A 57,671-nucleotide genomic window follows, 5' to 3' on the forward strand; every position below is an offset into this window, starting at 1 on the left:
CCCCCGGGCACGTCGACTTCACGATCGAAGTCGAGCGTTCGATGCGCGTGCTCGACGGTGCCTGCATGGTCTATTGCGCCGTCGGCGGCGTGCAGCCGCAGTCGGAAACCGTCTGGCGCCAGGCCAACAAGTACAAGGTGCCCCGCCTCGCGTTCGTCAACAAGATGGACCGCACCGGCGCGAACTTCTTCAAGGTCGTCGACCAGATGAAGACCCGCCTGCGCGCCAATCCGGTGCCGGTGGTGGTGCCGATCGGCGCCGAAGACAGCTTCACCGGCGTGGTCGACCTGCTGAAGATGAAGGCCATCATCTGGGACGAAGCTTCCCAGGGCATGAAGTTCAGCTACGAAGACATCCCGGCCGGCCTCGAAGGCGTGGCCCAGGAATGGCGCGAGAAGATGGTCGAGGCCGCGGCCGAAGCCAGCGAAGAGCTGATGAACAAGTACCTCGAGACGGGCGACCTGACCGAGGACGAGATCAAGCTCGCGCTGCGCACCCGCACCATCGCCTGCGAGATCCAGCCGATGCTGTGCGGCACCGCGTTCAAGAACAAGGGCGTGCAGCGCATGCTCGACGCCGTGATCGACTACCTGCCGTCGCCGGTGGACATCCCCCCGGTCACCGGCACCGACGACGACGATCAGCCGATCAGCCGCCGCGCCGACGACAAGGAGAAGTTCTCCGCCCTGGCGTTCAAGCTGATGACCGACCCGTTCGTTGGCCAGCTGACCTTCGTGCGCGTCTATTCGGGCGTGCTGCAGTCGGGTTCGAGCGTCTACAACCCGATCCGCGGCAAGAAGGAGCGCATCGGCCGGATCCTGCAGATGCACGCCAACCAGCGTGAAGAAATCAAGGAGATCCTGGCCGGCGACATCGCCGCCTGCGTGGGCCTGAAGGAAGTCACCACGGGCGAGACCCTGTGCGACATCGACTCGCCGATCACGCTGGTGAAGATGATCTTCCCGGAGCCGGTGATCTCGCAGGCTGTCGAGCCCAAGACCAAGGCCGACCAGGAAAAGATGGGCATCGCGCTGGGCCGTCTGGCTGCCGAAGATCCGTCGTTCCGCGTGCGCACCGACGAAGAATCGGGCCAGACCATCATTTCCGGCATGGGCGAGCTGCACCTGGAAATCATCGTCGACCGCATGAAGCGCGAGTTCGGCGTGGAAGCCAACGTCGGCAAGCCGCAGGTGGCGTATCGCGAAACGATCCGTGACCTGGTCAAGGACGTCGAAGGCAAGTTCGTGCGCCAGTCGGGCGGCAAGGGCCAGTACGGTCACGTCGTGCTGACCGTCGAGCCGCAGGAGCCGGGCGCCGGCTTCCAGTTCGTCGACGCCATCAAGGGCGGCGTCGTGCCCCGCGAGTTCATCCCCGCGGTGGAAAAGGGCCTGATCGACACGCTGCCCAACGGCGTGCTGGCCGGTTTCCCGGTGGTCGACGTCAAGGTCACGCTGACCTTCGGTTCGTACCATGAAGTCGACTCGAACGAAAACGCCTTCAAGATGGCGGCGTCGATGGGCTTCAAGGACGGCATGCGCAAGGCCAAGCCGGTGATCCTCGAGCCGATGATGGCCGTGGAAGTCGAGACCCCGGAAGACTACGCCGGCACGGTGATGGGCGACCTGTCCAGCCGCCGCGGCATGGTCCAGGGCATGGACGACATGGTCGGTGGCGGCAAGGTCATCAAGGCCGAAGTCCCGCTGTCGGAAATGTTCGGCTACTCGACCTCGCTGCGCTCGGCCACGCAAGGCCGCGCCACGTACACGATGGAGTTCAAGCACTACAGCGAAGCTCCGAAGAACGTGGCCGACGCGATCATCACCGCTCGCGGCAAGTAAGGCCCACCCCCGAGCGGCTCACGCCGCTCCCCCTCGAGGGGGCCAGGCCAGTGGACTGGCAAAGCCGGATCCACGGCCTGCGCCGGGTCGGTTGGGACATCTATCGGTCTTCGATGCCTCGGATCACGAGGTTGGCCAGCTGCCCGTGGCAGGCCAGATCCGGAGACCTTAAACCGACACGGGCATTGCTCTTTTTTGGAGATTCGAGATGGCTAAGGAAAAGTTTGAGCGGACCAAGCCGCACGTCAACGTCGGCACGATCGGTCACGTGGACCACGGCAAGACGACGCTGACGGCGGCGATCACGACCGTGCTGGCAGCCAAGTTCGGCGGCTCGGCCAAGGCGTACGACCAGATCGACGCAGCGCCCGAAGAGAAGGCACGCGGCATCACCATCAACACCGCGCACGTCGAGTACGAAACGGCCAACCGCCATTACGCACACGTCGACTGCCCGGGTCACGCCGACTACGTCAAGAACATGATCACCGGCGCCGCCCAGATGGACGGCGCGATCCTGGTGTGCTCGGCCGCCGACGGCCCGATGCCCCAGACCCGCGAGCACATCCTGCTGGCGCGTCAGGTCGGTGTGCCGTACATCATCGTGTTCCTGAACAAGTGCGACATGGTCGACGACGCCGAGCTGCTCGAGCTGGTCGAAATGGAAGTGCGCGAGCTGCTCGACAAGTACGAGTTCCCGGGTGACGACACCCCGATCGTGCACGGCAGCGCCAAGCTCGCCCTCGAAGGCGACAAGGGCCCGCTGGGCGAGCAGGCCATCATGAAGCTGGCCGATGCGCTCGACAGCTACATCCCCACGCCCGAGCGCGCGGTCGACGGCGCCTTCCTGATGCCGGTCGAAGACGTGTTCTCGATCTCGGGTCGCGGCACCGTGGTGACCGGCCGTATCGAGCGCGGCATCATCAAGGTCGGCGAAGCCATCGAGATCGTCGGCATCAGCGCCACGCAGAACACCACCTGCACCGGCGTCGAGATGTTCCGCAAGCTGCTCGACCAAGGTCAGGCGGGCGACAACGTCGGCATCCTGCTGCGCGGCACCAAGCGCGAAGACGTGCAGCGCGGCCAAGTGCTGTGCAAGCCGGGCAGCGTCAAGCCGCACACCCACTTCACGGGCGAGATCTACGTGCTGAGCAAGGAAGAAGGCGGCCGCCACACGCCGTTCTTCAACAACTACCGCCCGCAGTTCTACTTCCGCACCACCGACGTCACCGGCGCCATCGAGCTGCCCAAGGACAAGGAAATGGTCATGCCCGGTGACAACGTGTCGATCACGGTCAAGCTGATCGCCCCGATCGCCATGGAAGAAGGCCTGCGTTTCGCCATCCGCGAAGGCGGCCGTACCGTCGGCGCCGGCGTCGTGGCCAAGATCATCGCGTAAGTGTGAACCTTGCGGGCGCCCTGGCGCCCGCATCCGTTCGCGCAGCCCTCGGGCTGCACTCCGCTCTTTAAGGAATGACCATGCAAAAGCAAAAGATCCGCATCCGTCTGAAGGCCTTCGATTACAAGCTGATCGACCAGTCGGCTCAGGAAATCGTCGAGACCGCCAAGCGCACGGGTGCGATCGTCAAGGGCCCCGTGCCCCTGCCGACCCGCATGCAGCGTTTCGACATCCTGCGTTCGCCGCACGTCAACAAGACCAGCCGCGACCAGTTTGAAATGCGCACCCACCAGCGCCTGATGGACATCGTCGATCCGACCGACAAGACGGTTGACGCCCTGATGAAGCTCGACCTGCCCGCAGGCGTGGACGTCGAAATCAAGCTGCAATAAGCAGCCGCTGCCAACGCAGCACATCAACCCCCTGAGCCAGCGCAACGCGGTGGCTCAGGGGGTTTTTTCTTGCCTGGTCGGGCTTGGGCCTTGATGTTGGTCTTGGTCCAAAAGCACCGCAAACGCACACCGCCAAGCCCGCGCCGCCTGAAACGGCGCGATATCAAGCAAAAACCCGAGCAGAAAACAAAAAAGCCAACCGGCTGGTTGGCTTTTTACGGACCTGAAGTCCTTGAATACCTTGGTTGCGGAGGCAGGATTTGAACCTGCGACCTTTGGGTTATGAGCCCAACGAGCTACCAGACTGCTCCACTCCGCGACTGAGAAAGATATTATGACAAGGATTCGAACCTGGCGCAAGCGTTATCTGACAAATAATTCAAGGAGCCGCCTGGTGCCCTGAACCGATCCGCCACGGGTTCACGAGGGCGAAAAAAGGCCCGCCAAGGCGGGCCTTCAGACTGGCATCTACACGCGTCTCGGCAAGCGCCGTGACGCACGTGTGTGGCGCCTTACTCCGCCGCGTTCCCCGCGGAGTCAGCCATGTCGGCATCCACGGCAGCCAGCGCTTCCTGCGCCTCCTGCATGGCGATCAGGCGACGCTCGTTGTCGTCGAGCTCGTCCTTGGCCTTGCGCGCCTGGTGATACGCCATGCCGGTACCAGCCGGGATCAGACGGCCGACGATGACGTTTTCCTTCAGACCACGCAGCTCGTCGCGCTTGCCCATGATGGCCGCCTCGGTGAGCACCCGGGTCGTTTCCTGGAAGGAAGCCGCCGAGATGAACGAGTCGGTCGACAAAGAGGCCTTGGTGATGCCCAGCAGCACGTCGGAGTAGGTGGCCGGCAGCTTGTCCTGCGCGCGCAGCTTGTCGTTGGTGCCGAACAGCTCGGACCGCTCGACCTGCTCGCCCAGGATGTAGTGCGAATCGCCCGGGTTGGTGATCTGCACGCGGCGCAGCATCTGGCGAACGATCACCTCGATGTGCTTGTCGTTGATCTTCACGCCCTGCAGGCGATAGACGTCCTGCACTTCGTCGACGATGTAGCGCGCCAGTTCCTCGACCCCCAGCAGACGCAGGATGTCCTGCGGATCGGCCGGGCCGTCGATGATCGACTCGCCCTTGTTGACCACCTGGCCTTCGTGCACCACGATGTTCTTTTCCTTGGGCACCAGCTCTTCGTAGACCTTGCCTTCCGGATCGGTGATCTGCAGCCGGACCTTGCCCTTGGTCTCCTTGCCGAACGACACCGTGCCGGTGACCTCGGCCAGGATGCCCTTGTCCTTGGGCGTGCGGGCCTCGAACAGCTCGGCCACCCGCGGCAGACCGCCGGTGATGTCACGCGTCTTCTGGCCTTCGACCGGGATACGCGCCAGCACTTCGCCAGGCATCACGTCCTGGCCGTCGCGCACCTGGATCAGCGCGCCGATCGGGAAGCCGATCGTCACCGAGTGGTCGGTACCGGGGATCTTGACTTCCTGGCCGTTGACGTCGAGCAGCTTGACCTGCGGACGCACCACCTTGGCCGAACCGCGGCGCTTCGGGTCGATGACCACCAGCGTCGACAGGCCGGTCACTTCGTCGACCTGCTTGGCCACGGTCACGCCTTCTTCGACGTTCTCGAAGCGGGTATGGCCGGCGAACTCGGTGATGATCGGACGCGTCAGCGGATCCCAGTTGCCCAGGATCGTGCCGGCCTTGAGGGTCTGGTCGGGCTTGACGTTCAGGATCGCGCCGTACGGCACCTTGTGACGCTCACGCTCGCGGCCGTGCGGGTCGGTGATGATGATCTCGCCGGAACGCGAAATCACCACCAGCTCGCCCTTGGCGTTGGTGACGTAGCGCATCGTGCTGTTGAAGCCGATGATGCCGTCGCTCTTGGCGTCGACGCTCGAGGCCACCGCTGCGCGCGAAGCCGCGCCGCCGATGTGGAAGGTCCGCATCGTCAGCTGCGTGCCCGGCTCGCCGATCGACTGGGCGGCGATCACGCCGACCGCCTCGCCCTGGTTGACCAGGCCGCCACGGCCGAGGTCACGGCCGTAGCACTTGGCGCAGATGCCGAAACGCGTGTCGCAGGTCAGCGAGGTGCGGACCTTGACTTCGTCGACGCCTGCCGCCTCGAGCACTTCCATCGTGTCCTCGTCGAGCATCTTGCCGGCGAGCACGAGCACTTCCTGCGTCTCGGGGTGCGTGACGTCGATCGCGGTGACACGGCCGAGGATGCGGTCGCGCAGCGATTCGATCACTTCGCCACCTTCGACCAGCGCACGCATCGCCATGCCGTTGTCGGTGCCGCAGTCGTCCTCGATCACGACCAGGTCCTGCGTCACGTCGACCAGGCGACGCGTCAGGTAACCCGAGTTCGCGGTCTTCAGCGCCGTGTCCGCCAGGCCCTTGCGGGCGCCGTGGGTGGAGATGAAGTACTGCAGAACGTTCAGGCCTTCGCGGAAGTTCGCCGTGATCGGCGTCTCGATGATCGAGCCGTCCGGCTTGGCCATCAGGCCGCGCATGCCGGCGAGCTGGCGGATCTGGGCGGCAGAACCCCGCGCGCCCGAGTCGGCCATCATGTAGATCGAGTTGAACGACTCCTGGTCCACTTCCTTGCCGTTGCGGTCGATGACCTTCTGCTTGGACAGCTGGCTCATCATGACCTTGCCGACCTCGTCGCCGGTCTTGCCCCAGATGTCGACCACCTTGTTGTAGCGCTCGCCGGCCGTCACCAGACCCGAGACGTACTGCTGCTCGATCTCCTTGACCTCGTTCTCGGCCCGCTCGATCAGCATCTGCTTCTGCTTGGGCACCAGCATGTCGTCGATCGCGATCGAGATGCCGGCACGCGTGGCGAGACGGAAGCCGCTCTGCAGCAGCTTGTCGGCGAACACCACCGTGGCCTTCAGGCCGCACTTGCGGAAGGCGGTGTTGATCAGGCGCGAGATCTCCTTCTTCTTCAGCGCCTTGTTCATCACGCTGAACGGCAGGCCCTTGGGCAGGATCTCCGACAGCAGCGCACGGCCGACCGTGGTGTGGATCAGGCTGGTGTGCGGCTCGAAGTTGTCGCTGCCGTCTTCAGGGCGCAGCCATTCGGTCAGGCGCACGCTGATCCTGGCGGTGATCTCGACCACCTTGTTGTCGAGTGCGCGCTGCACTTCGACCACGTCGGAGAAGATCATGCCTTCGCCGAGACCGTTGGTGCGCTCGCGGGTCGCGTAGTACAGACCCAGCACCACGTCCTGCGACGGCACGATCGACGGCTCGCCCGAAGCCGGGAACAGCACGTTGTTCGACGCCAGCATCAGCGTGCGGGCTTCCATCTGCGCCTCGATCGACAGCGGCACGTGCACGGCCATCTGGTCGCCGTCGAAGTCGGCGTTGAAGGCCGAGCAGACCAGCGGATGCAGCTGGATCGCCTTGCCTTCGATCAGCACCGGCTCGAAGGCCTGGATGCCCAGGCGGTGCAGGGTCGGTGCGCGGTTGAGCATCACCGGGTGTTCCTTGATCACTTCCTCAAGGATGTCCCACACCACCGGCGTGCCGGATTCGACTTCCTTCTTGGCCTGCTTGATGGTGGACGCGATGCCCATCGCCTCGAGGCGCGAGAAGATGAAGGGCTTGAACAGCTCCAGCGCCATCAGCTTGGGCAGGCCGCACTGGTGCAGCTTGAGGTACGGGCCCACGGTGATGACCGAACGGCCCGAGTAGTCGACGCGCTTGCCCAGCAAGTTCTGGCGGAAGCGGCCGCTCTTGCCCTTGATCATGTCGGCCAGCGACTTCAGCGCACGCTTGTTGGCACCGGTCATCGCCTTGCCGCGACGGCCGTTGTCGAGCAGCGAGTCGACCGCCTCCTGCAGCATGCGCTTCTCGTTGCGCACGATGATCTCGGGCGCCTTCAGCTCGAGCAGCCGCGCCAGGCGGTTGTTGCGGTTGATGACGCGGCGATACAGGTCGTTCAGGTCGGAGGTCGCGAAACGACCGCCGTCCAGCGGCACCAGCGGGCGCAGGTCCGGCGGCAGCACCGGCAGCACGTCCATGACCATCCAGTTGGGCTTGATGCCCGACTTCTTGAAGGCTTCCATCACCTTCAGGCGCTTGGAATTCTTCTTGACCTTCAGCTCGCTGCCGGTCATGTCGTTGCGCAGCTTGTCGATCTCGGTGTCGAGATCCATCTCCTGCAGCAGCTGCTTGATGCCTTCGGCGCCCATCAGTGCGACGAACTCGTCGCCGAATTCGCGCTTCTTGGTGTCGTAGTCGTCCTCGGTCATGATGCTGAACTTCTTCAGCGGAGTCATGCCCGGGTCGGTCACCACGTACGCTTCGAAGTACAGCACCCGCTCGATGTCGCGCAGCGTCATGTCGAGCACCAGGCCCAGACGCGACGGCAGCGACTTCAGGAACCAGATGTGCGCGCACGGCGCCGCCAGGTCGATGTGACCCATGCGGTCACGGCGAACCTTGGTCTGCGTGACTTCGACGCCGCACTTCTCGCAGATCACGCCGCGGTGCTTGAGGCGCTTGTACTTGCCGCACAGGCACTCGTAGTCCTTGATCGGGCCGAAGATCTTGGCGCAGAACAGGCCGTCACGTTCGGGCTTGAAGGTCCGGTAGTTGATGGTCTCGGGCTTCTTCACCTCGCCGAACGACCACGAACGGATCTTCTCCGGGCTGGCAAGCCCGATCTTGATCGCGTCGAAATGTTCATCCGGGGTGAACTGCTTGAAAAGGTCGAGTAGTCCCTTCATGCATCTTCTCCTTTAGTTGCGCTCGAGCTCGATGTCGATACCGAGCGAGCGAATTTCCTTGACCAGCACATTGAACGATTCGGGCATGCCCGCGTCGATCGAATGTTCACCCTTGACGATGCTTTCGTAGACCTTGGTACGGCCGTTGACGTCATCGGACTTCACCGTGAGCATCTCCTGCAGCACATAGGCCGCGCCGTACGCTTCAAGTGCCCACACTTCCATTTCACCGAAGCGCTGACCACCGAACTGCGCCTTGCCGCCCAGCGGCTGCTGGGTGACGAGCGAGTACGGGCCGGTCGAGCGGGCGTGCATCTTGTCGTCGACCAGGTGGTGCAGTTTCAGCACGTGCATGTAGCCGACCGTGACCGGGCGCTCGAACTGCTCGCCGGTGCGGCCGTCGCACAGCCAGGCCTGCGTGCGCGTGGGCGTCAGGCCCTTGCGTGCGGCGATGTCGTCCGGGTACGCCAGCTTGAGCATGCCGCGGATCTCTTCTTCCTTGGCACCGTCGAACACCGGCGTGGCGAACGGCACGCCGTTGGACAGGTTGCCGGCCATCTCGATGACGTCCTCGTCGCTCAGGTCATCCAGCGATTCGGACTTGCCGCCCGACTGGTTGTAGAGCTCGTCGAAGAACTTGCGCAGCTCGGCCACGCGGGCCTCGCCTTGCAGCATGTCGCCGATGCGCTGGCCGATGCCCTTGCCGGCCCAGCCGAGGTGGACTTCCAGCACCTGACCCACGTTCATCCGCGAAGGCACGCCCAGCGGGTTGAGCACGATGTCGGCGGGGGTACCGTCGGCCATGTACGGCATGTCCTCGATCGGGGTGATCTTGGAGACCACGCCCTTGTTGCCGTGACGGCCGGCCATCTTGTCGCCCGGCTGCAGGCGGCGCTTGACGGCCAGGTACACCTTGACCATCTTCAGCACGCCGGCCGGCAGTTCATCGCCCTGCGTGAGCTTCTTGCGCTTTTCTTCGAAGGCCAGGTCGAAGCTGTGACGCGTCTGCTCGAGCGAGTTCTTGATCGACTCGAGCTGGTTGGCGGCTTCGTCTTCGGCCGGACGGATGTCGAACCAGTGGTACTTCTCGACGTCGGTCAGGTAGGCCTTGTCGATCACCGTGCCCTTGGCGATCTTGCGCGGGCCGCCGTTGGCGATCTTGCCGGTCAGCAGCTTCTCGATCCGGTCGAACGCGTCGGCTTCGACGATGCGCAGCTGGTCGTTCAGGTCGAGGCGGAAGCGCTTGAGCTCGTCGTCGATGATCTGCTGGGCGCGCTTGTCGCGGGTGATGCCTTCACGGGTGAAGACCTGCACGTCGATGACGGTGCCGCTCGTGCCTTGATCCACGCGCAGCGAGGTGTCCTTCACGTCCGAGGCCTTCTCGCCGAAGATCGCGCGCAGCAGCTTCTCTTCCGGCGTCAGCGTGGTCTCGCCCTTGGGCGTGACCTTGCCGACCAGCACGTCGCCCGGGTTCACCTCGGCACCGACGTAGACGATGCCCGACTCGTCCAGACGCGACAGCTGCGCCTCCGACAGGTTCGGGATGTCGCGGGTGATGTCCTCGGGGCCCAGCTTGGTGTCACGCGCCATCACCACCAGTTCCTCGATGTGGATCGAGGTGTAGCGGTCTTCGGCCACCACGCGTTCGGAGATCAGGATCGAGTCTTCGAAGTTGTAGCCGTTCCACGGCATGAACGCGACCAGCATGTTCTGGCCCAGCGCCAGTTCACCCAGGTCGGTCGACGCACCGTCGGCGATCACGTCGCCGGCACCGACCAGGTGACCGCGGCTGACGATCGGACGCTGGTGGATGTTGGTGTTCTGGTTCGAACGGTGGTACTTGATCAGGTTGTAGATGTCGACGCCGACTTCACCGGCCACCGTCTCGGCGTCGTTGACGCGGATCACGATGCGGTTGGTGTCGATGTAGTCGACGATGCCGCCGCGGCGCGCCGTCACCACCGTGCCCGAGTCGACCGCGGCCACGCGCTCGACACCGGTACCGACCAGCGCCTTTTCAGGGCGCAGGACCGGCACGGCCTGACGCTGCATGTTGGCGCCCATCAGCGCGCGGTTCGCGTCGTCGTGCTCCAGGAACGGCACCAGCGACGCCGCCACCGACACGATCTGCGTCGGCGCCACGTCCATGTACTGGATGCGCTCGGGCTGCGTCAGCACCGAGTCGCCCTTTTCACGTGCCGAGACCAGCTCGTCGGTCAGGCGGCTGTCGGCGTCGAGCGAGGCATTGGCCTGCGCGATCACGTACTTGCCTTCTTCGATCGCCGACAGGTAGTCGATCTGCGTCGTCGCGATGCCGTCCTTGACCCGGCGATACGGCGTCTCGAGGAAGCCGTAGTCGTTCAGGCGGGCGAACAGCGCCAGCGAGTTGATCAGGCCGATGTTCGGGCCTTCCGGCGTCTCGATCGGGCAGACGCGGCCGTAGTGGGTCGGGTGCACGTCGCGCACCTCGAAGCCGGCGCGCTCGCGGGTCAGGCCGCCCGGGCCCAGTGCCGAGACACGACGCTTGTGCGTGATCTCCGACAGCGGGTTGGTCTGGTCCATGAACTGCGACAGCTGCGACGCACCGAAGAACTCCTTGAGCGCCGCGGAAATCGGCTTGGAGTTGATCAGGTCGTGCGGCATCAGGGACTCGGTCTCGGCCTGGCCGAGGCGTTCCTTGACAGCCTTCTCGATCCGCGCCAGGCCCGAGCGGTACTGGTTTTCGGCCAGTTCGCCCACGCAACGCACGCGGCGGTTGCCGAGGTGGTCGATGTCGTCGACTTCGCCGTTGCCGTTGCGCAGGTCGACCAGGATCTTGACGACATCGAGGATGTCGTCGTTGGCCAGCGTCATCGCGCCTTCGGAAGCCTCGCGGCCCACGCGGGCGTTGAACTTCATGCGGCCCACGCGCGACAGGTCGTAGGTGTCGGCGTTGTAGAACAGCCGATGGAACAGCGCCTCGACGGCGTCTTCGGTCGGCGGCTCGCCGGGGCGCATCATGCGGTAGATGGCCACGCGCGCGGCGAGCTGGTCGGCGGTTTCATCCGACGCCAGCGTCTGGCTGATGAAGGCGCCCTGGTTCAGCTCATTGGTGTACAGGCACTGCAGATCCTTGATGCCGGCACTGCGCAGCTTCTTGAGCAGCAGCTCGGTCAGCTCGTCATTGGCCTTGGCAACGATCTCGCCGGTGTCGGCGTCGACCATGTTGCGCGCCACGACACGGCCGACCAGGAAGTCTTCCGGCACGCTGATGTACTGCGTGCCCGAGGCGTCCAGCGAGCGGATGTGCTTGGCGGTGATGCGCTTGTCCTTCTCGACGACGACGTTGCCGTTCTTGTCGGTGATGTCGAAGCGGGCCACCTCGCCCTTGATGCGCTCGGCGACGAACTCCATCTGGGCGCCGGTGTCCATCAGGCGGAAATTGTCGAACTTGAAGAAGTGCGCCAGGATCTGCTCAGGGTTCAGGCCGATCGCCTTGAGCAGGATCGTCACCGGCATCTTGCGGCGGCGGTCGACGCGGAAGAACAGGATGTCCTTCGGGTCGAACTCGAAGTCCAGCCACGATCCGCGGTACGGAATGATCCGCGCCGAGAACAGCAGCTTGCCCGAGCTGTGAGTCTTGCCCTTGTCGTGCTCGAAGAACACGCCCGGCGAGCGGTGCAGCTGCGAGACGATGACGCGCTCGGTGCCGTTGACGATGAAGGAGCCGTAGTCGGTCATCAAGGGCACTTCGCCCATGTAGACCTCCTGCTCCTTGATCTCCTTGACCACCTTCGACTGCGAGGTCGAGGCCTCGCGGTCATAGACGATCATCTGCAGCTTGGCGCGCACGGCGGCGGCAAAGGTCAGGCCGCGCTGCTGGCATTCGCGCACGTCGAACGGCGGTTTGGCGATGTTGAATTCGATGAACTTCATCTCCACGAACCCGTTGTGCGAAACAATCGGGAACGCCGAGATGAAAGCCGCTTGCAGGCCTTCAGGCTTGCGCTGTTTGGGCGGGACGTCCTTTTGCAGGAAGGCAACGTAGCTGTCCTTCTGCATCGTCAGCAGATAGGGCACGTTGAGCACACTTGCGCGCTTGCCGAAACTCTTGCGAATGCGCTTGCGCTCGGTATAGCTGTAGGGGGAAGCTTTCGCCATCAATCACTCCGTGTCGAACACCACCGTCGGGCCAGGACAGTGCATCGTTCGGCGACTGGCATTGGCGGGCTGACGTCACACAGGACGGCCCGATGCTTGGTGGCTGGCCACTACCAGCCGCTGGCGGACAACCAAGGCATTGCACCTCGGCCCGACCAAACCCGTTCTCTGCAGTCGGTTCAGAGAACACTTGGAAAAGACCGCGAGCCTAGCTGCACGGACTTTTACAGGTGGTCTCCAAGGTCAAGCAGCGGTGCTGCCGACCTTGAAACACCAAAAGGCCGGCCCCACAGGGCCAGCCTTGCAAGCAACTCGAATGCGCACGAAGCGCATCCGTTGATTACTTGATCTCTGCCTTGGCGCCGGCTTCCAGCAGCTTCTTGAGGGCAGCTTCGGCGTCGGCCTTGGCGATGCCTTCCTTGACGTTCTTCGGAGCGCCGTCGACCAGGTCCTTGGCTTCCTTCAGGCCCAGGCCCGTCAGTTCGCGCACGGCCTTGATGACCGAAACCTTCTGAGCGCCGGCGTCGAGCAGCACGACGTTGAATTCGGTCTTCTCTTCGACCACGGCGGCGGCAGCGCCAGCACCGGCGCCCGGGGCGGCCATTGCAGCGGCGGACACGCCGAACTTCTCTTCGATGGCCTTGACCAGGTCATTGAGTTCCAGGACGGTCATGCTGTCCAGGGCGGTCAGGAAAGCGTCTTTGTCGAATGCCATTTTGGGTTCCTAAATACGGTAAATGAGTTTGCTTCAGCCTGCGGCTGCTTCGGTTGCCACGTCGGCAGTCGCTTCGACGGCCTCTTCGGCAGCCGGGACGGCACGCTTCTCGGCCAGTGCAGCCAGAACACGCGCGGTGCGCGAGATCGGCGACTGCAGCAGTCCCAGAAACTGGGCAAGCAGAACTTCCTTGCTCGGAATCGATGCCAGAGCCTTGATGCCGTTGACGTCGAGGGCCTTGCCTGCATAGGCACCACCCTTCAAGACCAGCTTGTCGTTGGTCTTGGCGAAGTCGACAACCACCTTGGCTGCAGCAATGGCGTCTTCCGAGAAGCCATAGATCAGCGGGCCGGACATGGACTCGGCCGCCGATTCGAAAGCGGTGCCGGCAACTGCACGGCGAGCCAGGGTGTTCTTCAGGACGTGAAGATACACACCTTGCTCGCGCGCAGTGCGGCGCAGCTTGTCGAGGTCGGCGACGGTGAGCCCACGATACTCGGCCAGGGCGAGCGTCTGGGAGCGAGCCACCTGGGCCGCCACCTCTGCCACCACCGCTGCTTTATCGTTGCGATTGAGACTCAAGGTCTACTCCTTCAATACGTGCCCACAGCGCTTGCACGATGGGGGCACACCAGGTTGCAGCGACCTTGCCGTTCAGGAACCCGTGTTGCCACGGAAAAACCCTTGCGGCGGGTTCGCCATCTGCGCTGGCCGCGAGCAGCAGAACTGCCCGGCAATTAAGCCCGGTTGCCGAAACAACCCGACGCCAGCGGTCTTGGATGACCTGACCCCGGACAAGCCGGAATCAGCCCACCAATCTGTCGGAAACCTGCACCAGACCCGTGCAAGCTTCCCAATTCATCAGGACTGGGCAGCCAGACCCGCAGTGATGCTGGCGACTTCGACCCGAACGCCCACGCCCATGGTCGACGACACCGCGACCTTGCGCAGGTAGACGCCCTTGCTCGAAGCCGGCTTAGCCTTGTTCAGCGCGTCCAGCAGAGCCTGCAGGTTGCCCTTGAGCTTGTCGGTGTCGAACGAACGACGACCGATCGTGCCGTGGATGATGCCGCCCTTGTCGACGCGGAACTGCACCTGACCGGCCTTGGCATTGCGCACGGCGGTGGCGACGTCGGCGGTCACGGTACCGACCTTCGGGTTCGGCATCAGGCCGCGCGGGCCGAGGATCTGGCCCAGCTGACCGACCACGCGCATCGCGTCCGGCGAGGCGATGACCACGTCGAAGTTGATGTTGCCGGCCTTGACTTCAGCAGCCAGGTCGTCCATGCCGACGATGTCGGCGCCAGCGGCACGGGCTTCATCAGCCTTGGCACCCTGGGTGAACACGGCCACGCGCTTGGTCTTGCCGGTGCCGTTGGGCATCACGACGGCGCCACGCACCACCTGGTCCGACTTCTTGGCGTCGACGCCGAGCTGGACGGCCACGTCGATCGACTCGTCGAACTTGGCGACGGCGAATTCCTTGATCAGCGCGATCGCGTCATCCACCGCGTACAGCTTGGTGGTTTCGATCTTGCCCACTTGGGCTTTTTGGCGTTTCGTCAGCTTGGCCATCTCACACCCCTTCGACGTTGATGCCCATCGAGCGGGCCGAGCCGGCGATGGTGCGGACTGCGGCGTCCATGTTGGCGGCCGTGAGGTCCTTGACCTTGATCTTCGCGATCTCTTCGAGCTGAGCACGGGTCAGCTTGGCAACCTTTTCGAGGTGCGGACGCGGCGAACCCTTGTCGATCTTCGCGGCCTTCTTGAGCAGCACCGATGCCGGCGGGCTCTTCAGGATGAAGGTGAACGACTTGTCGGCGTAGGCGGTGATCACCACCGGCAGCTTCAGTCCGGGCTCGATACCCTGGGTCTGCGCGTTGAACGCCTTGCAGAACTCCATGATGTTGAGACCACGCTGACCGAGCGCGGGGCCGATCGGGGGCGACGGATTGGCCTTGCCGGCCGGAACTTGCAGCTTGATAAAGCCGACGATCTTCTTTGCCATGATGGCTCCTCGAGTTCAAGCGCCCGGAACACGGGCTCCTCGTCATTCAACCCCGTGGGCGGAACGCCCGTTTGCACGGCCGACAGGACGGGGTCGTCACCTGCCAGCTCATGGCCGCGACATCCGCGCGACCACCGAGTCGACGCTTGCGCGTCAGACCTTTTCGACCTGGTGGAAATCGAGCTCCACCGGCGTGGCACGGCCAAAGATCGTGACCGAGACCCGCACCTTGTTCTTGTCGTAGTTGACCTCTTCGACCGATCCGTTGAAGTCGGTGAAAGGGCCTTCCTTGACACGCACCACTTCACCCACTTCCCACTCGACCTTGGGCCGGGGCTTCTCGATGCCTTCCTGCATCTGGGTGACGATCTTCATGACCTCGTCTTCCGAGATCGGCGTGGGGCGGTTCTTGGCACCACCGACGAAACCCGTCACCTTGCTGGTGTTCTTGACCAGGTGCCAGGACTCGTCATCCATCAGCATCTCGACCAGCACATAACCCGGGAAGAAGCGGCGCTCGGTCACGGCCTTCTTGCCGTTCTTCATCTCGACGACCTCTTCGGTCGGCACGAGGATGCGACCGAACTTGGCCTGCATGCCGGAACGGTCGATGCGCTCGCGCAGATTGCGCTCGACGGCCTTCTCCATGCCCGAATAAGCATGAACCACGTACCAACGCATCGGGTTTGCCGCCGGGGCGACCGCCTGGATATCACTCATTTTCAGTCCCTGCCTGGTTACGAAACAGACTCAACGCTTCCAACCGAGGATCAGGTCGTAGAACACCCACTCGAGGGTCTTGTCCGTCAGCCAAAGGAACAAAGCCATCACGACAACGAAGGCAAACACGTAGCCAGTCATCTGCGTGGCTTCCTTGCGAGTCGGCCACACGACCTTGCGCATTTCGCGCACCGACTCACGACCGTAGGCGACCAGCGCCTTGCCCTGCTCCGCCGTCAGGAATGCGCCGACTGCAGCCGCCAGGAGAACCAGCAACGCCCCCCACTGCGCATAGACACCCTGCTTGGACAACGCGTAATACGCCACCAGTGCACCCACGACCAGCAGCACGGCAGCAGCCAGCTTGGCCTTGTCGGCACTGGTGGAGACGGTTTCGACTTCTTGGGTGGACATCACACTCACTCGGATAGGCGGCAGCACCGCACAACAAAACCCAACCAACAGCAGCAAAGCCCGCCGGGGCGAACACGTCCCGCGGGCTGCCTTGAGGCCAGGAAATCCAGAACCCAAAAATTCAGGATCTGGCAGGGGCAGAGGGAATCGAACCCCCAACCTTCGGTTTTGGAGACCGACGCTCTGCCAATTGAGCTATACCCCTGCGGAAAACTTACGCGATGATCTTGGCCACGACGCCGGCGCCGACGGTACGGCCGCCTTCGCGGATGGCGAAACGCAGGCCTTCTTCCATGGCGATCGGGGCGATCAGCTTGACCGTGATCGACACGTTGTCACCGGGCATGACCATTTCCTTGTCCTTGGGCAGCTCGATGGCGCCGGTGACGTCGGTGGTGCGGAAGTAGAACTGCGGGCGGTAGTTGTTGAAGAACGGCGTGTGGCGGCCGCCTTCTTCCTTGCTCAGCACGTAGATCTCGCCCGTGAAGTGGGTGTGCGGCTTGACGCTGCCCGGCTTGCACAGCACTTGGCCGCGCTGCACGTCTTCGCGCTTGGTGCCGCGCAGCAGGATGCCGACGTTGTCGCCCGCCTGACCTTGGTCGAGCAGCTTGCGGAACATCTCGACGCCGGTGCAGGTGGTGTTCTGCGTGGCGCTGATGCCGACGATCTCGATGGCTTCGCCGACCTTGATGATGCCGCGCTCGATACGGCCGGTCACCACGGTGCCGCGACCCGAGATCGAGAACACGTCTTCGACCGGCATCAGGAAGGCGCCGTCGACCGCGCGCTCGGGCGTGGGGATGTAGCTGTCGAGCGCATCGGCCAGCTTCATGATGGCCTGCTCGCCCAGCGGGCCCTTGTCGCCTTCGAGGGCGAGCTTGGCGCTGCCGTGCACGATCGGGGTGTCGTCACCCGGGAACTCGTACTTGTCGAGCAGCTCGCGCACTTCCATTTCGACCAGCTCGAGCAGCTCGGCGTCGTCGACCATGTCGCACTTGTTCAGGAACACGATGATGTACGGCACACCGACCTGACGCGCCAGCAGGATGTGCTCGCGGGTCTGGGGCATCGGGCCGTCGGCGGCCGAGCACACCAGGATCGCGCCGTCCATCTGGGCGGCGCCGGTGATCATGTTCTTGACGTAGTCGGCGTGACCCGGGCAGTCGACGTGTGCGTAATGGCGGTTGGCCGTTTCGTACTCGACGTGCGCGGTGTTGATGGTGATGCCGCGTGCCTTCTCTTCGGGCGCTGCGTCGATCTGGTCGTACGCCTTGGCCGAGCCGCCGAACTTGGCTGCCAGCACGGTCGTGATCGCCGCCGTCAGCGTCGTCTTGCCGTGGTCCACGTGACCGATCGTGCCGACGTTGACGTGCGGCTTGGTCCGCTCAAACTTTTCCTTAGCCATGTTCCAAACTCCTGAATGCGATCAACTCAACGATCAAGCGAGAAGAAAAATGGTTGGTGCCCATGGCGCGGATCGAACGCGCGACCTCTCCCTTACCAAGGGAGTGCTCTACCACTGAGCCACATGGGCATCGACACAGGTTTGCAGACCTTGCACACAAACCTGTGTCGACTCACGACACCAAACCAGAACTGGAGCGGGAGGCGGGAATCGAACCCGCGCTATCAGCTTGGAAGGCTGAAGTTCTACCATTGAACTACTCCCGCCTGAACAAGCTGCCCGGCCGCCCAAAACAGGGCCAAACAAAAATTCAACCTGCAGCCATCGCGCAATTTCTCGCGCCTCACATCAAAACAGCCGTCGCCATCTTTCTGCTTCTTCATTTCGCTTGGTGGAGGAGGCTGGATTCGAACCAGCGTAGGCGTAAGCCAACAGATTTACAGTCTGCCCCCTTTAGCCACTCGGGCACCCCTCCGAAGCGAGCCAGCGACTTTACCATGGCATTTTGCGAGTTGCAAGCGCTTATCTACAAATGCCAATCAATCGCGCCTCGTCCCATCGACGCCAGCCAGCCAGCCGCACGGCTGAAGGGGGCGCTGCCGATGAACGGCACCGGTGGGCGGCGTGCCGACAACGGCGATGGATGGTTCGAGCACAAACACAGATGCGCCGGGCCGCTGGCGTTGATCAGCGCGCGCTTGGCTTGAGCATGGGCACCCCACAACATGAAAACCTTGGGCGACGGATCGGCGGCAACCTGCGCGATGACGGCGTCGGTGAAGTCCCGCCAGCCCAGACGGGCGTGGCTGCCGGCACGGTCCTGGTCGACGCTCAGACTGCTGTTGAGCAACAGCACGCCCTGCCCGACCCAGCGGGACAGGCTGCCGTGACCCGGCCGCGCGATGCCGACGTCGGTCATCAGTTCCTGGTGGATGTTGCGCAGGCTGGGCGGGATCCGGACCCCCTCGGGGACCGAAAACGCCAGCCCTTCGGCCTCGCCGGCGCCGTGGTACGGATCCTGCCCGAGGATCACGACCCGGACATTGGCAGGCTCGAGCGCCCTCAGCGCACGCAACGGCTGGCGAGGAAAAACCGGCGTGCCGGCAGCCACACGCCGGTCGACCTCGACGCACAGCGAGCGACCGGCCTCGCTGGCGAGGAATCGATCGCACAGCCCGCGCCAACGAGGCGCAACCTGGCGAAACGCGTCGGCCAACGGCGCCTGCAACCGGTTGTCGGGCACGCAGACCGGCGGTAACAGCAATGCCGACATCACCGGCTCAGGCAAACAGCGCGGCCAGCGCCACGCCCGGATCCGACGCGCGCATGAAGGCCTCGCCGACCAGGAAGGCATGCACCTGGGCCGCGCGCATGCGCTGCACGTCGTCACGCCCCAGGATGCCCGATTCGGTGACCAGCAGGCGATCCGACGGCACCTCTCCGAGCATGCCCAGCGTCGTGTCGAGCGTGACCTCGAAGGTGCGCAGATTGCGGTTGTTGATACCCAGCAGTGGCGTCTTCAGGCGCAGCGCACGTTGCAGTTCGTCACGATCGTGCACCTCGACCAGCACGCTCATGCGGTGCGCCAGCGCCACCGCCTCCAGATCGGCCATCTGCGCGTCGTCGAGGCAGGCCGCGATCAGCAGGATGGCGTCGGCGCCCATCGCGCGGGCCTCGTGCACCTGGTACTCGTCGACCATGAAATCCTTGCGCAGCACCGGTAGCGCGCAGGCCGCGCGGGCCTGACGCAGGTAGTCGGCGCAGCCCTGGAAATAGAGCGCGTCGGTCAGCACGCTCAGGCAGGCGGCGCCGTGGCGCTCGTAGCTCGCGGCGATCTCGGCCGGGCGGAAATCCTCGCGCAGCACGCCCTTGCTCGGGCTGGCCTTCTTGACCTCGGCGATCACCGCCGCCTGGCCCGCCGCAATCTTGGCGCGCATGGCCGCCTCGAAGCCGCGCACGTCGGTGCGGGCTTCGGCTTCGTCGCGCAACGAGACCAGGCCACGATGCGCACGCGCCGCGGCGATTTCCTCGTGTTTGGTCGCGACGATCTTGTTCAGGATGTCACTCATCGCCGCCCCCTCAGACCGCGGTCTTGAACGACTGCGTGACCGCCACGTACTGGCTCAGCTTGGCCAGCGCCTGGCCCGAAGCCACCGCCTCGCGCGCGGCACGCACGCCGTCGGTGATCGACGTCACCACGTCGGCCGCGTACAGCGCGGCGCCGGCGTTGAGCAGCACGATGTCGCGCACGGGGCCGTCCTCGTTGGCCAGCGCGCGCTGGATGCACGTCACCGACTCCTCCTTGTTCGCCACCTTGAGCACCCGCGTGTCGTAGACCGGCAGGCCGAAGTCGGCCGGGTGCACGACGTATTCGCTGATCTGGCCGGCCTTGAGCTCGCCGATCATCGTCTCGCCCGACAGCGAGATCTCGTCCATGCCGTTCATGCCGTGCACGATCAGCACGTGGCTCGAACCCAGGCGCTGCAGCACGCGCACCTGGATGCCGACCAGGTCGGGGTGGAACACGCCCATCACCTGGTTCGGCGCCAGCGCCGGGTTGGTGAGCGGCCCGAGGATGTTGAAGATCGTGCGCACGCCCAGCTCCTTGCGCACCGGCGCGGCGTGTTTCATCGACGCGTGGTGATTCGGCGCGAACATGAAGCCGATGCCGCAGCGTTCGAGCGAGATCGCCACCTGCTCGGGCGTCAGGTTGATGTGCGCGCCCAGCGCCTCCAGCACGTCGGCGCTGCCCGAGCTCGACGACACGCTGCGCCCGCCGTGCTTGGCCACGCGCGCGCCCGCTGCAGCGGCCACGAACATCGACGCGGTCGAGATGTTGAAGGTGTGCACGCCGTCGCCGCCGGTGCCGCACAGGTCGACCAGGTTCGTCTTGTCGGGCACCGCCACCGGCGTGGCGAACTCGCGCATCACCTGCGCGGCCGCGGCGATCTCGCCGATGGTTTCCTTCTTGACGCGCAGGCCGATGGCGAAGGCCGCGATCATCACCGGCGACATCTCGCCGCTCATGATGCGGCGCATCAGCGCCAGCATCTCGTCGTGGAATATCTCGCGGTGGTCGATGACGCGGGTCAGCGCGTCGATGTTGGCGATGCTCATGAGGCTCCTCGTTGGGGCAATGTCGGGTCGGGCCGGAACGCGCTCAGCGCGTCTGCAGGAAGTTCTTCAGCATCGCGTGGCCGTGTTCGCTGAGGATCGATTCGGGGTGGAACTGCACGCCCTCGATCGCCAGCGTCCTGTGGCGCACGCCCATGATCTCGCCGTCCTCGCTGGTGGCGGTGACCACCAGCTCGGCCGGCAGGCTCTCGCGCTCGATCGCCAGCGAGTGGTAGCGCACCACGCTGAACTGCCGCGGCAGCCCGGCGAACACGCCCTGCTGGTCGGTCGTGATGGTGTCGGCCTTGCCGTGCATCTGGGTCTGCGCCCGCACGATGTGGCCACCCAGCGCCGCGCCGATGCTCTGGTGCCCCAGGCACACGCCCAGGATCGGCAGCTTGCCGGCAAAGTGACGGATGCTCTCGATGCAGATGCCCGCCTCGGCCGGCGAACACGGCCCCGGCGACAGCACCAGGCGGTCGGGCTTGAGGGCCTCGATCTCGGCGATCGAGATCTCGTCGTTGCGGTGCACCCGCACGTCCTCGCCCAACTCGGCAAAGTACTGCACGAGGTTGAACGTGAAGGAGTCGTAGTTGTCGATCATCAGCAGCATGTGCGTTCTATCCCGTTGATTGCTTGGGTGTTCGCGGTGGTGTGTGCGCGTCGTCACCCGGTGTCTGTGCCCGCACCCGGTACACGCTGGCCGGGTTGGCGAGGCCAACGCGAGGTGCCGGTCGGGGGAGTCTGGTGCGCCCGGGCGGGCGCAAGGGGTTGGTCAGGCTGCAGGCTGACGCCAACGCTGCCAACTGAGCGCCGCTGCGGATGAGAATGTCGCGGACATGGCCCATATTATGGGCTGCAACGGCGCTCGCCTTCCGGCGCGCGCAGCCCACGCAGGGGAGCGGATTTGGCCCAGTTCAACGTCAAGGCCTTGCGCGGCGCCAGCGACGTGGTCCGGCTTTACATCGAGGCCGGCGACGCCGACGAGGCCCGCCGCCTCGCCACGCGGCAGGGCTTGGAGATCCTCTCGATCCAGGCCGGCAACCCGCTGGCCGGCTGGCACCTGCGACCGCGGCCGAGCTTCGACCTCGAGCTGTTCAGCCAAGAGCTCGTCTCGCTGCTCGGCGCCGGCCTGTCGCTGGTCGAGGCGGTCGACCTGCTGGCCGAGAAGGAAACCGGCCGCAGCGCCGCCGCCGTCCTGACCGAGCTGCGCACCGACCTGCACCGCGGCCAGCGCTTTTCCGACGCGCTCGAACACCACCCCGCGGTCTTCCCGCCGATGTTCGTCGCCACCGTGCGCGCGTCCGAGCGCACCGGCGACATCCAGGAGGCCGTGAGCCGTTTCCTCGCCTACCACCAGCAGCTCGACCGCATCCGCCGCCGCGTCGTCTCGGCCTCGGTCTACCCGCTGATGCTGATGGGCGTGGGGTTGCTCGTCACCGCCTTCATGCTGCTGTTCGTGGTGCCCAAGTTCAGCCGCATCTACGAGGAGATCGGTGGCCAGCTGCCCTTCCTGACCCGGCTGCTGATCGGCTGGGGCCAGCTGCTCGAAGCCCATGCGGCGCTAACGCTCGGCGTGCTCGCCGGCCTGCTCGGTGCGGCCGTGTTCGCCGCCAGCCGGCCGGCGGTGCGGCGCTGGATCGGGCCGCAGATCTGGCGCATCCCGGCCATCGGCGAGCGCCTGCGGGTCTACGAGCTGAGCCGCTTCTACCGCACGCTGGGCATGCTGCTCGACAGCGGCATCGCGCTGCCCACCGGCCTGGACATGGCCGGCGGCCTGCTGTCGCCGCTGCTGCGCAGCCGCCTCGAACAGGCCGCCACGCAGATCCGCGAAGGCCAGCCGGTGTCGCAGGCCTTCGCCCGCCACGGCCTGACCACCCACGTGTCGCGCCGTCTGCTCGCGGTGGGCGAGCGCACCGGCCGCATGCCGCACATGGTCGAGCGCATCGCGCTGTTCTACGAGGACGAGCTGGCGCGCTCGATCGACTGGTTCACGCGCCTGTTCGAGCCCGCGCTGATGGTGCTGATCGGCGCGCTGGTGGGCCTGATCGTGGTGCTGCTCTACCTGCCGATCTTCGAGCTGGCCGACAGCATCAAGTAGCGCGCACCACGGCTCGGGGACAACCCGCAGGCGCGCCGCAGCCACCGTCCTGCCGGCCTTGCGTCAGATCAAGCCTGCGATGATTTGCCGCACCCCGCCGGGGTCGCGGACGGCCGCTCGAAAGCTAGCATTTGCCTTATTGCCGGGGGCAACCGCGCCATGAAGCTGATCGATGCGCCCAACGCCTTTCGAGCCGAGCCGCTGGCGACCGACCTGATCGCGGCGGCGCGTGCGCAGGCCCGCGACACCGGCGCGCGGCTGCTCGACACGCTCGAGGCCGCCGCCGCCCAGCCCCCCGCCGACTTCATCCGCGCCCTGGCCGCGAGCACGCGCCTGGGCGCCTTCGGCATGCACGACCTGCACCGCCTGCAGGCCGCCTTCGACGTGCTGCCGTTCGCCGAAGCGGCGCAGCGCGAATGCCTCGTGCTGCGCGAGGCCGGCGGCGAGCTGTTCGTCGTCATCGGCGACCCCTTCGATGCCGGCCTGCGCGCCTGGGCCGAAGAGCGCATCACGTCGCCCTTCGACTGGCGGCTCGCCCACCGCGCCGACATCCGCGCCTACCTGTCGCGCCACGAGGAATCGCTGCGCGCGATGGACTCGGTGCTCGGCGCCGGCCTGGCCGGCGGCGACCGACACGACGAGGCGATCGAATCGCTCTCGATCACCTCGATCAGCGAGGACGGCAGCCCCGTCGTCAAGCTCGTCAGCTCGACGCTCTACGACGCGCTCAAGTCGATGGCCAGCGACATCCACATCGAGACCACGCCCGCCGGCCTGACGATCCGCTACCGCATCGACGGCGTGCTGGTGCCGGTGGGCAACGTGCCGGGCCTCGAACTGGCCGAGCAGGTGATCTCGCGCATCAAGGTGATGGCCGAGCTCGACATCTCCGAGCGCCGCGTGCCGCAGGACGGCCGCTTCAAGGTCTCGATCCAGGGCCGCGCGATCGACCTGCGGGTGTCGGTGATGCCCAGCATCTTCGGCGAGGACGCGGTGCTGCGCATCCTCGACAAGCAGGCGCTGACCGCGCAGACGCTCGGCCTGACGCTGGCCAGCCTGGGCTTCGACGACGACAGCATGGCGCGCATGCGCCGCCTTGCCCGCGAGCCCTACGGCATGCTGCTCGTCACCGGCCCGACCGGCAGCGGCAAGACCACCACGCTGTACGCCGTGCTGAGCGAGATCAACAGCGGCCAGGACAAGATCGTCACCATCGAGGATCCGGTCGAATACCAGCTGCCCGGCGTGCTGCAGATCCCCGTCAACGAGAAGAAGGGCCTGACGTTCTCGCGTGGGCTGCGCTCGATCCTGCGCCACGACCCCGACCGCATCCTGGTGGGCGAGATCCGCGACCCCGAAACCGCCGAGATCGCCGTGCAGGCCGCGCTCACCGGCCACCTGGTCTTCACCACCGTGCACGCCAACAACGTGTTCGACGTCATCGGCCGCTTCAGGCACATGGGCGTCGAGCCCTTCACCTTCGTCACCGCGATGAACGGCATCGTCGCGCAGCGCCTGATCCGCAAGGTCTGCGACGAATGCGCCGTGCGGCGTGTGCCCGGCGCGGCGCTGCTGGCCGAATCGGGCCTGACGCGCGAGCAGGTGAACGGCTGGCGCTTGCGCGTCGGCCGCGGCTGCGGGCGCTGTCGCGGCACCGGCTACCGCGGCCGGCGTGCCATCGCCGAGATCCTGCTGCTCAACGACGAGCTGCGCGAGCTGATCCTGGCCGGCGCACCGGCGCGGCTGCTGCGCGAGGCGGCGGCGCGCAACGGCACGCGCTTCCTGCGCGAGGCCGCGCTCGATTGCGTGCGGCGCGGCGAGTCGACGCTGCAGGAGATCAACCGTGTCACGCTGGTCGGCTGAGCGGCTGCACGTCGCGCTGGCGCCCGAGCGGGTCGAGCTGACGCGCCCGGGCCTGTGGCCGGGCCGGCCCGCCGCCCACGCGGCCGGTGCGACCTGCTCGCCACGCGCCGGCGAGCCGGCGTGGCAGGCCGCGCTCGATGCGCTCGACGGGCTGCTCGGCGCGTTCAACGCGCGCGGCGAGGCCGTCACCGTCGTGCTGTCCAACCACTGGGTGCGCTACCTCGTGCTGCCGTGGCACGCCGAGCTGACCGGCGCCGACGAGCTGGCGCAGCTCGCCCGCGTGCGCTTCGAGCAGACCTACGGCGCCGCTGCGGCCGACTGGACCATCCGCATCGACGGCGGCTGGGGCGCGCCGCACGTCGCCTGCGCGATCGACAGCGCCCTGTTCACCGAACTGCAGCGCCGCCTGGCCGCCCACGGCCTGCGGCTGCGCTCGCTGCAACCGCTGCTGATGAGCGCCTGCAACGGCCAGCGGCACGCGCTGGCGGGCGAACGCAGCGCCTTCGCGGTGATCGAGCCGGGGCGGATCTGCCTGAGCCTGCTCGGCCGCGGCCGCTGGCTCGAAGTCAGCAACCGGCGCGCCGGCGACGACGTGCCCGAAGCCGTCGAGCGTGAACTCGCCACCCTCGACGCCGACGCCGTGCCGCCGCAGCTCGACGTGCTGCTGGTCGGCGAAGGCGCCCGCTGGCCCGATGCGCCGACCGCGCGACCGGCGCGCCTGCTGGACACGGCAAGCCGCCCGCGGCAGGCGATCACCCGCGCGCTGCGCGGCGCCCGGCTGCGGCGGCTCGACCTCGACCTGGTGCGCCCCGGCCCGGCCTGGCCGGCCTGGCTGCTGCTGATCGCCGGCCTGGCGCTGGCCGCGCACACCGGCCTCGGCTACCTCGCGCTGCACGAGCAACAGGCGCAGCTGCAGCAGCGCAGCGCCCGGCCGCACCAGGCCATCGCCGCGCCGACGGCGGCCGTGAGCGACGAGACCCGGCGCGAGCTGGCCGCAGCGCGCCAGGTCCTGCAGGAGCTGGCGCTGCCGTGGGAGCCGCTGTTCCGCCTGATCGAGGGCGCGCTGATGGCCGACGCCGCCCTGCTGGCGATCGAGCCCGACGCCGGCAAGGGCGCGCTGCGCATCCGCGGCGAGGCGCGCGACTACCCGGCCATCCTCGCCTTCATGCGCCGGCTGGAGGCCTCGCCGGGCGACGGCGCGGGCACAACGCCGGCGCGCGATCCCGAGGGCGCGCCGCTGCTGGCCGGCGTGCACCTGCTCAACCACGAGATCCGCGAGGACGTGGCCGAGCGACCCTACCTGTTCACGCTCGTCGCCAGCTGGAGAACCGCGCCATGAACCGCCTGCTGTGGTGGCTGCGCCGGCACGGCCAGCCATACGCGCTGACCGCGGGCCTGGCCCTGATCGCCGCCGCGCTGGCGGCGCAATGGCTGGCGGTGGGGCCGCTGGGTCGGCAGATCGAGACGGCGCAGACGCAGCGCGAGCAGCGCGACGCCACGCTCGAACGCATGAGCGACGCGCTGCTGCGCCAGGATGCGCCGCAGGCCCGCCTCGACCAGTTCTACGGCCACTTCGCCACCCACGGCGCGCCGCTGGCGCTCGGGCTGGAACGGGTGCACGCGATCGCCGCCGCCCACCAGCTCGAGATGAAACGCGCCGAGTACCGCCTCAGCCACCCGCCCGGCCAGAAGCTCGACCGCTACCGCATGGTGGTGCCGATCCAGGGCGACTACACGACGCTGCGCGCCTTCGTCAGCGCGGTGCTGCGCGAGCTGCCGACGCTGTCGCTCGACCAGATCCAGCTGCAGCGCCAGGACATCGCCGACGGCCGGCTCGACGCGCAGATCACCTTGACCTTCTACCTCGTGCCATGAAAGCCGCCCGCCACTGGCGCCCCGCCCTGCTGCTGGCCACGCTGGCCGGCCTGCTGGCGCTCGCGGTCGGGGCGCCCAACGCGCCGCCCACCTCCCCGGCGCCGACATCGACGACAGCGATGACAGCCTCGGCCACCGCCCCCCGCCTGGTGCCGGCCCGCGCAACGGCCGCCCGATCAGCCGCCCGGGCCGGCGCACCGACGCCGGCCGACCCGCCGATCACCGGGCGCGACGCGGCGCTGTCGGCGCTCGACACCGGCCTGGTCGCGCGCCGCACCGCGGCCGGCGGCAAGGCGCCCGATGCGTTTGCCGCGCACAGCTGGCATGTCGCGCCACCGCCCGCGCCACCGGCGCCGGTGGTCTGGCAGCCGCCGCCGCAGCCCGCGCCACCGCAGGCGCCGCCGCTGCCGTTCAAGTACCTGGGCCGGATGGAGGAATCGCCCGAGCGCACCGTCTGGTACCTGCTGCAGGGCGAGCGCCTGATCGTGAAGGCCTCCGGCGAGGCGATCGACAGCAGCTACCGCATCGACGGCGCCGAGGCCGGCCAGCTGCGTTTCACCTACCTGCCGCTCGGCCAGCAGCAGTCCCTGACCCTGCCGATCGGAGCCCCCCCGTGACACGCACCCTGCCGAGGATCTGGCTCGCCCTGGCGATGCTGTGCGGCGCCGGCTGCTCGACGCCGCAGCCGCCGGACTTCCAGGCCCAGCTCGAGCAGGGCCAGCACAAGGAAGCGCTGGTCCGCTACGAAGAGGCCATGAACGCCCGCCCCGGCGACCCCGAACGGCGGCTGCAGTACTTCCGGGCACGCGACCAGGTCATCAACCGCCTGCTCGCGCTGGGCAGCGCCGAGTTCGGCGCCGGCCAGCTCGAACCCGCCGCGCGGGCTTGGGGCGAAGCGCTCGGCATCGACCCCAAGAACACCCGCGCCGCCAACGGCCTGGCCACGATCGAGGCGGCGCGGCGCCACCAGCTGCTCGCCGGCGACGCCCGCGCCCGGCTCGCCGCGGGCGACAGCGCCGGCGCCGACCTGATGGTCAAGGCCATCCTGACCGAGAACCCCGGCCACCCCGCCGCCCGCGAACTCGACCGCGCGCTGCGCGAGCAGGAGCGCAGGAAGTCGCTGGCGGTGCCGGTGCTGAAGTCGCGGCTGCAGAAGCCCGTCACGCTCGAATTCCGCGACGCGCCGCTCAAGCTGGTGCTGGAGGCGCTGGCGCGTTCGGCCGGCATCAACTTCATCATGGACCGCGAGGTCCGGCCCGACCTCAAGGCCTCGATCTTCGTGCGCGACGTGCGGGTCGAGGATGCGCTCGACCTGCTGATCCACAACCACCAGCTCGAGAAGAAGATCCTCACCGACAACACCGTGCTGGTCTACCCGAACACGCCGCAGAAGCTGCGCGAGCACCAGGAGCTGGTGATGCGCACCTTCCACATCGGCAACGCCGACCCGAAGCAGACGCTCAACCTGCTGCGCACCATGCTCAAGGTGCGCGACGTGTTCATCGACGAGCGGGTCAACCTGCTGTTCCTGCGCGACACGCCCGACGTCATCCGCGCCGCCGAACGGCTGATCGCCGCGCAGGACAAGGCCGACCCGGAGGTCGTGCTGGAGCTGGAGATCCTGGAGGTCTCGCGCACCAAGGTGCGCGACCTCGGCATCACCTACCCGAGCGAGTTCGCCGGGCCGGGTTCGAGCGGCGCCAAGCTGTTCGAGATCGGCGAGCTCAACCGCCGCACCATCGGCGTCGACACCGGCTACAAGCTCAAGCTGCTGCGCACCGACGGCGACACCAAGACCCTGGCCAATCCGCGGGTGCGGGTGCGCAACCGCGAGAAGGCGCGCGTGCACGTGGGCGACCGGGTGCCGGTGATATCGAGCACCATCGTCGGCACCACCAATCTGGGTTCGAACAACACGCCGGTCACGACCGAGCAGATCCAGTACCTCGACGTCGGCATCAAGATCGAGGCCGAGCCGACCATCTACGCCGACGACAGCGTGGCGATCAGCATCAACCTCGACGTCTCGTCGCTGGGCAACCAGACCCGCACCAACGCCGGCACCACCGCCTACGAGGTCGGCACGCGCAACGCCAGCACCGTGCTGCGGCTGCGCGACGGCGAGACCCAGGCGCTGATGGGCCTGATCCGCGACGACGACGTGCAGACCGGCGCCGGCCTGCCCTACCTCGGCGAGTTCCCGGTGCTCGACCGCATCTTCGGCAGCAAGCGCACCGACCGGCGCAGCCGCGAGCTGGTGCTGCTGATCACGCCGCAGCTGGTGCGCGGCATCGAGCCGGCCGACGCCACGCTGGCCGAGTTCTGGTCGGGCACCGAGGCGGCGGTGCGCACCCGCTCGCCCTTCATCGAACCGATGACCCCGGTGGCGCTGGGGCCGGCCACCGCCACCGCCACCGCCACCGCCAGCACCGCGCCGACGCTCACGCTCGGCGAGGTGGCGCCGGCCGCCGTGCCGCTGCCGCTGAACCTGTCGTGGCTGGCGCCGGCAGCGATCCGGGCTGGCGAGCCCTTCGTGGTCGCGCTGCAGGCGCGCAGCGACGGCCCCGTCAAGGGCGCCTCGGTCCAGCTGCGCTACGACGCCGCACAGCTGGAGGTGCTGGCGGTCGAGGACGGCGGCTATTTCGACCCGGTCGGCGGCCGGGCCGTCTTCACGCCGCGCATCGACCCGACGCTGGGGGTCGTGTTCGCGACCGTCGGCGCGTCCGGCACCGGCTCGGCGACAGGCGACGGGCCGCTCATCAGGCTGCGCATGAAGACACGCGGCCCGGCCGCGACCACGCGGCTGCAGATCGGCAACCTGGTCGCGGTCGACCCGATGAACCGGCGACTGCCGATCGAGGGATCGGCGCCGCTGGAGCTGACGTCACGGCCATGAAACACCGCCGCCACGCCCCGCACGGCTTCACGCTGATCGAGCTGCTGGTGACGGCCACGATCGTCGCGGTGCTCGCGTCGGTGGCGCTGCCGCTGGCCGAGCTGAGCGTCAAGCGCGGCCGCGAGAACGAGTTGCGCGCCGCTTTGCGCGAGATCCGCGGCGCCATCGACGCCTACAAGCAGGCCAGCGACGACGGCCGCATCCTCAAGAAGGCCGACGAGAGCGGCTATCCACCCAACCTCGAAATCCTGGTCGAGGGCGTCGAAGACGCGCGCAGCCCGAAGAAGACCCGCATCCACTTCCTGCGCCGCCTGCCGCGCGACCCGCTGCATGCCGATGCGCAGACGCCGGCCGCGATGACCTGGGGCCTGCGCAGCTACGACAGCCCGCACGACGCGCCGCGCGAAGGCCGCGACGTCTACGACGTGCACACGCTGTCGAGCGGCAGCGCCATCAACGGCCTGCCGTACAACCAGTGGTGAACGGCATGCGGCGCGGTTTCACCCTGCTCGAACTGCTGGTGGTGATGGCCATCATCGCCACGCTGCTGTCGCTGGCGGTGCCGCGCTATTTCGGCAGCGTCCAGCGCGCCGAGGAGGCCACGCTGCGGCAGAACCTGTCGCTGATGCGCAGCGCCATCGACCAGCATTACGCCGATCACGGCCGCTACCCCGAATCGCTCGACGCGCTGGTCACGCAGCACTACCTGCGCAGCGTGCCGCTCGACCCGGCCACCGGCGCCACAGACACCTGGATCGTCACCGCGCCCGCCCCGCCGGAGCTGGGGCAGGTCTACGACGTCAGCAGCGGCGCCGAGACCACCGCGCTCGACGGCACGGCGTTCAGCACATGGTGAGCGGGCGATCCGGCGCCGGCCTGTGCGTCGGCCTGAGCAGGCCGCAGCGCGGCGTCACCTACCTCGCGCTGCTGCTGGCCGCGGCGATCACCAGCGCGGCGATGGCCGCCGGCATGACGGTCTGGAGCCAGACCCAGCGGCGCGAACGCGAGACCCAGCTGCTGTGGGCGGGCGGCCAGATCCGCCAGGCGATCGCCGCCTACGCGCGCACGGCCAGCGACGTCGGGAACCGCTACCCGCGCACGCTCGAAGACCTGCTGCTCGACCCGCGCAGCCCGGCGCCGCGCCGCCACCTGCGCCGGATCTACGACGATCCGATGACCCGCAGCACCGAGTGGGGGCTGGTGCGCAACGCGCAGGGCCGCATCGTCGGCGTCTACAGCCGCGCCGAGGGCCGGCCGCTCAAGACCGGGCGCTTCGCCGCCGCCGACAGCGCCTTCGAGCAGGCCCGCAGCTACGCCGACTGGCGCTTCACCGCCGTGCCGGACAACGGCCTGCTCGATCCGCCGCCGGCCCATCCGGACGGCCAGGAGCCGGTCGACGTGGCGCCAGCCGTGATCGCGGATCCGGCCGATGAGCCGGCGAGCATCCCGGCGTCGACACCGGCAACGGCGGCGCCCGCCGTGCGCCCGCCGGCATCCGCCCCCCTGCCCGCGGCCGAGCCGGTGCAGGAGCCTGAGCCCGAACCCGAACCGCAACCCGTGCACGAAACCGATCCGGCCGACGAGCCGGGCACGGTGATCGAGGAAGCCCCCGCCGTCGACAACCCCGAGCGAGACACCGACTGAGCAACCCCGCGCCCAGTGCCGGCACGGCGGCGCTCAAAGCGGCATCAGCAGCTCGACCCGGCCCTGCTCGCGCAGCCGCGCGATCTCGCGCTCGACCGCCTGCTGGCCGCGGCCGTCGTGCAGGTGCCGGCGGATGCGCTCGCGCACCTCGTCCAGCGGCACCGACACGGCGGCGATGCGCTCGTCGAGCTGCAGGATCTGCCAGCCGGCCGACGTCTCGATCACCTCCGACAGCGCGCCGGGGGCGAGCGCGAACGCGGCGTCCTCGATCGCCCGGGGCTGGCTGCCGCGGCCGAAGGGATCGAGCGCGCCGCCCCATTGGCGGGTCGGCGCGTCCGAGTGTGTGCGGGCCAGCGCCTCGAAGCTCTCGCCGGCCCGGGCGCGCACCAGCAGCGCCTCGATGCGGCTGCGCGCCTGCGCCTTGAGCGCAGGCTCGGCGTCAGCGGGCAGCGCCACCAGGAGCTGGCGCACCCGGACCTGCTCCGGGCGCCGGAACAGCGCCGGGTTGGCCTCGTGAAAGGCGGCGATGTCGGCCTCGGTGATGTGCACCTCGCGATCGACGATGCGCTGCGCCAGGCGCTCGCCCGACAGCAGCTTGCGGGTGTGTTCGCGGTGGCTGGCCTCGTCGTGGCCCTCGATCGCGATGCGCTGCGCAAACACCTCGGCCGAGCGGAAGCGGCTGCGCGCCTCGGTGATGGCGCGCTCGACCGCCGCGTCATCGGCTTCCAGCCCCAGCGCACGCGCCTGCTGCCCCAGCAGCTCGATGCCGATCAGGCGGTCGAGCGCCTCGCGCCGGAGTTCGCGCGCCCGGGCCGGGTTCTGCAGGCGGGCGATGTGGATCTGGCGTTCGCGCAGCAGCGCCTCGAACTGGCGCTCCAGCCGCTGCGCCGGGATGCCCACGCCGTTGACCCGCGCGGCGAACACCGATTGCGCGAGCGCCGGGCCGCTCGACAGGCTCGCCACCCCCATCACCAGCGCCGTCAGCAGCCCGGTCGACACGCGGCGCAGGCGGACGGTGGCGCTCGTCACGGGCAGGGCATTCATGGCAGGCGATAGCCGCCCAGCGGCCGCAGGCTGTGGGCATCGAGGTCGACACCGACCAGATAACCGCCGGCCGCGCCGATGCGGCGGTCGGCGTTGAAGCTCAGCGGCGGCAGCAGGCCGGTGTCGAAGCTCTGCACGCTCTCCAGCGTGGCCAGCAGCTTGCGGCGCGACAGCTCGCGGCCGCTGCGCTTGAGGCCCTCGACCAGCAGCAGCCCGGCGGCGTAGGCCGACACCAGCGTGGGCTGGTAGGCGCGCGCATCGCTGCGGCCCGGCCCGCCCGGCAGCGCCGGTGCAGCTTCCAGCAGGCGCATGAACTCGCGCATCGCCCCGGCCTGCTGCTGCGCCGGCGCACTCGGGTAGGCCAGCGTCACGTGGTCGCGAAACGAGGCCGGCAGGCCCAGGATGTCACGCGAGGCCAGCGGCCCCGGCACCAGCAGTTGCGGCGCCCAGCCGATGCGCTCGGCGGCAGCCGTGAGCGACGCCAGATCGGCGCCGGCACCCAGCACCAGCACGGCGGCCACGCCGCGGCTCCTGAGCGTGGTGGCGACGGCATCGTGCGCGGCATCCCTTGCAGCACCCCGTGCCGGAAAAGGCCCCGACACCACCTTGACCCAGCCGGCCCGGCGCGCCGCCACCTCGAGCGACTGCGCCGTCGCGCGGCCCTGCGCCGTGTCGGGATGCCACAGCGCGATCGGCCGCTGCGCGAGCTGCAGCTCGCGCGCGGCGTGCTGCAGCAGCAGTTGCGCCAGCTCGGGCACGCCCGGCAGCAGGTGGAAGACCTGCGGGTTCGAGGCCTGTGCATCCTCCGGGTAGAGCGTCAGCGGGCCGATCACCGGCACGGCGGCCGCACTGGCCGCAGCCGACAGCACCTGCTCGACACCGGCCGACACCGGCGCCAGCAGCGCGAAGACAGCGCGCTCGGCGACCAGCGCACGCACCTGCGCGCCGGCCTGCGCCGGGTCCTCGGGCAACGGCTCGACCACCAGTTCGAGACGCCGCCCGTGGATGCCGCCCTGCTGGTTCAGCCGGGCGAAATACGCCGTCCAGAGCGCCCGCAGCGACTCGCCCAGCCCCGCCATGCGCCCGCTCAACGGCAGCAGCGTGCCGATGCGGATCGTGTCGGCCGACAGGCCGGGGTCGAGCTGCGTCTCCAGCTGGCGCAGGTAGGCGGCCAGCGAGGCCAGGTCCTTGGCCGACATCGCGTAACGCGGCATCGCGCCGTCGAGCCGGTTGCCGTCGGGATCGACGCCGTCGAGCACCGCGCGGCGCAGCGCCGCCTCGTCGAACGGGCCGTGGCGGCGGCCGCTGTCGTGCTGGTGGCCGTAGGGTTTGACCAGTTCCGACCAGCGGATGTCAGACGGCACCACGCCGCCTTCGGCGCGGCCGCGGCCATCGTCGCCGTGGCAGTTGCCGCAGGCGATGCTGGCGCCGCTCAGTTCGAGCCCGCCCATGCCGATGCGCGCCGACAGGCTGGCGCCGCTCGGGCTCTGGCCGTGCAGGTAGATGCGCCGGCCGGCCAGCTCGTCGGGGCCGAGATCGGCGGCAGCGGCGGGGCCGAACCCGAGCGCGGCCGCCATCAGTGCCACCATCAGTGCCGCGCCCATCCGCATCGCGGCGTGCATGTCAGCTCATCACGGCCGGGCCGCGTCGAGCCCGGCGCCGGTGGCCAGCACGCTCAGCCGTTCGGCGATGGCCGCAGGCGGCGCATCGGGGCGGATCTTGCTCCAGCGCTTGGCCGGCACGTTGCCGGCGATCAGCAGCGTCGAGTGGCCCTCGACGGTCTCGGAATACTGACCGAGCTTCTTGAGGATGTGCTCGACGTTCTCCTTGCGCCCGGTGAGAAAGGTCCAGCCCTCGACATCGGCGCCCTGCTTGCGCGCGAACGCCTTGAGCGCCTGCGGCGTGTCGTGCGTCGGGTCGGAGGTCAGCGAGACGAAGAACACCTGCTTGCCGAACAGCTCGGCCGGCAGGTGCTGGCGCACCTCGTTGAGCTTTTGCGTGATCAGCGGGCAGGCGTCCTGGCAGGTGGCGTAGACCACGTTGATCAGCACCGTGCGGCCCTTCAGCACGTCCGAATGGAAACGCACCCGGCGGCCGTCCTGGGTCAGCAGCTCCAGTTCGGTGAAGTAGCTGGCGGCGTCGCGCGGGCCGGCCTTGGCGGCGTTCGCGGCCTTGCCGGCCGGGGTCTCGGTGGCCGCGGGCGCGGCCGTCGAGGCGGGATGTGCCGCATCCGCGTGCGCGGCAGCCGGGCCGCCCGCGTGGATCGCCAGCGCCGCCAGCGCGACGCGCAACAGGTGTTTCGCGGTCATGTCCATCATCGTGTCCCTTTGCGACCGCGACCGGTTGAGGCCGATCAACCCGAGCGGCCCGCCTTGTCGCGCGCGCTGCTCAACTGCTCGACCGCCGTCACCAGCTGCTCGGGCGTCGGGAAGCCGTAGAAGCGCAGCCACCGGCCGCTCCTGGCATCACCCACCAGCGTCAGCGGCGGGTGATCGGCGAAGTTGGCGGTGTAGGCGCCGAAGGCTTTCAGCACCTCGTCGACCTGCGGCTTGGCACCGGTGAGCCAGCGCCAGCCCGGGCCGGCGCCGACGCGCTCGGCGTAGGCCTTCAGGCGTGCCGGCGTGTCGCGCAGCGGGTCGACGCTGACGGTGATCAGGCCGACGTCGCGCCCCAGCCGCGCGCCCAGCCGGCCCTGCACCTGCGCCAGCACCGCCGAGGCCACCGGGCAGACCGTGGTGCAGGTGGTGTACGCGAAGTTGACGATCACGATGCGCTCGCCGATCGCGTCGCTGCGCAGGCGCAGGCTGCGGCCGTCCTGGTCGAGCAGCGCCACGTCGGCCAGCGTGATGCGCGCGCCCTGCGGCACCACGGGCGGCGTGCCGGTCTGGCCGTGCGAGGCGGGGTGATCGTGGTGATCGTGCGCCGCGGCCATCGGCACCAGGCTCAGGCCGCCCGCCAGCACCAGCCAAACGGCCAGCCAGCGCATCGCACGGCTTGTGGGCCTCGTCATCTCCGGCTTCATGACGGCACGCGTTGCGGTTGCGCGGCGATCGGCGCTTGCGGCGCGGACTTGTCGAGTTCGGCGCGCGGTAGCGCCTGCAGCGAATAGAACGGCAGCTGGCCGTAGCCGACCTTCAGCGCCGGCGCACCGAGGTAGACGTACCAGGCGCCGGCCTCGGCCAGCGCCAGCCGGGCCTCGTAGAGCCCGCCGCCGATCTCGACCACCGCCGACTCGCTGCGCCGCCGACCCGGTGCCAGGAAGTGCAGCGCCGCCAGCCCGGCCACGCCGGCCCTGGGCGTGCCGGTGGCGCCATCGGTGACACGAAAACGGATCGCCGCCGTCTCGCCGACCGCGAACTGCCGCTGCGTGGTCTCGAAGGCGATCTGCATCGGCTCGGCGGCACGCGCCAGCTGCGGGTTGACCGCCGCCTCGGCGCTGAAGCAGTGCAGCACCTGCGGCGACTGCAGCATGAAGGCGACGTCGTACTGCCCCGCCACCGGGATGCGCACGCGCCCGGCATAAACGCCCGGCTCGACCTCCTTCAGGCTGCGGTCGACCACCGTCACCGCCCGCGGGCTGGAGCCGTGCACGCGGTAGTTGCTCGACGTCGCGTTCATGCCCTCCATGTAGTAGTAGGTGGTGCCGTCGGCCGGGTTGACGACGAACACCGTGCCCTCGCCGGCCGCGGCCGCCACGCTGTCGGCGATCGCCACGCCGGCGCCCGCACGCGGCGGCTGGTCGCCGGCGGCGAAGGCCTGCACCGTCGCCTGGCGGCCCTGGCCGAGCGTCGACAGGTTGATCATGCTGACGCGCGACGAGTGCATCGCGCGCACGTAGGCGAAGGTCTTGCTGAAGGTGACCTGGAAGGGCTGGCCGGCGATGTCGATGTCCTGCACGTGCTGGTTGCTGGCCACGTCGATCACGTGCACCTGATCTTGCTGCGGGTTGACGGCCAGCGCGTAGCGGCCGTCCGGCGTGATGCGCAGCGGGCCGAGGCCGGGCTGGAGGGCGATGCGCGCCGCGATCTCGAGCGTGCGGCCGTCGATCACCGTGACGCGGCCGTCCTTGCCGTCGGCCACGTAGGCCGAGCCCGACAGCGGCGAATGGGCGATCGACAAGGGCTGCGTGCCGGTGGCCAGCGTCTTGACGATCGCGCGGCTGGCGACGTCGATCACGCTCGCCGTGCCGGCCTGGCGGTTGGTGACGAAGGCGTGCCGGCTGTCGGCCGAAAACGCGATCTCGTGGTGGCCGGCGCCGGTGGCGACGAAGGCGACCGGCTTGCCGGCCTCGGTGTCGATCACGCTGACGCCGCTGTCGGCGCCGTCAGCGTTGTTGCCGACCCAGAGAAAGCGCCCGTCGGGCTGCAGCGCCACCCGCACCGGCGTCTTGCCGGCGCCGATGTTGTCGACGATCTTGAAGGTCTCGGTGTCCATCACCGCCACCTGGCCGGCCTGCGGCATCGAGATGTAGAGCCGGCGCTCGCGGTCGGACGCCACCCAGTCGGCGCCCGGCGACTTGAGCAGCACGCTCGCCAGCGTGCTGGTGGCGCCGGCCATGCTGACGATCGGGTCGACCACCGCCACCGAGGCGTCGTTGTTGAGCAGCACGACGTGGTAGCTGTTGAGGTCGACCATCGGCCGGATGCCGATGGCGCCCTTGAGGTAGAGCGAGACCTTGTCCTTGCAGCTCTTCTGCTCGGCGCCGCGGCCCTGGATGACCTGCGCCATGTCCATCCACGCCCCCGGCGCGACACCGCGGATCGGCTGGCCGCCGGCCTCGTCGGTGAGGCGAAAACGCACGTCGGCGAACTCGCCTTCGGTGACGGCCTCGAGCGCGCCAGCGGGTTTCAGGCTGAAGTCGACCACCAGGCCGCCGCGCACCAGGCGATCCGTCACCGGCCCCTGCGGTGCGGCCGCCTCGGCCGATCGGGCGGGTCCGCTGACGGACATCGCCGCGCCGAGCAGCAGGGCCGCCAGCATCGAATCAAGACGGACTGTCATCGGAAAACTCCCGCGTCGCCAGCCAGGCCCACCGCCGCATGAAGATGCGCCAGGCCCCCCGACCCTGGCGCATCCCATGTCCCCCCTCATCACTTCACCCGCATGATTCCCCACACCCCGGACGCGTTGCCGAACGACGCGGCGTCGCGGTACAGGTAGTCGCCGAGCACGCCGTTGCCACCACCCGCGCTCGGCAGCACGATGTCGAAGTGCGAGTACGGCGTCCAGCTCTCGCGCCCGGCTTCGTGGAAGCCGATCGGGTTGACACCGATCGAGCGCGAGCCGACCGAGGTCATCAGGCAGGCGCCCGTCAGGGTGTTGCGGGCCTCGCCGTTGCACACGTACGGATCGCGCTGCCACAGGTGGCCGTGCATCTGGAAGGTGCTGCCGCGCGTGGTGCCGAACGGGTTGGTGAGCCGCACCCGCGCCGGCTTGCCCGCCGTGGCGCTGAACACCGGCGTGGCCGGATCGCCCGTCACGCCGCCCAGCCCCGGCACGTTCAGGCTGTTGCTGTAGGCCTGGCTGGCGTTCGGGATGGCCGCGTAGGACCCCGCGGTCGCCGCCGGCCCGAAGGGCGCCTGCGGCACGATGCCGAAGCGATACCACATCGGCTCGATGCCGTAGTTCAGCAGCATGCCGGTGGACTCCTGCGAGTCTTCCGGGATGCCCACGCCCTCGCCGTTGATGTGCTCGACCGGGCTGCCGTCCTTGTAGTAGTGCGTGTTGCCCTTGGTCAGCACCAGCGAGAAGTCGCGGAAGGCATTGGCCGAGGTGATGCGGCAGTTGTTGCCACCGGCCGGGCAGACGGTCGCCTGGGCCCGGGTCAGCCGCGTGCCGATGCCATCCTGGTGGTCGAACACCTGCGTGTCCTCGACCCAGGTGGCCGCCGACGGCTCGATCACCATCGCGCCGACCAGCGACTTGGCGCCCTGCTTCACCTTGTCCGCCGGCGTCAGGTTGACACCGCCGAACTCGACCGCCGTCGGCACCACGGTGACGAGGTCGATCAGCTGGTTGAGCGGGTTGAACGACACCGCACCCAGGCCGAGGTCGCCGGCATACCACTGGTAGGTGCGGCTGCCGCCGGGGGCGACCGTCTGCACCGGGTTGGCGCCGACGTTGCTGCCGTCGTTGCGCGTGACGTCGTATTCGACCAGCTGCGGATGGAGGCCGACCTTGCTCGACGGGCGGATCAGGTTGTTGTTGAAGGTGGTCGATCCCTCCGCGCCCATGCGGTCGCGCTTGACCACCCCGATCAGGGCCGAATAGGTGGCCAGGTCGGGCACCAGCGCGGGCAGGCGGTTGCGCAAGGTCACGTTGAGGCACTCGCCGGCGCGCGCGCGCAGCACCACCGGCTCCACCGGCGCCGTGGCCAGCAGCTTGCCGTTGGCATCGAGGTCGGCGGTGCGCACGTACAGGATCGCGGTCGGGTCATGGATCGGGCCCTGGTGGGAAACCGTCAAGGTCGCGCCGGTTTCGTCGTCGACGGTCGTGCCCGCCACGCTGGCGTTGCGGTGGTTGTAGACCAGCGTGCCACCGCCGGGGTTGAGCGCGGCGCCGACATGCTGGGTCGCGACCAGGCCGGCCGGCGCGAGATTGACGCCCAGGCTGTTGAGCAGTGCATCGTTGGCCAGCACCGCCGTCAGGTCGTAGTTGCGACGCGGTGCGGTGCGCGGGCAGACGCCGATCAGCCCGCCGCCCTGCTGGGGCCGCTCGGCGGCCAGCAGCGTGAAGTTCAGCAGATTCGCGGCGATCTGCGGCTTCTTGCCCGGCAGCTGGAACAGGTTGGCCTGCGGCAGCGTGTAGTTGCGCATCAGGCCCCACATGCCGCTCCACCAGCCGTCGTTGCCGGCGTCCACCGACCAGGCGTAGTCGGCCCGGCCGAGCAGGTTGCCGAGGTCGGCCATCACCGGTGCGCTCAGCGTGAACTGCTCGGAGATGCCCGCCGCCTGGGCGTTGCGCCAGCCGGAGTTCTGCGCCCGGCCATGGCCGGAGCCGGCGTTGAGCCACTTCATGCCGTGGATGGTGGCGTTGTGTTCCTCCTCGTGGCCACCGGCCTGGATCTTCACCCGCACCAGGTCGGCCGAGTAGGTCCGCATCATCGGCGTGAACGGGTCGCCGGCCGCCACCCCGCCGCGGTTGATCGGCGGCGGGAAACGGGTGCCGTTGATGACCGTGGCCGCGTTCGGCTGCACGTTCATGTTGGACAGGGCGCGGTCGGTGCGCGACTGCAGGGCGTGCGCCAGGTCACCCTTGTCGCCGTCGGCCTGCATGCCCGGCTTGCCGTCCGGCCCGACCTTGGCGGGGTCGTAGATGCGCAGGCCGACGGGCTCGTTGCGGTAGTTCACCACCAGCATGCCGGGGTCGGCCACGCTGATCGCCTGCGGGCAGGGCCGGCTCGGGCAGAACACCGAGTTCGCGAGCTCCACCACCAGGTCCGGGAAGACCGGGGCGATCTGCTCGCGCGCCGGCGGGTTGATGGCGAAGCGGAAGGCCTCGTCCACCTGACCGCCCAGGGATGCGAAGGCCGGATTGCCGGCATTGAAGGCCACCGCGGACTCGCCCGCACCGGTTCCGTTCAACGGCAGGCCCTGCGGGTCGGCACCGACGTAGACGCCGGCCTCGTAGGCATGCTGGAAGTCGCTGAACTCCAGATAGAACTCGCGGAACGGCTTCTGGCACTGCACGCCGTTGACCTGGGTGGCGCTGGTGCAGAGCCCGGCCTTCACGGTGTTGCCCGCGTAGACGCCGGTCTGGGCCTGCGGCAGGATCGCCGCCTGCCAGCTGGTCGGGCCGCCGTCGCTGAAGACGGTGCCGTCGAGCCGCGTGTCGGTGCGGGCCGGCGCGCCCGTGACCGGGTCGTGACCCAGCTGCTGGCCGGACTCGTTGTGAGCCCAGCGCGAGCCCGCCGGCTCGGCCAGCACGGTCGCGTACAGGCCGATCTGCTGGTGCGTGGACGGGCCGTAGTGGTCGTGCGTGAAGATGATGCCCAGCCCGCGGTCGACGCCCTCGGTGTTGACGACCGGGTCGGTGAACCAGCGCTGGGTCGTCGTGCGCGCACCCCTCCACTGCTCCGGGAAGGCGCCGCCCAGGTTGGCCGCGACCTTGCCCCAGTACGGGTGATCCTTGGCGACCAGCCGCGCGCCGGTGCCCGTGCCGGGCAGCACGCCGCCCTTGCACTCGTCGGCATGGCCGTTGAAGCAGTTGATGGCGTGGATGCGCTCGCGGATGGTGGTCGGGCTCATCGTGCCGTCTTCGTAGTTCCAGCCGTTGGCCGCGCCGTCGGTGGTGGTGAGATCCCACTTCGGCAGGTGGATGTGCTGGCCGATGATGTCGGTCGGCGTGCGCACCTGGTAGTCGTCGATCTCGTAGTAGCCCGGCACCAGGTTGCTGTGGTGGTAGACCGCGCAGTCGAAGGTGTTCAGGCGCATCACCAGCGGTTCGGGCGCCTGGGTCTTGGCGATCACCCCCTGCACGTCCTGCCACAGCGCGGTGATGCGCTGCTGCGGGTAGTGGTAGCCGGCCTTGTTGAAGACGGCATCGAACTGCAGGTTGGTGCCCTTGTAGACACGCGGCGAGACGGAGTTGAAGACGCTCGCGCCGCGGGTGTTCAGCGCGGCCTGGGTGGCCGTCGCCAGCTCACCCGAGTAGAAGCGGCCGAGCACGCCGGGATTGAGCACGGTGCCGGCATCGTCGATGCACGGGTTGTGATAGGGCGCGCCGATCACCGGCTTGGACCCGTTGAGGATGAAACCGCCCACCGGCCCCTTGACCGGGTCGGCCACGCAACTGGCCGGGCTGCCGTCCGGCCTGGAGGTCGAGACGCAGCGCTGGGCGTGGAAGGCCATCGCCACCTTCTCGAGGTCGGTGCCCGACTCGGGGTAGTAGGCGACGTTCGACTTGAGGACCTCCTTCGAGAAATCGAGCCGGCTGGTCACCGTGTGGGCGACGCCCCCGGCGGCCAGGCCCTTGAGGGCGTGGCGCGGCAGTCCGCCGTCGAAGCCGTCGGCCTGCTCGGGCACGATCTCGGACCACAAGGGATCGCCCGAGGCCTTCAAGGCCGTCGCCTCGTCCTTGGTGATCATGTCGAGCAGCGGCGTGGGTGGGCGCTGGCCGACCACGTCCTCCATGCCGGCGATCCAGAACGGGTAGCCGGGGTTGACGTCGCGATCGATCACCTGCGTGAGCGAGCCCACCGGCTTGGCCGGGTTGGCGGCGGCCATGTCCGGATTGACCTTGGTCGTGACCCGACCCGGCATCACCGGCATCGGCTTGCCGGGCAGCGGCACCAGCGCCGGAATCGGCGTGCCGGCGACGATCTCGCTGTCGGGATAGGCGCGCGAACCGGCCTTGGGCTTGCCCGCGGCAAGGCCCCACAGGGTGTCGTGATAGCCGGTGCCGGAAGCGAACCCCTGGCCGTCGTAGCTGGCCGGCGTGGCCTCCAGGATGGTGCCGGGCTCGAAGGTGTCGTGGTGGCGCCAGTGCGCCCACATGCCCTGCGCGAAGTGCGGGTAGAAGTGGCAGTGGTAGATCGAGTCGCCCGCGCTCTTGTTGCGGTTGCCCGAGCCGCCGAAGTTGATCTCGTAGGTGTAGCCGATGCCCGGACCGATGCCCTGGGCGTCGAGGTAGTTGGAGTTGTCGTCGTTCGGGTTGTAGAGCCACTGGTGGTTGTGCAGGTGGAAGACGTGCTGTTCCTTGCCGATGTGCGAGTTGCGGAACTTGACGAAATCGCCGGTGTAGCTGTGGTGCACGTTCGACGGGTCTTCCGCGCCGATCACGTAGTTGGCCTTCGGCCCCTGCGTGCCCGGGGGCGGGGTCTGGCCCGGCAACAGGGCTTCCAGGCCGAGGTTGGCCGGCACGTCCACCGTCAGCGCCGGGTCCCCAACCGTGAAGGAGGTCAGGAAGAACTCCTCGTAGGCGCAATCCAGGCAGTCGTGCATCGGGCCGACGCCCAGGCGGTTGGCGATGATCTCGGAGCCGATGCCGCCGGAGCCGTAATTGATCATGAAGGCGTCCTTGACGCCCGCCAGCACGTAGCGGAACACCGGATCGGTCTTGTAGAAGCCCGGGAAGGCCTGGCCGTTGCTGGTTTCGTCGTGATAGATCGAGGCGAAATCGCGGAACGGTTCGAGGCGATTGGGCACCGTCGGGTTGCGCTTGCCGACGCGCTCGAGCGGATAGGTGCCGGCCGGGAAGCTGCCGTCGGCGTTCGGCCCGGCCACCACCGCGTTGATCTCGGAATGCACGATCTCGCAGGAGGTCGCACTCGCGCACTTCATCATGTTGAGGATCGGCAGCCCGGCCTTGCCCTCGGCCAGCCAGACGCCGTCACTCGGGTAGACGGCCTCGTAGCCGACGATCTTCGGCTGGCCGGTGGCGGTCTTCTCGGCGGCTTCGAGCACGCCGTTGCGGTTGACGTCGGCCACCAGCCGCAGCTCTTCTTCGTGCACCTGGCTGCGGTAGATCTTCGCGCCGGCCGGCTCGACGATCACCTGACCGAACAGGCCGTTGGACGCGTTGCCCTGGTTCGCATCGGAGCCGAAGGAGGCGCCGCCGGTGACGTTGAACACGCCCTCCTTCTCGGCATACAGGCGGTAGGTGCGGGTGCCGCCGCCCGCCGGGGCATGGCCGTCGGTGGCATTGGCGCCGACCCAGCTGCCGTCGCTGGCGATGCTGTCGACCACCTGCAGGCCCGAGGCATGGAAGCTCACCGCGCGGTCCTGGATCTGCTCGTCGATCAGCACGTCGAAGACCTGACCGGCCGGCGTCACGTGGTTGGGCGGAATGTGCCGCGGGTTGGGCGCCGCGGTCAGCAGGTTGGTGAGTTTGACGGTCAGGCAGTCGCCCTGGCGCACCCGCAGCACCAGCGGGCGGTGCCGCTTGTCCGGGCGCAGATCGAGCTGGCCCGGCGTGGCCGCGCCGCCCTGCGTGAGCGGCAACTGGCTGGAGGCATGGATGACGTCGCGCTCGAGCGCGAACATCATGCCGTTGACGTTGCCCGCGCCGAGCCGGTTGTACATCAGCGGCTTGTCGAACGCGACCACGTTGGCGGTGACGGTGCGCGCGCAGGTGATCGCCGCCTGGGCCGGGCCTGCGGCCAGGCCGCCCCAGGCGGCCACGGCCCAGACGGCCCCCGCCATGACAAGGCGGGTCGAAACCCGCGGACTGTTGCGCAGCGCGCACCGGTGGCCGTCTGTCTGACTCATGGCGTTCCCCCGCATGAGTGGAATCCGCATCACGTCGGCCACCGGGAGGTTCAGGGATTCTGCTGCCCTGCCGTCCTTCGCTGCCAAGGTGGTCTCCGGCGCAGCCGCGACAGCCCGATCACGACCGGCGGCACGGCATCGTGCGCCGGATGGACTGCAAGCCGACCTTGCTTAACTGCATGCTAAGGAAGCCGCTCTAAATTGGAAATGCGACATATCGTCACAGGCAGGCGCCCCTCCGGGGCCGGCCAAGGCGAGCAGATCGCCTTGTCTGCGAGCAAACCCGGCCCTCGCGACAGCAGCGCGTTCCTGCGCGCGCGCGCGGCGCCCTGAAGCCGGACTGAACGGGTCGCGACCTGATCCGCGTCAATGTGCGCGTGCGGACCGTTGCCCATACTCCAAGTTGCGCGGTATCAAGTTGCCTTGACCGCGGCCATGACGGCTTCGTCGTGAATGCCGGCGCGGACCTCGCCGGCGGGCAGGGCAACAACACTCGGTGCCGCTCGCGGCCGGAGACGACGCCTTGCTTCCCGCATCCTCTCTCGCGCCGGTCTGGCTCGACGGCGAAGCCGCCGGCGATGCCCTCAGCCCCGGCCCGGGCACCACGCTGCAGGGCCTGCGCATGCTGGCGATCCTGCGCACGGTCGCGCCGATCGCGCAGGCGCTGACCCTGGTGCTGGTCGCGCATCGCTATCAGGTGCGGGTGCCGGTGAACGCGGTGACGGCGCTGATCGCGCTCGAGGCGTTGGTGGCCGCTGCCACCTGGTGGCGCCTGCGCCGGGCCGCCCCGGTGAGTCCGCGCGAGCTGTTCGCCCAGGTGCACGTCGACATCGTGCTGTTCGCGCTGCTGCTGTACCTGACGGGCGGGGCGTCGAACCCGTTTGCACCGCTGTTCCTGCTGCCGATGGCGATCGCCACCTCGGCGATGTCGTCCAACCGGGTCTGGCTGGTCACGCTGTCGACGATGGCCGCCTACGCCGCCCTGCGCTACTGGCATGTGCCGCTGCATCACCCGGACGGACTGACCGAGGTGTATGCGCTGCACGAGGACGGCATGGTGGTGAACTACCTGTTCACCGCCGCGTTGGCGGCCTTTTTCGGCACCCGCATGTGCGCGGCCACGCGCCGCCACGACCGCATGCTGGGCGATGCCCGCGACGCCCAGATGCGCAACGAATCGGTGGTGGCGATCGGCGCGCTGGCGGCCGGCTACGCGCACGAACTCAGCTCGCCGCTGGCGACGATGGCGGTGGTGGTCTCCGAGCTGAAACGCGAACACCGCGACGACCCCGACCTGCAGCACAACCTCGACGTCATCGAGCAGCAGATCGGCGCCAGCAAGCAGATCATTTCCAAGCTCGCCAGCACCGCCGGCCAGCGCCGCGCCGAGACCGCCAGCGGGGCGCGGCTGGACCAGTTCATCGCGGCGATCGTCGAGCGGGCGCAGGCGCTGCATCCGGGCGCGTCGATCGGCCTGAAGCTCGACACGGCGTCCGTGGCGCCGCAGGTGATCGTCGAAGAGACCCTCAGGCAGGCGATCACCAACCTGATCGACAACGCGGTGCAGGCCTCGCCGCACTACGTCGTGGTGCGGGCGGACTGGTCGCAAGGCGAACTGCTGGTCGAGGTCCGCGACCGCGGGCCCGGCTTCAGCACCGAGGCCCTCGGCCGGCTGGGCAAGCAGGCCGGCACCACCAAGGCCGAACACGGCGGGCTGGGCGTCGGCCTGCTGCTGAGCGCCGCCACCCTCGAGCGCCTGCACGGGCGGCTCGAGTTCGCCAACGATCCTCAAGGCGGGGCCTGCGCGCGGGTGCGTGTGCCGCTGTCGTCGATCCGGATCAACAAGCAGTGAGAGCCGACCATGCACGCGCCATCCGTTGAACACCCCAACCTGCTGCTGGCCGACGACGATCCGGTGTTCTGCCAGGTGCTGTCGCGGGCGCTGACCGCACGCGGCTACGTCGTCGACATGGCCCACGACGGTGCGTCGTCGCTGCGCCTGATCGACGACCTGAACCCCGAATACGCGATCGTCGACCTGCGCCTGCCCGACATGTCCGGGCTGCGGCTGGTCGAGCGGCTCAAGGCGGTCGACGACAACACCAAGATCATCGTGCTGACCGGCTTCGGCAGCATCGCCACCGCGATCGAGGCCATCAAGCGCGGCGCCACCCACTACCTGACCAAGCCGACCAGCGTCGACGACATCGTGGCCGCGTTCGACCACAAGCTGCAGCCGATCGACGCGACGCCGGCCGACAAGCCGCTGTCGGTCGACCGCATCGAGTGGGAGCACATCCAGCGCGTGCTGACCGATTGCGACGGCAACATCTCGGCCACCGCGCGCGCGCTGCGCATGCACCGGCGCACGCTGCAGCGCAAGCTGAGCAAACACCCGCCGGCGCACTGACCGGGCCGGGCTGAAACGCGGGATTCAGCGCCGGTACAGCGTGCACAGCGCGCGCAGCCGCTGCGCGGGCAGCGGCCCGACATCACCCCAGCCAAAGCGCCACGACCAGTTGCCCTCGGCCTTGCCGGGGTAGTTCATGCGGTGTTCGGTGGGCAGGCCCAGCACGTCCTGCATCGGCACGATCACCGTGTCGGCGACGCTGGCGCAGGCGGCGCGGATCAGGTCCCAGTGGATGTCGCGGCCGTCGATGGCGAGGTATTCGCGCACGTGGTGGCGCACGTGTTCGGGCAGCGTGTGCCACCAGCCGGGCGTGGTGTCGTTGTCGTGCGTGCCGGTGTAGACGGCGGTGTCGTGCTCGTGGTTGTGCGGCAGGTAGGCGTGCGCGTTGCCCTCGCCGAAGGCGAACTGCAGGATGCGCATGCCGGGCAAGGCGAAGTCACGGCGCAGCGCGTCGACCTCGGGCGTGATGACGCCCAGGTCCTCGGCAATGATGCGCAGCTCGCCCAGCGCCGCGGTCACCGCCTCGAACAGCGCCGCGCCCGGCCCCGGCTCCCAGTGGCCGTTCATCGCATGGGTGTCGGTGGCCGGGATCGACCAGTACGCCACGAAGCCGCGGAAGTGGTCGATGCGCACGATGTCGACCAGCTCGAAGGTGCGGCGGATGCGCTCGGTCCACCACGCGTAACCCTCGTCCGCATGGGCCTGCCAGCGGTACAGCGGGTTGCCCCAGTGCTGGCCGGTGGCGCTGAACGAATCGGGCGGCGCACCGGCCACCGCGAGCAGCCGGCCGTGGTCATCGAGCTCGAACAGCTCGGGCCGCGCCCACACGTCGGCGCTCTGCTGGGCGATGAAGATCGGGATGTCGCCGACCATCTGCACGCCGCGTTCGTGCGCGTAGGTGCGCAGGTGCGCCCACTGGCGGAAGAAGCACCACTGGCAGAACTTCCAGAACTGGATGCGCTCGGCGTGCTGCGCGGCGATCTGCGCCAGCGCCGCCGGCTCGCGCCTGGCGAGCGGCTGCGGCCAGTCGCACCAGAAGGCGCCGTGATGCAGCTCGTCGAGGGTCATGAACAGCGCGTAGTCGTCGAGCCACGAGGCATGTTCGGCGCAGAAGCGGCTGAAGCCGGCCCAGTCGGATTCGCTGCCCTGCGCGTCGAAACGCCGCGCCGCGCGCGCCAGCCGCTCCATGCGGAACGGCGCCACGGCGGGGAAGTTCACCGCGTGCGCCCACAGGCCGTCGGCCGGTTGCAGGTCGGCGTCGTCGAGCCAGCCGTGCTGGCGCAGCTCGGTCAGGTCGATCAGCAGCACGTTGCCGGCGAACGCCGAGGTGCTCATGTACGGCGAGTTGCCCGGCCCGAGCCCGCCCAGCGGCAGGAACTGCCAGAGCTTCTGCCCGGCCACTGCCAGCCAGTCGACGAAGTGATAGGCCGACGGCCCGAAGTCGCCAGAGCCGTGCGGCCCCGGCAAGGACGTGGGATGCAGCAGGACGCCGCTGGCTCGGGGCAGACGCATCAGAAACCTTCCTCGACCAGTTCAGCCGCGCGGATCACGGCGCGCATCTTCACTTCGGTTTCCTTCCACTCCATCTCGGGCACCGAGTCGGCGACCACGCCGGCGCCGGCCTGCACGTAGAGCGTCTGGTCCTTGACGATGCCGGTGCGGATGGCGATCGCCACGTCCATGTCGCCGGCAAAACTCAGGTAGCCGACCGCGCCGCCGTAGATGCCGCGCTCGCTGATCTCGAGCTGGTCGATGATCTCCATCGCGTGGATCTTCGGCGCCCCTGACAAGGTGCCGGCGGGGAAGCTGGCGCGCAGCACGTCGAGGCTGCTCATGCCGTCTTTGAGCACACCCTCGACGTTGCTGACGATGTGCATCACGTGCGAATAACGTTCGATGCCGAAGGCCTCGGTCACCTTGACGGTGCCGGTGTTGGCGATGCGGCCGATGTCGTTGCGCGCCAGGTCGATCAGCATCAGGTGCTCGGCGCGCTCCTTCGGGTCGGCCAGCAGGTCGACCTCGTTCTGCGCGTCCATCTCGGGCGTGGCGCCGCGCGGGCGGGTGCCGGCGATCGGGCGGATGGTCACGATCTTCTCGGTCTTGCCGTTGGCGCTGCGCGCCTCCTGGCGCACCAGGATCTCGGGCGACGAGCCGACGATCTGGAACTCGCCCATGTCGTAGTAGTACATGTACGGGCTCGGATTGAGCGAGCGCAGCGCGCGGTACAGCGACAGCGGGTTCTCGGTGTAGCGCTTCTTGAGGCGCTGGCCGATCACGATCTGCATGCAGTCGCCGGCGGCGATGTACTCCTTGGCCTTGAGCACCGCGGCCTCGAACTCGGCCTTCGGATATTCGCGCTCGACCGGGTACGACGGCCCGCGCTTGACCTGCGGCGCGGTGACGCTGTAGCGCAGCTGGTCGCTCAGCTCGGACAGGCGTTTCTGCGCGCTGAAATAGGCCTCGCTCTGGCGCGGGTCGGCGTAGACGATCAGGTACAGCCGCCCCGACAGGTTGTCGATCACCGCCAGCTCCTCGGTCTGCAGCAGCAGGATCTCGGGCGTGCCGATGCCGCCGGGCAGGCGCGTGTCGGCGAGCTTCTTCTCGATGTAGCGCACCGTGTCGTAGCCGAAGTAGCCGGCCAGCCCGCCGCAGAAACGCGGCAGGCCGGGCCGCAGCGCGACCTTGAAGCGATTCTGGTAGGCCTCGATGAAATCGAGCGGATTGCCCTCGTGGCGCTCGACCACCTGGCCGTCGGTGACGACCTCGGTCACGCCCAGCGTGCAACGCAGCAGCGTGCGCGCGGGCAGGCCGATGAACGAGTAGCGCCCGAAACGCTCGCCGCCCACCACCGACTCCAGCAGGAAGCTGCGCGGCTTGCCGCCGGCGAGCTTGAGGTAGAGCGACAGCGGGGTTTCGAGATCCGCAAACGCCTCGCTGACCAGCGGGATGCGGTTGTAGCCTTCGGCGGCCAGGCTCTTGAATTCGAGTTCGGTGATCACGGTAGTGCGCTCCAGGAGCCCACCGGCATGTTCGCGTGTCGACGTCGTCGATTCAGATGCACGCAAGCGCAGCGGGCCCGGTTGATCGATGCGGTGTGACCGGCGCGGCCAAAGCCAGAAGAAACCAGCGGCGGCAGACATCGGCAAATCGTCAGCTGCATCCAGCACCCAGGCGGGTGCAGCTGCCAGGCAAGACGGTCAGCGACGCCAGGGCCAGGCTCCCCGGTCGTGCGACCCGGTCACCCGTGTGTTGCTGCGTTTGCGCGGTACGAACATGATGCGGCGCAGTGTATCAGCGGGGTCCGCGGCGACGGGGCGCTTCGCGGCGCCCGTTCAGGCTGCGCGCAGCAGGTCGGAGAGCGTGTCGAGGTGGGTCTCGGCCGGCACCGCGCGGATCGGCTCGCCGTGGTTGTAGCCGTAGCTGACCAGCACCACCGGGCAGCCGGCGGCACGCGCGGCCATCGCGTCGTTGCTGGAGTCGCCGATCATCAGCGTGCGCGCGGGCTGCGTGCCGAGCGCCTTGCAGGTCTCGATCAGCGGCAGCGGATCGGGTTTCTTGCGCGCGAAGGCGTCGCCGCCGAACACGCAGTCGAAGAAACCGTCGATGCCCTTGGCCGCCAGCAGCGGGCGTGCGAAGTCGCCCGGCTTGTTGGTCAGGCAGGCGAGCCGCAGGCCGGCGCCGCGCAGCTGCGTCAGGCCGTCGATCACGCCGTCGTAGACGCGCGAGTGCCGGCCGTTGATCGCTAGGTAGTGGCGCTGGTAGGCCGCCCAGGCCGCGTCGTAGAGCGCCGGATCGCCGCCGACATGCGCCAGCGTGCTGCGGATCAGGTGCTCGCTGCCCTTGCCGACGGTGAGCTCGACGAAAGCGGCATCGACCACCGGCAGGCCGAGTTCGGTCAGGCACAGGCCGAGCGCGACGACGAAGTCGCCCTGCGTGTCGACCATCGTGCCGTCGAGGTCGACGATCGCCGCGTCGAACTCGCGGCCGAACAGCTGCACGCCGGCCACGCTCAGCGCGCCAGTTCGACGCGCATCGCGTCGATCACGCTCTTGTAGTCGGGCGTGTTGAAGATCGCGCTGCCGGCCACGAAGGTGTCGGCGCCGGCGTCGGCGATGCGGCGGATGTTGTCGACCTTGACGCCACCGTCGACCTCCAGGCGGATGTCGCGGCCGGTGGCCTCGATCAGCCGGCGGGCGCGCTCGATCTTGCGCAGCGCGCTGTCGATGAAGCTCTGGCCGCCGAAGCCCGGGTTGACGCTCATGATCAGGATCAGGTCGACGCGGTCGATCACGTACTCGAGCACGTCGAGGCTGGACGCCGGGTTGAACACCAGCCCGGCCTGGCAGCCCGCGCCCTTGATCAGCTGCAGCGTGCGGTCGACGTGCGCGCTGGCCTCGGGGTGGAAGCTCACCAGGTCGGCGCCGGCCTTGGCGAACGCCAGCGCCAGCTCGTCGACCGGCTGCACCATCAGGTGCACGTCGATCGGGCAGGCGATGCCGTCGGGCTTGACGCTGTGTTTCTTGAGCGCCTGGCAGACCATCGGCCCGAAGGTCAGGTTGGGCACGTAATGGTTGTCCATCACGTCGAAGTGGATCCAGTCGGCGCCGGCGGCGAGCACGTTGCGCACTTCTTCGCCGAGGCGGGCGAAGTCGGCCGAGAGGATGCTGGGGGCGATGCGGTAGGTGGGGCGTGACATGGCGCAAGATTGTGGCAGGCCGTGACATCAAACACCCTGACACGGCTTGACCGGTGACGCGGTCTATGATCCGGCGCATGAGTGCACCCTCTTTCAGCTGCTCGGTGAGCACGCAGTTCCTGCCCGAACAAACCGACCCGGTGCAAGGCCTGTACGCCTTCGCCTACACCATCGTGATCAGCAACACCGGCAGCGTGCCGGGCCAGCTGATCGGACGGCACTGGATCATCACCGACGCCGCCGGCCACACCGAAGAAGTGCGCGGCCTGGGCGTGGTCGGCCACCAGCCGATGCTCAAGCCCGGCGAGCAGTTCGAGTACACCAGCTGGACCCGCCTGGCGACGCCGCACGGGCGCATGCGCGGCACCTTCTTCTGCATGACCGAAGACGCCCACAGCTTCGAGGCGCCGATCCCCGTCTTCGAACTGGCGCAAGCGCGCGCACTGCATTGATCGGTGCGCTGCGGCGCTGGTGGTCCCTGCGGGTGTGGGACCTCACCGCCTTGCTCAATGCGGCCGACCCGCGTGCCAGCCGGCCCGAACGTCATCTGTGGCTGATCCGCCTGCTCGAATGGCTGCGCAGCGCACCGCCCTCGCAGACCGGCGCCGAACGCAAGCCCGCCGCCGCGCCCGAGCCCGAGGCCGGCGGCGACACCCAGCCCAGCCCGTGGCCGCTGCGCCGCCTGCGCCACCTGCTCAACGTCCTCGAGCGCCATCCGCAGCACGCCGAGCAGGTCCGCCAGCTGCTGCGCGCGGTGCTGACCGGCACCGACGTCAGCGCGCTGCTGGCCGAGTTCGGCTTCGCGCCGCGTTCGTCGTTCGCCAGCGAGCTGATCGAGCGCCTGCGCCTGATCGGCCTGCCCGGCACCCCCGACACCAACGACCTCGGCGAGCTGTTCCAGCTGGTCTTCCACGGCCATGACGACGCCACCTGGCTGGCGCAGATCGACGCCGTCACCTGGCGCCGTCTGGCCCGCCTGCTGGTCGACGAGGAGCTGGCCGCGCACTGGCGCGGCGCGCTGCTCGACTCGATCCAGCTGCTGGCCGGCCAGGTGCGCGCGGTCGGCATGGCCGCCACGCTGCGCCAGCGCATGGACGATGCGGTGCTGGCGGGGCGGCCGTTCCACCACCTGGCGCAGAGCGCGCAGCGCCTGGCCGAACTCGACGCGCTGGGCGACAGCGAGCGCCTGCACGAGCAGGCTCAGCAGCTGCGCGCCGAGCTGCTGGCCTGCCGGCAGGCGGCGGCCTCGGTGCGCAACCACCTCGAAGCCTGGGGCGTGTCGATCGACGTGGTGTTCCAGGTCGAGCAGCTGCGCGAGCGCACCGAACGCATCAACGCCCTGCTGACCCTGCTGACCAGCCCGCAGCCCGAGCGCGACTGGCCATGGCTGGTGGTGCAGCTGGCCGAAGGCGTGCGCAGCCGGCGCGGCCTGCGCAGCCTGTTCGCGCACCACTACTCGCTGCTGGCGCGCAAGGTGACCGAGCGCAGCGCCGAGACCGGCGAGCACTACATCACCCGCACCCGCGCCGAATACCGCGAGATGCTGCAGCGCGCCTGCGGCGGCGGCCTGTTCATGGCCGGCACCACCTTCATGAAGTTCGTGATCGGCGCGATGGGCTTCTCGGCCTTCTGGGCCGGTTTCTGGGCCGGTGTCAACTACGCCGGCAGCTTCGTCGCGATCCAGCTGCTGGGCTGGACGGTCGCCACCAAGCAGCCGGCGATGACGGCTCCGGCGATGGCCGCCAAGCTCGACGGCGTGCAGCTCGACGACGCCGCGATCGACGACTTCGTCGACGAGGTGACGCACCTGATCCGCTCGCAGACCGCCGGCATCGTCGGCAACCTGACGGTGGTGGCGCCGGTCGTGCTGGCGCTGCAGGGGCTGGCCTGGTGGATCGCCGGCGTGCCCCTGATCGGCGAGACCGAAGCCCGCCACGTGCTGCACAACCTGACGCTGCTCGGCCCGACGCTGGTGTTTGCCGCCTTGACCGGCGTGCTGCTGTTCATGTCGAGCCTGATCGCCGGCTGGGTCGAGAACGCCTTCGTGCTGCACCGCCTCGACAGCGCCATCGCCTGGAACCCGCGCATCGTGCGGCTGCTCGGCAGCGCCCGGGCGCAGCGCTGGTCGCGCTGGTGGCGCACCCACATCTCGGGGCTGGCGGCCAACGTGTCGCTCGGTTTCATGCTCGGCCTGGTGCCGGCGCTGGCGGTGTTCTTCGGCCTGCCGGTCGAGGTGCGCCACGTCACGCTGAGCACCGGCCAGCTGGCCGCGGCACTCGGCACGCTCGGGCTGGCGGCCTTGCACGAGTGGGCGTTCTGGCTGTGCCTGGCGGCGATTCCGCTGACCGGCGCGCTGAACCTGGCGGTGAGCTTCGTGCTCGCCTTCCGGGTCGCGCTGCGCTCGCGCGGCATCCGGCTGCGCGAGCGCTCGCGGCTCTACCGGGCCCTGCGGCAGCGCCTGCGCGAGCAGCCGCGCAGCTTCATCGTGCCGCCGCGCGACGGCACGGCCGGGCCCGCCGTGCCGCACGCCTGAACCGTCGCGCGCTCACGAAGACGCGTCGTCGTCACGCCGCTCGCCCTTGCTGCGGCCGGCGAACATCGTCCACCAGACGATGCCGATCAGCAGCGCGGCGGCGCCCAGGGCTTCCAGCACAATCAACCACATGTCCGTTTCCTTCGCGTTCACCAGCCGCCTGATGCGGCCCGTCCGCTGGCCCTTGGCCGGCGCGATTCTAGGCAGCCTGCTGGCCTGCGGCAGCGTACCGACACCGCCGGCACCGGTCGACGACGGCAGCACCCCGCCGCTGGCGAGCCCGCCGGCCGGCGCCGAGCCCGCCGCCAGCATCACCCCCGAGGTGCGGCAGACCGCACGCGGGCGCTGGGTGCGCGCCGACTGGTCCGAGCTGCCCGGCTGGCACGACGACAGCCTGGCGCTCGCCTGGCCGGCGCTGCTGCGCAGCTGCGAGCGCGTGCTGAGCCTGCCGGCCAACGGCAACGGCGCCGCAGCGGCCGCCGCAGCAGCGTCGCCGCTGACGATCACGCCGCAGCAGTTCTCGCAGAACTGGGCGCCGAGCTGCAACGCCGCACGCGCGCTCGGCCCGGCGGCCGACGACAGCCAGATCCGCAGCTTCCTGCAGGCGCGTCTGCAGCCGTGGCGGGTCGAAGGCGGCGAAGGCCAGGTCGAGGGCCTGATGACCGGCTATTTCGAGCCGCTGATCGAGGCCCGCCGCCAGCGCAGCGCCCGCTTCAGCGTGCCGCTTCATGCCCCGCCGGCCGATCTGGCCAGCCGCAAACCCTGGTACACCCGCGCCCAGATCGAGACCCTGCCGGCCGCGCAGGCCGCACTCAAGGATCGCGTGATCGCCTGGGTGGCCGACCCGCTCGACGCCCTGCTGGTGCAGATCCAGGGCTCCGGGCGGCTGCTGATCGACGAGCCCGGCGGCCAGCGCAAGACCGTCCGGCTGGCCTACGCGGCGCACAACGACCAGCCTTACATGTCGATCGGCCGCTGGCTGGTCGAACAGGGTGCGTTCACGCTCGAGCAGGCCAACTGGCCGGCGATCCGGCAGTGGGCGCGCAACAACCCGCGGCGCCTGCGCGAGATGCTCGACGTCAACCCGCGCTACGTGTTCTTCCGCGAAGAGCCGATGCCCGACCCGAGCATCGGCGCGATCGGCGCGCAGGGCGTGCCGCTGACGCCGGGACGCTCGATCGCGGTCGACCGCAACAGCATCCCGTACGGCACGCCGGTCTGGCTGGCCGCCACCGAACCGCAGCCGTGGCAGGTCAACCCGCCGCCGCCGCGCCCGCTGCAGCGCCTGGTGATGGCGCAGGACACCGGCAGCGCGATCGTCGGCTCGGTGCGGGCCGACTACTTCTGGGGCTGGGGCGACGGCGCCGAAGACCGCGCCGGGCGCACCAAGCAGCCGCTGCGGCTGTGGGTGCTCTGGCCGCGCTGATCAGGCCCGCTCGACACGGTCGCGCCCGGCCGCCTTGGCGCGGTACATCGCCCGGTCGGCACGCTCGATCGCGGCGTCGATGTCGCCGCCGCCCAGGCAGCGCGTGACACCGGCCGAGAACGTCACCCGCAGGCCTGGCTGCACCTCGTCGAACGGCGTCAGCACCAGCCGCTCGCGCAGGCGCTGCACGCACGACAGCGCCTGCGTCACGGTGGTGTCGGGCAGCAGCAGCAGGAACTCCTCGCCGCCCCAGCGCGCCAGCACGTCGGGGCCGCGCAGTTCGGTCAGCGCGCGCTCGGCAAAACCGCGCAGGACCGCGTCGCCGGCCTTGTGGCCGTGTTCGTCGTTGATGGCCTTGAAGTGGTCGAGATCGATCGCCACCAGCGCGATCGGCTGGCCCAGGCGGGCCTGGCGCGCGGTCTCGTTGACGAGGCTGTCCATCAGCGCGCGCCGGTTCGGCAGGCCGGTGAGGTCGTCGCGCGTGGCCAGCTGGCGGATGCGCTCGAAGGCCTCGCTGAGGTCGGTGCGCTTGCGTGTCAGGCGGGCCCTCAAGCGGGCCAGCCGGTCGGAGAGCACCCACATGCCGCCGAACACGATCACCGCGAACACCAGGTGCACCAGCTCGACCCGCGGGTCGTGGCGCGCCGGCTCGTGCACCACCTGCCACCCCATCACGGCGGCGAACAGCAGCAGCGCGGCCAGCGCAAGCCCGCCCACCTGCCGGCGGTTGAGCCTGAACATCGAGAACATCAGGATCAGCACCGGAATCGTCAGCAAGGCGCCGCGCGCAGGCCCGGTGATGCCGTACGCCCCCGCCACGGCCAGCAGGCCGAAAGCGCTCTGCGCCAGCGTCATCGACGGATCGGCCAGCCGGGCGCTCCAGCCGCTGCGGATGGCGATGAAGAACAGCACCGCGCCACCGAGATAGAACGCACTCAGCCACCACGAGGCACGGGCCTCGATCAGGCCGAACCGCACCTCGATCTGCTGGCACAGCGCAAACAGCACGTACGCCACCAGCGCCAGCAGGCTCTGTGACACCCGCAGGCGATGCCGGCCCTCGGGCCCCAGCACGAAGCGGCTCGACAACGACAGGAAATCGGCTTCAGGCACACCCGAAGTGTAAACAACAGATACGTTAGGCACGTCTGCTTACATGTCAGCCCGGCGGACGCAGATGGCTCAGCGGCAGGACCGAGCCCGCCTTGACCTCGCCGAGCGAGAAGCTGGTGTGCATGTCCTTGACGTTGGGCAGCCTGAACAAGGTGTCGCGCACCCAGCGCGAATAGGCGTCGAGGTCGGTGGCCACCACGTGCAGCTCGAAGGTGCCGGTGCCGCTGATGTAGTGGCAGGTGACCACCTCGGGCAGGGCGCGGATCAGGGCCTCGAGGGTCAGCGTGGCCTCGGCGTTGTTGCGCTCGGTGTCGATGCGCACGAAGGCGAGCACGCCCAGGCCGATCTTGCGGCGGTCGATCTCGGCCCGGTAGCCGGTGATGTAGCCCTGCTCCTCGAGCCAGCGCACGCGCCGCCACGTCGGCGCGGCCGACAAGCCGATGCGTGCCGCCAGCTCGGCGTTGGACAGACGGGCATCGCGCTGCAACTCCGCGAGGATCGCGATGTCAAACCGGTCGAGACCGCCGGCGCGGCCCTCGGCGAGGCCTGCGTCAGGGGCTCGGGTTTTCCCTTGATCCGAGAATTGCGGCAACGGCGTTTCTTTCATCAGTCGCTTTCAGTTCGATCCTTGCTGAGAGTATCTGTTTCAGGGCATGGAAAGAAAACACCTGCCGCCGCAGCTTGCCTACACTTTCCGGCAACAACCGCCGCTGGAGCCCACCATGAACGCCCCCCTGCCCGAAGCCGTGCGACGTGCGCTGGAAGCCGTCACCCTCGACGACAAGTACACCCTCGGCCACGGGCGCGCCTTCATGAGCGGCATCCACGCGCTGGTGCGCCTGCCGATGCTGCAGCAGCTGCGCGATGCGCGCGCCGGGCTCAACACCGCCGGGTTCATCAGCGGCTACCGCGGCAGCCCGCTGGGTGGCTACGACCAGGCGCTGTGGTCGGCCAAGAAGCACCTGGCCAAGCAGAACATCGTCTTCCAGCCCGGCGTCAACGAAGAGCTGGCGGCCACCGCGGTGTGGGGCAGCCAGCAGCTCGACATCCATCCCAAGAGCAACAAGTTCGACGGCGTGTTCGGCATCTGGTACGGCAAGGGGCCGGGCGTGGACCGCTGCTCGGACGTCTTCAAGCACGCCAACATGGCCGGCACCGCCCGCCACGGCGGCGTGCTGGCGATCGCCGGTGACGACCACGTCGCCAAGAGCAGCACCGCCGCGCACCAGAGCGACCACATCTTCAAGGCCTGCGGGCTGCCGGTTTTCTTCCCGGCCAGCGCGCAGGAGATCCTCGACATGGGCCTGCACGCGATCGCGCTGAGCCGCTACGCCGGCGTCTGGTCGGGCATGAAGACGATCCAGGAGGTGGTGGAAAGCGCCGCCTCGATCGAGATCGACCCGGACCGCGTGTCGATCGTGCTGCCCGAAGACTTCGTGATGCCGCCCGGCGGCCTGCACATGCGCTGGCCCGACGACCGGATCGAGCAGGAAGCCCGGCTGATGGACCACAAGTGGTACGCCGCGCTGGCCTATGTGCGCGCCAACCGGCTCAACCACACCGTGATCGACAGCCCGAACGCGCGTTTCGGCATCATGGCCAGCGGCAAGAGCTACAACGACACCCGCCAGGCGCTGGCCGACCTGGGGCTCGATGAAGCCACCTGTCAGCGCATCGGCATCCGGCTGCACAAGGTCGGCGTGGTCTGGCCGCTCGAAGCCACCATCACGCGCGAGTTCGCGCAGGGGCTGCAGGAAATCCTGGTGGTCGAGGAAAAGCGCCAGGTCATCGAATACCAGCTCAAGGAAGAGCTCTACAACTGGCGCGCCGACGTGCGCCCGGACGTGGTCGGCAAGTTCGACGAGGCCGAGGGCGACCACAGCGGCGGCGAATGGAGCCGGCCGAACCCGAGCGCCAACGGGCTGCTGCGCGCCAAGCTCGACCTGACGCCGGCCATCATCGCCAAGGCGATCGCCAAGCGG

General features: G+C 68.6%; 43 protein-coding genes and 5 tRNA genes (2 of these 48 running past the window's edge). 18 read left to right on the plus strand and 30 right to left on the minus strand.

Going from position 1 to position 57,671, the window contains the following annotated elements:
- The 3 genes from fusA to rpsJ all read left to right on the plus strand — a co-directional run.
- On the plus strand, positions 1-1,838 hold the 3' portion of the coding sequence (gene fusA / locus LCHO_RS19220) for an elongation factor G (RefSeq protein WP_012348864.1). It extends 265 nt beyond the left edge of the window; the window shows 1,838 of its 2,103 coding nt (coding positions 266-2,103); its start codon lies beyond the left edge, outside the window; its stop codon occupies positions 1,836-1,838.
- Positions 1,839-2,046: 208 nt separating this feature from the next.
- Positions 2,047-3,237 (plus strand): elongation factor Tu, encoded by a 1,191-nt coding sequence (gene tuf / locus LCHO_RS19225; RefSeq protein WP_012348865.1) that lies wholly within the window; start codon positions 2,047-2,049, stop codon positions 3,235-3,237.
- Positions 3,238-3,317: 80 nt separating this feature from the next.
- Entirely contained in the window at positions 3,318-3,629 is a 312-nt protein-coding gene (gene rpsJ / locus LCHO_RS19230; protein ID WP_012348866.1) for a 30S ribosomal protein S10, read from the plus strand.
- A 242-nt stretch (positions 3,630-3,871) separates the two neighbouring features.
- Here the strand turns inward: rpsJ and LCHO_RS19235 are convergent.
- The 18 genes from LCHO_RS19235 to LCHO_RS19320 all read right to left on the minus strand — a co-directional run bounded on the left by LCHO_RS19235 (position 3,872) and on the right by LCHO_RS19320 (position 21,494).
- Positions 3,872-3,948 (minus strand) — tRNA-Met (locus LCHO_RS19235).
- A 193-nt stretch (positions 3,949-4,141) separates the two neighbouring features.
- Positions 4,142-8,365 (minus strand): DNA-directed RNA polymerase subunit beta', encoded by a 4,224-nt coding sequence (gene rpoC, locus LCHO_RS19240; RefSeq protein WP_012348867.1) that lies wholly within the window; start codon positions 8,363-8,365, stop codon positions 4,142-4,144.
- A 12-nt stretch (positions 8,366-8,377) separates the two neighbouring features.
- Positions 8,378-12,505, minus strand: a complete 4,128-nt coding sequence (gene rpoB, locus LCHO_RS19245; protein WP_012348868.1) for a DNA-directed RNA polymerase subunit beta — start codon at positions 12,503-12,505, stop codon at positions 8,378-8,380.
- Between the two features lie 340 nt (positions 12,506-12,845).
- On the minus strand, positions 12,846-13,220 hold the full coding sequence (rplL, locus tag LCHO_RS19250) for a 50S ribosomal protein L7/L12 (protein ID WP_012348869.1): 375 nt from the start codon (positions 13,218-13,220) through the stop codon (positions 12,846-12,848).
- A gap of 33 nt (positions 13,221-13,253) precedes the next feature.
- Entirely contained in the window at positions 13,254-13,802 is a 549-nt protein-coding gene (gene rplJ / locus LCHO_RS19255; RefSeq protein ID WP_012348870.1) for a 50S ribosomal protein L10, read from the minus strand.
- A 279-nt stretch (positions 13,803-14,081) separates the two neighbouring features.
- On the minus strand, positions 14,082-14,795 hold the full coding sequence (gene rplA / locus LCHO_RS19260; RefSeq protein WP_012348871.1) for a 50S ribosomal protein L1: 714 nt from the start codon (positions 14,793-14,795) through the stop codon (positions 14,082-14,084).
- 1 nt (position 14,796) lies between these two features.
- Positions 14,797-15,228 (minus strand): 50S ribosomal protein L11, encoded by a 432-nt coding sequence (gene rplK / locus LCHO_RS19265; protein WP_012348872.1) that lies wholly within the window; start codon positions 15,226-15,228, stop codon positions 14,797-14,799.
- A gap of 153 nt (positions 15,229-15,381) precedes the next feature.
- Positions 15,382-15,948 (minus strand): transcription termination/antitermination protein NusG, encoded by a 567-nt coding sequence (nusG, locus tag LCHO_RS19270; protein WP_012348873.1) that lies wholly within the window; start codon positions 15,946-15,948, stop codon positions 15,382-15,384.
- A 30-nt stretch (positions 15,949-15,978) separates the two neighbouring features.
- Positions 15,979-16,362, minus strand: coding sequence for a preprotein translocase subunit SecE (gene secE / locus LCHO_RS19275; RefSeq protein ID WP_012348874.1), 384 nt, complete (start codon positions 16,360-16,362; stop codon positions 15,979-15,981).
- A 129-nt stretch (positions 16,363-16,491) separates the two neighbouring features.
- Positions 16,492-16,567: transfer RNA gene (locus tag LCHO_RS19280), tRNA-Trp, on the minus strand.
- 9 nt (positions 16,568-16,576) lie between these two features.
- The gene (gene tuf, locus LCHO_RS19285; protein WP_012348865.1) at positions 16,577-17,767 is read right to left on the minus strand and encodes an elongation factor Tu; all 1,191 of its coding nucleotides are present in this window, start codon (positions 17,765-17,767) and stop codon (positions 16,577-16,579) included.
- Between the two features lie 54 nt (positions 17,768-17,821).
- A tRNA-Thr gene (locus LCHO_RS19290) sits at positions 17,822-17,896 on the minus strand.
- 63 nt (positions 17,897-17,959) lie between these two features.
- A tRNA-Gly gene (locus LCHO_RS19295) sits at positions 17,960-18,033 on the minus strand.
- A gap of 123 nt (positions 18,034-18,156) precedes the next feature.
- Positions 18,157-18,242: transfer RNA gene (locus LCHO_RS19300), tRNA-Tyr, on the minus strand.
- Between the two features lie 51 nt (positions 18,243-18,293).
- On the minus strand, positions 18,294-19,040 hold the full coding sequence (locus LCHO_RS19305) for a uracil-DNA glycosylase (RefSeq protein WP_012348875.1): 747 nt from the start codon (positions 19,038-19,040) through the stop codon (positions 18,294-18,296).
- Positions 19,041-19,047: 7 nt separating this feature from the next.
- Complete coding sequence (gene trpC, locus LCHO_RS19310; protein WP_012348876.1) at positions 19,048-19,836, minus strand: indole-3-glycerol phosphate synthase TrpC; 789 nt, start codon at positions 19,834-19,836, stop codon at positions 19,048-19,050.
- A 10-nt stretch (positions 19,837-19,846) separates the two neighbouring features.
- Entirely contained in the window at positions 19,847-20,884 is a 1,038-nt protein-coding gene (gene trpD / locus LCHO_RS19315) for an anthranilate phosphoribosyltransferase (RefSeq protein WP_012348877.1), read from the minus strand.
- Positions 20,885-20,927: 43 nt separating this feature from the next.
- Entirely contained in the window at positions 20,928-21,494 is a 567-nt protein-coding gene (locus LCHO_RS19320; protein WP_012348878.1) for an anthranilate synthase component II, read from the minus strand.
- Positions 21,495-21,788: 294 nt separating this feature from the next.
- On the opposite strand from LCHO_RS19320, the gene LCHO_RS19325 reads away from it, so the two are divergent.
- The 9 genes from LCHO_RS19325 (at position 21,789) to LCHO_RS23190 (ending at position 31,260) form a co-directional block, all read left to right on the plus strand.
- Positions 21,789-22,982: a type II secretion system F family protein gene (locus tag LCHO_RS19325; protein ID WP_012348879.1), complete on the plus strand. Its 1,194-nt coding sequence runs from the start codon at positions 21,789-21,791 to the stop codon at positions 22,980-22,982.
- 159 nt (positions 22,983-23,141) lie between these two features.
- Positions 23,142-24,845, plus strand: coding sequence for a GspE/PulE family protein (locus tag LCHO_RS19330; RefSeq protein WP_012348880.1), 1,704 nt, complete (start codon positions 23,142-23,144; stop codon positions 24,843-24,845).
- Entirely contained in the window at positions 24,826-26,184 is a 1,359-nt protein-coding gene (locus tag LCHO_RS22385) for a PilN domain-containing protein (RefSeq protein ID WP_012348881.1), read from the plus strand. Before LCHO_RS19330 ends, LCHO_RS22385 begins: the two co-directional genes overlap by 20 nt.
- Positions 26,181-26,720 carry a GspMb/PilO family protein gene (locus LCHO_RS22390; RefSeq protein WP_012348882.1) on the plus strand — a complete coding sequence of 180 codons (540 nt, stop codon included), beginning with the start codon at positions 26,181-26,183 and terminating at the stop codon, positions 26,718-26,720. Before LCHO_RS22385 ends, LCHO_RS22390 begins: the two co-directional genes overlap by 4 nt.
- On the plus strand, positions 26,717-27,337 hold the full coding sequence (locus tag LCHO_RS23785) for a hypothetical protein (RefSeq protein ID WP_012348883.1): 621 nt from the start codon (positions 26,717-26,719) through the stop codon (positions 27,335-27,337). Before LCHO_RS22390 ends, LCHO_RS23785 begins: the two co-directional genes overlap by 4 nt.
- Positions 27,334-29,616, plus strand: coding sequence for a secretin and TonB N-terminal domain-containing protein (locus LCHO_RS19350; RefSeq protein WP_012348884.1), 2,283 nt, complete (start codon positions 27,334-27,336; stop codon positions 29,614-29,616). The genes LCHO_RS23785 and LCHO_RS19350 overlap by 4 nt, the downstream gene beginning before the upstream one ends.
- A complete protein-coding gene (locus tag LCHO_RS19355; RefSeq protein WP_012348885.1) occupies positions 29,613-30,098 on the plus strand; it encodes a type II secretion system protein in 486 nt (161 codons plus the stop codon). Before LCHO_RS19350 ends, LCHO_RS19355 begins: the two co-directional genes overlap by 4 nt.
- A 5-nt stretch (positions 30,099-30,103) precedes the next feature.
- A complete protein-coding gene (locus tag LCHO_RS19360) occupies positions 30,104-30,472 on the plus strand; it encodes a type II secretion system protein (protein ID WP_012348886.1) in 369 nt (122 codons plus the stop codon).
- Positions 30,469-31,260, plus strand: coding sequence for a hypothetical protein (locus LCHO_RS23190; protein WP_150105523.1), 792 nt, complete (start codon positions 30,469-30,471; stop codon positions 31,258-31,260). The genes LCHO_RS19360 and LCHO_RS23190 overlap by 4 nt, the downstream gene beginning before the upstream one ends.
- Before the next feature lie 33 nt (positions 31,261-31,293).
- Here the strand turns inward: LCHO_RS23190 and LCHO_RS19370 are convergent, their stop codons facing one another.
- From LCHO_RS19370 to LCHO_RS19395, 6 genes are all read right to left on the minus strand, one after another.
- Positions 31,294-32,304, minus strand: a complete 1,011-nt coding sequence (locus tag LCHO_RS19370; RefSeq protein ID WP_012348888.1) for a peptidylprolyl isomerase — start codon at positions 32,302-32,304, stop codon at positions 31,294-31,296.
- Positions 32,301-33,926 (minus strand): cytochrome c/ABC transporter substrate-binding protein, encoded by a 1,626-nt coding sequence (locus LCHO_RS19375; RefSeq protein ID WP_012348889.1) that lies wholly within the window; start codon positions 33,924-33,926, stop codon positions 32,301-32,303. Before LCHO_RS19375 ends, LCHO_RS19370 begins: the two co-directional genes overlap by 4 nt.
- Before the next feature lie 9 nt (positions 33,927-33,935).
- A complete protein-coding gene (locus tag LCHO_RS19380; RefSeq protein ID WP_223210473.1) occupies positions 33,936-34,613 on the minus strand; it encodes an SCO family protein in 678 nt (225 codons plus the stop codon).
- 44 nt (positions 34,614-34,657) lie between these two features.
- On the minus strand, positions 34,658-35,314 hold the full coding sequence (locus LCHO_RS19385) for an SCO family protein (protein ID WP_043705921.1): 657 nt from the start codon (positions 35,312-35,314) through the stop codon (positions 34,658-34,660).
- 8 nt (positions 35,315-35,322) lie between these two features.
- On the minus strand, positions 35,323-37,305 hold the full coding sequence (locus tag LCHO_RS19390) for a cytochrome D1 domain-containing protein (protein ID WP_012348892.1): 1,983 nt from the start codon (positions 37,303-37,305) through the stop codon (positions 35,323-35,325).
- A gap of 89 nt (positions 37,306-37,394) precedes the next feature.
- Positions 37,395-43,445 (minus strand): cupredoxin domain-containing protein, encoded by a 6,051-nt coding sequence (locus tag LCHO_RS19395; protein WP_012348893.1) that lies wholly within the window; start codon positions 43,443-43,445, stop codon positions 37,395-37,397.
- A gap of 589 nt (positions 43,446-44,034) precedes the next feature.
- Here LCHO_RS19395 and LCHO_RS19400 point away from each other — a divergent pair.
- A complete protein-coding gene (locus tag LCHO_RS19400; protein WP_012348894.1) occupies positions 44,035-45,363 on the plus strand; it encodes an ATP-binding protein in 1,329 nt (442 codons plus the stop codon).
- Positions 45,364-45,372: 9 nt separating this feature from the next.
- Complete coding sequence (locus LCHO_RS19405; RefSeq protein ID WP_012348895.1) at positions 45,373-45,921, plus strand: response regulator transcription factor; 549 nt, start codon at positions 45,373-45,375, stop codon at positions 45,919-45,921.
- A 24-nt stretch (positions 45,922-45,945) separates the two neighbouring features.
- On the opposite strand, the gene malQ is transcribed toward LCHO_RS19405, so the two are convergent.
- The 4 genes from malQ to rpe all read right to left on the minus strand — a co-directional run bounded on the left by malQ (position 45,946) and on the right by rpe (position 50,617).
- Positions 45,946-47,433, minus strand: a complete 1,488-nt coding sequence (gene malQ / locus LCHO_RS19410) for a 4-alpha-glucanotransferase (RefSeq protein ID WP_012348896.1) — start codon at positions 47,431-47,433, stop codon at positions 45,946-45,948.
- Complete coding sequence (gene trpE, locus LCHO_RS19415) at positions 47,433-48,920, minus strand: anthranilate synthase component I (protein WP_012348897.1); 1,488 nt, start codon at positions 48,918-48,920, stop codon at positions 47,433-47,435. The genes malQ and trpE overlap by 1 nt, the downstream gene beginning before the upstream one ends.
- A 333-nt stretch (positions 48,921-49,253) precedes the next feature.
- Positions 49,254-49,919 (minus strand): phosphoglycolate phosphatase, encoded by a 666-nt coding sequence (gene gph, locus LCHO_RS19420; RefSeq protein WP_012348898.1) that lies wholly within the window; start codon positions 49,917-49,919, stop codon positions 49,254-49,256.
- Positions 49,920-49,930: 11 nt separating this feature from the next.
- Positions 49,931-50,617 carry a ribulose-phosphate 3-epimerase gene (gene rpe, locus LCHO_RS19425; RefSeq protein ID WP_012348899.1) on the minus strand — a complete coding sequence of 229 codons (687 nt, stop codon included), beginning with the start codon at positions 50,615-50,617 and terminating at the stop codon, positions 49,931-49,933.
- A gap of 77 nt (positions 50,618-50,694) precedes the next feature.
- Here rpe and apaG point away from each other — a divergent pair, with 77 nt between their 5' ends.
- The 3 genes from apaG to mltA all read left to right on the plus strand — a co-directional run bounded on the left by apaG (position 50,695) and on the right by mltA (position 54,576).
- Entirely contained in the window at positions 50,695-51,069 is a 375-nt protein-coding gene (apaG, locus tag LCHO_RS19430) for a Co2+/Mg2+ efflux protein ApaG (RefSeq protein WP_043705926.1), read from the plus strand.
- Positions 51,066-53,150, plus strand: a complete 2,085-nt coding sequence (locus tag LCHO_RS19435) for a site-specific recombinase (protein ID WP_012348901.1) — start codon at positions 51,066-51,068, stop codon at positions 53,148-53,150. Before apaG ends, LCHO_RS19435 begins: the two co-directional genes overlap by 4 nt.
- A 130-nt stretch (positions 53,151-53,280) precedes the next feature.
- Positions 53,281-54,576 carry a murein transglycosylase A gene (gene mltA / locus LCHO_RS19440; protein WP_012348902.1) on the plus strand — a complete coding sequence of 432 codons (1,296 nt, stop codon included), beginning with the start codon at positions 53,281-53,283 and terminating at the stop codon, positions 54,574-54,576.
- On the opposite strand, the gene LCHO_RS19445 is transcribed toward mltA, so the two are convergent.
- Together LCHO_RS19445 and LCHO_RS19450 are read right to left on the minus strand one after the other, a co-directional pair.
- On the minus strand, positions 54,577-55,689 hold the full coding sequence (locus LCHO_RS19445; RefSeq protein WP_012348903.1) for a GGDEF domain-containing protein: 1,113 nt from the start codon (positions 55,687-55,689) through the stop codon (positions 54,577-54,579).
- Positions 55,690-55,735: 46 nt separating this feature from the next.
- A complete protein-coding gene (locus LCHO_RS19450) occupies positions 55,736-56,296 on the minus strand; it encodes an Lrp/AsnC family transcriptional regulator (protein ID WP_012348904.1) in 561 nt (186 codons plus the stop codon).
- Positions 56,297-56,411: 115 nt separating this feature from the next.
- On the opposite strand from LCHO_RS19450, the gene LCHO_RS19455 reads away from it, so the two are divergent.
- Positions 56,412-57,671, plus strand: the start of a protein-coding gene (locus LCHO_RS19455) for an indolepyruvate ferredoxin oxidoreductase family protein (RefSeq protein ID WP_012348905.1). The gene runs 2,298 nt beyond the window's last position; the window shows 1,260 of its 3,558 coding nt (coding positions 1-1,260); the start codon lies at positions 56,412-56,414; the stop codon falls past the right edge of the window.

This window comes from Leptothrix cholodnii SP-6 (assembly GCF_000019785.1).
Classification (GTDB): Bacteria; Pseudomonadota; Gammaproteobacteria; order Burkholderiales; family Burkholderiaceae_C; genus Sphaerotilus; species Sphaerotilus cholodnii.

Excerpts from the sequence above, each read along its gene's own strand:
- tuf (WP_012348865.1), top strand. The coding sequence starts at position 2,047 with ATGGCTAAGGAAAAGTTTGAGCGGACCAAGCCGCACGTCAACGTCGGC.
- mltA (WP_012348902.1), top strand. The coding sequence starts at position 53,281 with ATGTCCGTTTCCTTCGCGTTCACCAGCCGCCTGATGCGGCCCGTCCGC.
- trpC (WP_012348876.1), bottom strand. The coding sequence starts at position 19,836 with ATGAGTGACATCCTGAACAAGATCGTCGCGACCAAACACGAGGAAATC.
- LCHO_RS22390 (WP_012348882.1), top strand. The coding sequence starts at position 26,181 with ATGAACCGCCTGCTGTGGTGGCTGCGCCGGCACGGCCAGCCATACGCG.
- tuf (WP_012348865.1), bottom strand. The coding sequence starts at position 17,767 with ATGGCTAAGGAAAAGTTTGAGCGGACCAAGCCGCACGTCAACGTCGGC.
- LCHO_RS19405 (WP_012348895.1), top strand. The coding sequence starts at position 45,373 with ATGCACGCGCCATCCGTTGAACACCCCAACCTGCTGCTGGCCGACGAC.
- LCHO_RS19395 (WP_012348893.1), bottom strand. The coding sequence starts at position 43,445 with ATGGCGGGGGCCGTCTGGGCCGTGGCCGCCTGGGGCGGCCTGGCCGCA.
- LCHO_RS19320 (WP_012348878.1), bottom strand. The coding sequence starts at position 21,494 with ATGCTGCTGATGATCGACAACTACGACTCCTTCACGTTCAACCTCGTG.
- rpoC (WP_012348867.1), bottom strand. The coding sequence starts at position 8,365 with ATGAAGGGACTACTCGACCTTTTCAAGCAGTTCACCCCGGATGAACAT.
- trpD (WP_012348877.1), bottom strand. The coding sequence starts at position 20,884 with ATGAGCATCGCCAACATCGACGCGCTGACCCGCGTCATCGACCACCGC.
- rplL (WP_012348869.1), bottom strand. The coding sequence starts at position 13,220 with ATGGCATTCGACAAAGACGCTTTCCTGACCGCCCTGGACAGCATGACC.
- LCHO_RS19355 (WP_012348885.1), top strand. The coding sequence starts at position 29,613 with ATGAAACACCGCCGCCACGCCCCGCACGGCTTCACGCTGATCGAGCTG.
- rpsJ (WP_012348866.1), top strand. The coding sequence starts at position 3,318 with ATGCAAAAGCAAAAGATCCGCATCCGTCTGAAGGCCTTCGATTACAAG.
- malQ (WP_012348896.1), bottom strand. The coding sequence starts at position 47,433 with ATGCGTCTGCCCCGAGCCAGCGGCGTCCTGCTGCATCCCACGTCCTTG.
- LCHO_RS19380 (WP_223210473.1), bottom strand. The coding sequence starts at position 34,613 with ATGACCGCGAAACACCTGTTGCGCGTCGCGCTGGCGGCGCTGGCGATC.
- apaG (WP_043705926.1), top strand. The coding sequence starts at position 50,695 with ATGAGTGCACCCTCTTTCAGCTGCTCGGTGAGCACGCAGTTCCTGCCC.
- LCHO_RS19330 (WP_012348880.1), top strand. The coding sequence starts at position 23,142 with ATGAAGCTGATCGATGCGCCCAACGCCTTTCGAGCCGAGCCGCTGGCG.
- LCHO_RS23785 (WP_012348883.1), top strand. The coding sequence starts at position 26,717 with ATGAAAGCCGCCCGCCACTGGCGCCCCGCCCTGCTGCTGGCCACGCTG.
- rpoB (WP_012348868.1), bottom strand. The coding sequence starts at position 12,505 with ATGGCGAAAGCTTCCCCCTACAGCTATACCGAGCGCAAGCGCATTCGC.
- secE (WP_012348874.1), bottom strand. The coding sequence starts at position 16,362 with ATGTCCACCCAAGAAGTCGAAACCGTCTCCACCAGTGCCGACAAGGCC.
- LCHO_RS19390 (WP_012348892.1), bottom strand. The coding sequence starts at position 37,305 with ATGACAGTCCGTCTTGATTCGATGCTGGCGGCCCTGCTGCTCGGCGCG.
- LCHO_RS19385 (WP_043705921.1), bottom strand. The coding sequence starts at position 35,314 with ATGACGAGGCCCACAAGCCGTGCGATGCGCTGGCTGGCCGTTTGGCTG.
- rplA (WP_012348871.1), bottom strand. The coding sequence starts at position 14,795 with ATGGCCAAGCTGACGAAACGCCAAAAAGCCCAAGTGGGCAAGATCGAA.
- LCHO_RS19360 (WP_012348886.1), top strand. The coding sequence starts at position 30,104 with ATGCGGCGCGGTTTCACCCTGCTCGAACTGCTGGTGGTGATGGCCATC.
- rpe (WP_012348899.1), bottom strand. The coding sequence starts at position 50,617 with ATGTCACGCCCCACCTACCGCATCGCCCCCAGCATCCTCTCGGCCGAC.
- rplK (WP_012348872.1), bottom strand. The coding sequence starts at position 15,228 with ATGGCAAAGAAGATCGTCGGCTTTATCAAGCTGCAAGTTCCGGCCGGC.
- LCHO_RS19370 (WP_012348888.1), bottom strand. The coding sequence starts at position 32,304 with ATGAATGCCCTGCCCGTGACGAGCGCCACCGTCCGCCTGCGCCGCGTG.
- nusG (WP_012348873.1), bottom strand. The coding sequence starts at position 15,948 with ATGAGTGATATCCAGGCGGTCGCCCCGGCGGCAAACCCGATGCGTTGG.
- LCHO_RS19375 (WP_012348889.1), bottom strand. The coding sequence starts at position 33,926 with ATGCACGCCGCGATGCGGATGGGCGCGGCACTGATGGTGGCACTGATG.
- LCHO_RS19305 (WP_012348875.1), bottom strand. The coding sequence starts at position 19,040 with ATGTCGGCATTGCTGTTACCGCCGGTCTGCGTGCCCGACAACCGGTTG.
- LCHO_RS19450 (WP_012348904.1), bottom strand. The coding sequence starts at position 56,296 with ATGAAAGAAACGCCGTTGCCGCAATTCTCGGATCAAGGGAAAACCCGA.